Source organism: Bacillus cereus group sp. BfR-BA-01349 (assembly GCF_022663795.1).
Taxonomy (GTDB): Bacteria; Bacillota; Bacilli; order Bacillales; family Bacillaceae_G; genus Bacillus_A; species Bacillus_A cereus.
On sequence record NZ_JAKUGE010000004.1, the window covers coordinates 1 to 57,671 of the forward strand.

Here is a 57,671-nt window from a genome sequence, read left to right on the forward strand (position 1 = left end):
AGATGATCAGGTTGATAGGTTCGAGGTGGAAGCATGGTGACATGTGGAGCTGACGAATACTAATAGATCGAGGACTTAACCATATAATATGTAGCAATGTTATCTAGTTTTGAAGGAATATGCCTTCAATAGTTTGGTGATGATGGCAGAGAGGTCACACCCGTTCCCATACCGAACACGGAAGTTAAGCTCTCTAGCGCCGATGGTAGTTGGGACCTTGTCCCTGTGAGAGTAGGACGTCGCCAAGCAAGAACCTAAGTCATTTCGACTTAGGTTTTTTTGTGTTTATTTTTATTTACCGAATGCTATAATCCATAAATTTAATAAAGCTAAAGACGAAAAAGAATGAAATAGCCACTAAAGTAATACTTAAAATAGGACACATTATTTCTATCATAAGTATATATTTTAAATAATGAGATGCTATAAATAAGTATTTAATAATTACAGAAATTACTGCAATAGAGAAAAATAAATAGGATAATAGCATAGTTCTTTCTTTAACAGTTATCCTCCTTAGAAATTAAATCGTTATAATAATACAAGAGTGTATATATTTTGATTTAAAACATACTGAAGTGCCATTTAAAAGATTATACGTAAAATAGATGTCTAGAAATATATATTCTAATTCCCTTTTCTTCTTGCATATAGTTGCAATTCTTCTTTTGAATATAACTAAAACACGAACGTTATTGACTACTAATAAAAAAACATTCGATTATTTATTGACATTGTTTATGAAATATTGTTAATATAACCATAGAAACAATAATATAAGACCTCATATAATCGCGGGGATATGGCCTGCAAGTCTCTACCTAACGACCGTTATTCGTTAGACTATGAGGGAAAGTCACTCGGTATTTTTCTATTCACAAGGGATACGTATGCCTGAGTAGAGCGCTTTCTCTCATAGTAAAAGAGAAACTGTTCTATTTCAGGCTTTTTTTATTTGAATCGGGGGGATTCTAATATGAAATCACTAGTTGGAGTCATAATGGGAAGTACGTCAGACTGGGAAACAATGAAATATGCTTGTGACATTTTAGATGAATTAAATATACCGTATGAGAAAAAAGTTGTATCCGCTCATCGGACTCCGGATTATATGTTTGAATATGCAGAGACGGCTCGTGAACGTGGATTGAAAGTTATTATTGCTGGAGCTGGTGGAGCAGCACATTTACCAGGAATGGTTGCAGCGAAGACAAATCTTCCTGTAATTGGAGTTCCAGTTCAATCAAAAGCATTAAACGGCTTAGATTCATTATTATCCATCGTCCAAATGCCAGGAGGTGTTCCAGTTGCAACTGTTGCAATTGGTAAAGCCGGTTCAACGAATGCTGGATTACTTGCCGCACAAATACTTGGATCATTCCATGATGACATACATGATGCATTAGAATTGAGACGAGAAGCGATTGAAAAAGATGTGCGTGAAGGTAGTGAGCTAGTATGACGAGGATCATTTTACCTGGAAAAACAATCGGCATTATTGGAGGCGGCCAGCTAGGAAGAATGATGGCATTGGCAGCTAAGGAGATGGGATATAAAATTGCTGTTTTAGATCCTACAAAGCATTCGCCATGTGCACAAGTTGCTGATATTGAAATTGTTGCACCATATGATGATTTAAAAGCAATTCAGCATTTAGCAGAGATAAGTGATGTTGTCACATATGAATTTGAGAATATTGATTATAGATGTTTACAATGGCTTGAAAAACATGCGTACTTACCACAAGGTAGTCAGTTGTTAAATACAACGCAAAATCGTTTTACAGAAAAGAATGCGATTGAGAAGGCTGGGTTACCAGTAGCAACGTATAGACTAGTTCAAAATCAAGATCAGCTTACAGAAGCAATTGCTGAGTTATCATTCCCTTCCGTCTTAAAAACGACGACAGGTGGATATGATGGGAAAGGGCAAGTTGTTTTAAGAAGAGAAGCTGATGTTGAGGCAGCAAGAAATCTTGTGGATAAAGCAGAATGTATTTTAGAGAAATGGGTGCCTTTTGAAAAAGAAGTATCAGTTATTGTGATTCGTAGTGTAAGTGGTGAAACAAAAGTGTTTCCAGTAGCAGAAAATATTCATGTAAATAACATTTTACATGAATCTATCGTTCCAGCTCGCATTACAGAAGAGCTTTCTCAAAAAGCAATTGCTTATGCAAAGGTACTTGCGGATGAATTAGAACTTGTGGGAACACTAGCTGTAGAGATGTTTGCTACAGATAATGGTGAGATTTATATTAATGAATTAGCGCCACGACCTCACAATTCAGGACACTATACACAGGATGCATGTGAGACGAGTCAATTTGGTCAACATATTCGAGCAATCTGTAATTTACCTCTAGGAGAAACAAATTTGTTAAAACCAGTTGTCATGGTAAACATTTTAGGCGAACATATAGAAGGGGTCCTAAGACAAGTGAATAGATTAACCGGGTGCTATTTACACTTGTATGGAAAAGAAGAAGCAAAAGCACAGCGAAAAATGGGGCATGTTAATATTTTAAATGATAATATTGAAGTCGCTCTAGAAAAAGCGAAGAGTTTGCATATTTGGGACCATCAAGAACAACTGTTGGAGGGAAAAAGATGATTAGTCGTTATACACGCCCTGAAATGGGTGCGATTTGGACGGAAGAGAACAAATTTAAAGCGTGGTTAGAAGTTGAGATTTTAGCTTGTGAAGCATGGGCTGAGCTTGGCGATATTCCAAAAGAAGATGTTAAAAAAATTCGTGAACATGCATCATTTGATATTGATCGTATTTATGAAATTGAAAAAGAAACACGTCATGACGTAGTTGCATTCACTCGTGCTGTATCAGAAACGCCAGCATTAGGTGAGGAACGTAAATGGGTTCATTACGGTTTAACATCTACAGACGTAGTAGATACAGCGTTATCTTACATTTTAAAACAAGCGAATGAAATTATATTAAAAGACTTAGAAAACTTTGTAAGCATTTTAGCTAACAAAGCGAAAGAGCATAAATACACAATCATGATGGGAAGAACACATGGTGTTCATGCAGAACCAACAACATTTGGTTTAAAACTTGGTCTTTGGTATGAAGAAATGAAACGTAACGTAGAGCGTTTCAAACAAGCTGCTGATACAGTTCGTGTTGGTAAACTATCTGGTGCGGTTGGTACATATGCAAATATCGATCCATTCGTAGAAAAATATGTTTGTGAAAACTTAGGATTAGAAGCAGCACCAATTTCAACACAAACATTGCAACGTGATCGTCACGCACACTACATGTCAACACTTGCACTAATTGCAACATCTATCGAAAAGATGGCAGTTGAGATTCGTGGTTTACAAAAGAGTGAAACACGTGAAGTTGAAGAAGCTTTCGCAAAAGGTCAAAAAGGTTCTTCTGCAATGCCACATAAACGTAATCCAATTGGTTCTGAAAATATGACTGGTTTAGCTCGTGTTATCCGCGGTTATATGATGACAGCTTACGAAAATGTTCCATTATGGCATGAGCGTGACATTTCTCACTCTTCGGCAGAACGCGTAATTTTACCAGATGCTACAATCGCGTTAAATTACATGTTAAATCGCTTTGGTAATATCGTTAAAAACTTAACTGTATACCCAGAGAATATGAAACGCAATATGACAAGAACATACGGCTTAATTTATTCTCAGCGCGTAATGCTTACACTAATTGACAAAGGTATGGTACGTGAAGAAGCTTATGATATCGTACAGCCTAAAGCGATGGAAGCTTGGGAAACACAAGTACAATTTAAAGAGCTTGTAGAAGCTGATGAGCGTATTACAAGCAAGTTAACACAAGAAGAAATTAATGAATGCTTCAACTATGAGCATCATATGCAACACGTTGATACAATCTTTGAACGCCTTGGATTAAACGAAGCGTAAAATTTCATATGGCACAGAATAGAGTCATTCTGTGCCATTCTTTATAAAAACATTATTCACATTTTTCAAACTACAGGGGGCTTGCGAAATGCAAAAGCTAGAATTGCTGTATGAAGGTAAGGCAAAAAGAATTTATCGTACAGAATCAGCAGATATGGTTTGGGTAGAGTACAAAGATAGTGCGACTGCTTTCAATGGGGAGAAAAAAGAGACGATTACAGGAAAAGGTCGTTTGAACAATGAAATTACAACTTTATTGTTCAGAAAGTTACAAGAAGTGGGAATTAAAACGCATTTTGTTGAGAAGTTATCTGAAACACAACAACTTGTTAAAAAAGTGAGTATTATTCCTTTAGAAGTTGTCACAAGAAATGTAATTGCAGGAAGTCTTTCAAAACGATTAGGAATGGAAGAGGGAACTGTACTTGCAGAACCAATCGTAGAATTTTACTTCAAAGATGATGATTTAGGAGATCCGCTTGTAACGGAAGATCATATTCGTGTATTAAACGTTGCATCACCAGAGCAAGTAAGTGTATTACGAGATATGGCTCTACAAATCAATCAAGTGTTGATTGATCATTTCGCAAGCTGTCGTGTAAGATTAGTAGATTTCAAATTAGAGTTTGGTGTAACGGAAGAAGGAGAAATCATTTTAGCGGATGAAATTTCACCAGATACTTGCCGTTTATGGGATGAAACGAGTAATGAAAAGTTTGATAAAGACGTATTCCGTCGTGATCTTGGAAATTTAACAGATGCTTATGAAGAGATTTTAAAACGTTTAGGGGGAATTTCACATGTATAAAGTTAAGGTATATGTAACATTAAGAGAGAGCGTATTAGATCCACAAGGAACAGCAGTAAAAGGAGCACTTCATAGTCTTTCATTCACAGAAGTACAAGATGTTCGAATCGGAAAGTACATGGAACTAACAATTGATAAATCTGTATCTGATTTAGATAGCAAGGTAAAGGAAATGTGTGAAAAACTATTAGCGAACGTTGTAATGGAAGACTTCCGTTATGAAGTTGAGGAGGTTGTCGCACAGTGAAATTTGCCGTAATAGTATTTCCGGGTTCGAACTGTGATGTCGATATGTTCCATGCAATTAAAGATGAGCTTGGCGAAGAAGTAGATTACGTTTGGCACGATACAGAGAATTTAGATGAATATGATGCAATTCTACTACCAGGTGGATTTTCTTATGGTGATTACTTACGCTGCGGTGCTATCTCTCGCTTTGCTAATGCAATGAAAGCAGTGCAAAAAGCTGCTGAGCAAGGAAAGCCGATTTTAGGTGTATGTAATGGATTCCAGATTCTTGTTGAATCAGGATTACTACCAGGAGCGTTAATGAGAAACGAAAACTTAAAATTTATGTGTCGCACTGTTCAGTTGCGAGTTGAAAATAATGAAACGATGTTTACATCACAATATGGAAAAAATGAAGTAATTAATATTCCAATTGCGCATGGTGAGGGGAATTACTATTGTGATGAAGCGACTCTTAAACAATTAGAAGAGAACAATCAAATCGCATTCCGTTACGTAGAAAACCCTAATGGTAGCGTTTCAGATATTGCTGGTATTGTAAATGAAAAAGGAAATGTACTTGGTATGATGCCACACCCAGAGCGTGCTGTAGATGAATTACTTGGCGGTGCTGAAGGGTTAAAAGTCTTTCAATCTATCTTAAAACAGTGGAGGGAAACATATGTCGTTAATGCTTGAACCAAATCCAACACAAATTAAAGAAGAGCGTATATATGCGGAAATGGGGCTAACAGACGAAGAGTTTGCCATGGTTGAAAAGATTTTAGGTCGTCTGCCAAATTATACAGAAACAGGGTTATTCTCTGTAATGTGGTCTGAACATTGTAGTTATAAAAATTCGAAACCAGTTCTTCGTAAGTTTCCAACTACAGGTGAGCGCGTTCTGCAAGGACCTGGAGAAGGTGCTGGAATTGTAGATATCGGTGATAATCAAGCAGTTGTATTTAAAATGGAAAGTCATAACCATCCTTCAGCTATTGAACCATATCAAGGAGCTGCAACAGGTGTTGGTGGTATTATTCGTGACGTATTCTCTATGGGAGCACGTCCGGTAGCGCTATTAAACTCACTTCGTTTCGGTGAATTACAGTCACCACGTGTGAAATATTTATTCGAAGAAGTAGTAGCAGGAATTGCAGGATACGGTAACTGCATCGGTATTCCGACTGTTGGCGGCGAAGTACAATTTGATCCATGTTATGAAGGAAATCCACTTGTAAATGCAATGTGCGTAGGTTTGATTAACCACGAAGACATTAAAAAAGGGCAAGCGCACGGTGCTGGTAACACAGTAATGTACGTAGGAGCGTCAACTGGTCGTGACGGTATTCACGGTGCAACATTCGCGTCGGAAGAACTATCTGAAAGCTCAGAAGCGAAACGTCCAGCGGTTCAAGTAGGGGATCCATTTATGGAAAAACTTCTTATTGAAGCGTGTTTAGAATTAATTCAATCTGATGCACTTGTTGGAATTCAAGATATGGGTGCGGCTGGTTTAACATCATCATCTGCAGAAATGGCAAGTAAAGCAGGAATGGGTATTGAAATGTACTTAGATGATGTACCACAGCGTGAAACAGGAATGACACCATATGAAATGATGCTATCTGAATCACAAGAGCGTATGTTAATTGTCGTGAAAAAAGGTAGAGAACAAGAAATAGTAGATTTATTTGAGAAGTATGGTCTTGCAGCGGTTACGATGGGGAAAGTAACAGAAGATAAAATGCTTCGTTTATTCCATAAAGGTGAAAAGGTAGCTGAAGTTCCAGCAGATGCTTTAGCAGAAGAAGCACCAATTTATCATAAGCCATCAAAAGAAGCAGCATACTTTGCTGAATTCCAAGCAATGAAAATGGAAACGCCAAAAGTAGAAAATTATAAAGACGCGTTATTTGCTTTATTACAGCAACCAACAATTGCAAGTAAAGAGTGGGTATACGATCAATACGATTACCAGGTTCGCACAAGCACAGTTGTTATGCCAGGTTCAGATGCTGCAGTTGTACGTGTACGCGGTACAGAAAAAGGATTAGCAATGACGACAGATTGTAACTCTCGCTACATTTATCTAGACCCAGAGATGGGCGGTAAAATTGCAGTAGCAGAGGCAGCGCGTAATATCGTATGTTCTGGCGGAGAGCCACTTGCAATTACAGATTGCTTAAACTTCGGTAACCCAGAAAAACCAGAAATCTTCTGGCAGATTGAGAAATCAGTAGACGGTATGAGTGAAGCTTGTCGCACATTACAAACACCAGTTATCGGCGGAAACGTATCGATGTATAACGAGCGTAGTGGTGAAGCTGTATATCCAACACCAACTGTTGGGATGGTCGGACTTGTGCATGACTTAAAACATGTAACAACACAAGAGTTTAAGCAAGCTGGTGATTTAGTGTATGTAATTGGTGAGACGAAAGCTGAGTTTGGCGGAAGTGAATTACAGAAAATGATTCACGGCAAAATTTTCGGTCAATCACCAAGTATCGATTTAGATGTAGAATTAAAACGCCAAAAACAAGTATTAGAAGCAATTCAAGCTGGTCTTGTTCAATCTGCACATGATGTTGCTGAAGGTGGTTTAGCAGTTGCGATTTCAGAAAGTGCAATTGGTGCTAAAGGCTTAGGTGCTACTGTGAAATTAGATGGAGAAGCAACAGCAGCATTATTCGCTGAATCACAGTCTCGCTTCGTGATAACTGTAAAACGTGAAAATAAAGAGGCGTTTGAGAAAGTGGTAGAAGCAATCCAAGTTGGAGAAGTAACAAGTACAAATGAAGTAACAATTCATAATGAAGAAAATGAAGTATTACTTACAGCAAATGTAGATGAAATGAGAAAGGCTTGGAAAGGGGCAATCCCATGCTTGCTGAAATAAAGGGGTTAAACGAAGAATGTGGCGTTTTCGGAATTTGGGGGCATGAAAATGCAGCACAAGTTTCATACTACGGATTGCACAGTTTACAGCACCGTGGGCAAGAAGGCGCAGGCATTGTCGTAAATAATGGGGAAAAAATCGTCGGTCACAAGGGGTTAGGTTTAATATCAGAAGTGTTTTCAAGAGGTGAGCTAGAAGGATTAAATGGAAAATCAGCAATCGGACATGTACGATATGCAACAGCTGGTGGAAGTGAAGTTGCTAACGTTCAACCATTGTTGTTCCGTTTTTCCGATCATAGTATGGCGTTAGCTCATAACGGAAATTTAATTAACGCAAAAATGCTTCGTCGTGAATTAGAAGCAGAGGGCAGTATTTTTCAAACTAGTTCAGATACAGAAGTACTTTTACATCTTATTAAACGTAGCACGAAAGATTCTTTAATTGAAAGTGTAAAAGAGGCTTTAAATAAAGTGAAAGGTGCGTTTGCGTATCTTTTACTAACTGGAAATGAAATGATCGTTGCATTAGATCCGAATGGGTTCCGTCCGCTTTCAATTGGAAAGATGGGGGATGCTTACGTTGTAGCATCTGAAACATGTGCTTTTGATGTAGTAGGTGCAACATACATTCGTGATGTAGAACCGGGTGAATTACTTATCATTAATGATGAAGGAATTCACGTAGATCGTTTCACAAACGATGTAGAACATGCAATTTGTAGTATGGAATATATTTACTTTGCACGACCAGATTCTAATATTGCAGGCGTTAATGTTCATGCAGCACGTAAGAATATGGGGAAACGTTTAGCGGCAGAAGCTCCTATTGAAGCAGATGTTGTTACTGGTGTACCAGACTCTAGTATTTCAGCTGCGATTGGCTATGCGGAGGCGACAGGTATTCCATATGAGTTAGGATTAATTAAAAATCGTTACGTTGGACGTACGTTTATTCAACCTTCTCAAGAACTGCGCGAGCAAGGGGTTAAGATGAAGCTTTCCGCAGTAAGAGGTGTAGTTGAAGGGAAACGAGTTGTTATGATTGATGACTCTATCGTAAGAGGAACGACAAGTAAACGAATTGTTCGTATGCTTCGTGAGGCTGGAGCGACAGAAGTTCACGTAAGAATTGCTTCACCACCTCTGAAATATCCATGTTTCTATGGCATTGATATTCAAACGAGAAAAGAATTAATTGCAGCAAATCATACAGTAGAAGAAATCCGTGAAATGATCGGAGCAGATTCTTTAACATTTTTAAGTGAAGATGGATTAGTAGATGCAATTGGACGTCCATATGAAGGGAAATATGGCGGCCTATGCATGGCTTACTTTAATGGGGACTATCCAACAGCTCTTTATGATTATGAGCAAGAGCTTTTAGAAAGCATGAAATAAGAAAAGTGAGAAAAGCTTCTACTTCTTTTGATGTAGAAGCTAGATCCTTTCTTAAAATAGCCCGCCCTGGATGGGGAGAAATTAAAAGACGAGGTGTAAATAACGATGGCGAATGCATATAAGCAAGCAGGAGTAGATATTGAAGCTGGATATGAAGCGGTATCTCGCATGAAAAAACACGTACAAACAACTATGAGAAAAGAAGTACTAGGCGGTTTAGGCGGTTTTGGAGGTATGTTTGATCTATCAAAATTTGCATTAGAAGAACCTGTATTAGTATCTGGAACAGATGGCGTGGGAACGAAATTGATGCTCGCTTTTATGGCAGATAAACATGACACAATTGGTATTGATGCAGTAGCAATGTGTGTAAATGATATTGTTGTCCAAGGCGCAGAGCCGCTTTTCTTCCTTGATTATATTGCTTGTGGTAAAGCTGAACCTAGTAAAATTGAAAACATCGTCAAAGGTATATCAGAGGGCTGTCGCCAAGCTGGTTGTGCATTAATCGGTGGAGAAACAGCTGAAATGCCAGGAATGTATTCTACGGAAGAATATGATTTAGCTGGTTTTACAGTTGGGATTGTTGATAAAAAGAAAATTGTAACAGGTGAAAAGATTGAAGCTGGTCACGTGCTAATTGGCTTAGCATCTAGCGGTATTCATAGCAATGGTTACTCTTTAGTACGAAAAGTGTTACTAGAAGATGGAGAACTATCTTTAGAGCGTATTTATGGCCGCTTAGAACTACCTCTTGGTGAAGAATTATTAAAACCAACGAAAATTTATGTCAAACCTATTTTAGAACTATTGAAGAAACATGAAGTATACGGTATGGCGCATATTACAGGTGGCGGATTTATTGAAAATATTCCACGCATGTTGCCAGAAGGAATCGGTGCTGAGATTGAACTAGGATCTTGGGAAATTCAGCCGATCTTTAGTTTGCTTCAAGAAGTTGGAAAACTGGAAGAGAAAGAAATGTTCAATATTTTTAACATGGGTATTGGTATGGTAGTAGCAGTGAAGGAAGAAGATGCAAAAGATGTTGTTCGTCTTCTTGAAGAGCAAGGAGAAATGGCTCGTATTATTGGACGTACTATACAAGGAGCTGGCGTTACTTTTAATGGGGGCACAGCACTATGAGTAGATTAGCAGTTTTTGCTTCTGGAAGCGGATCTAACTTTCAATCTCTCGTTAATGCGGTAGAAGAAAAAAGATTGGATGCAGAAATTAGTTTATTAGTATGTGATAAACCAGAAGCACGCGCTGTTGGACGGGCAAATTATCATCATATTCCGTGTTTTGCTTTTTCAGCGAAAGCATATGAGTCAAAAGAAGCGTTTGAAAAAGAGATATTAAAGAAGCTAGAAGAATATGAAATTGATTATGTTATTTTAGCTGGATATATGCGTTTAATCGGGCCGACGTTATTAGAAGCATACGGCGGGAAGATTATTAATATTCATCCATCATTACTACCGAGCTTTCCGGGTAAAGATGCTGTCGGTCAAGCGTTAGAAGCAGGTGTGAAAGTAACTGGAGTAACAATTCATTATGTAGATGCAGGTATGGATACAGGGCCAATTATTGCACAAGAAGCAGTGGCTGTTTCTGAAGGGGATACGAGAGAAAGCTTACAAAAGAAAATTCAACAAGTTGAACATAAATTATACGTAAATACAGTGAATCAAATTGTTCAGTCTGTGAAAGAATCAACTGTTAACTAACATACAACCAGGGGTGAAGGATAAATGAAAAAGCGTGCATTAGTAAGTGTTTCAGATAAAACAGGAGTAGTAGAATTTGTTAAAGGATTACTAGAACAAGGGATTGAAGTTATTTCAACAGGTGGTACGAAAAAGTTACTAGAAGAAAACGGCTTACAAGTAATCGGCATTTCTGAAGTAACTGGTTTCCCTGAAATTATGGATGGCCGTGTGAAAACATTACATCCAAATATTCATGGTGGTCTATTAGCAGTTCGTGATAATGAAACACATGTAACACAAATGAATGAGTTAGGTATAGAGCCAATTGACTTTGTTGTTGTTAACTTATACCCATTTAAAGAAACAATCGCTAAGCCTGATGTAACATTTGCTGATGCAATTGAAAATATTGATATCGGTGGCCCAACAATGATTCGCTCTGCTGCGAAAAATCATAAATTCGTATCGGTAATTGTAGATCCAGTAGATTATGATATTGTGTTAGCAGAACTGAAAGAGAACGGTGAAGTAGCAGAGGAAACAAAACGTAAACTAGCAGCGAAAGTATTCCGTCATACAGCAGCGTATGATGCGCTAATTTCTAACTACTTAACAGAGCAAATGGGTGAAGAAAGTCCAGAAACATTAACCGTGACATTTGAGAAAAAGCAAGACTTACGTTATGGCGAGAACCCACATCAAAAAGCAACTTTCTATAAAGCGCCATTCGCAGCAACTTCTTCTGTTGCATACGCAGAACAATTACACGGTAAGGAATTATCGTATAACAATATTAATGATGCAGACGCAGCGCTTAGCATCGTAAAAGAATTTACAGAACCAGCAGTAGTAGCAGTAAAACATATGAATCCATGTGGTGTTGGAGTAGGAACTAATATTCACGAAGCATATACTCGTGCTTATGAAGCAGATCCAGTATCAATCTTCGGCGGTATTATCGCAGCAAATCGTGAAATTGATAAAGCTACAGCAGAAAAGTTACATGAAATTTTCTTAGAAATTGTTATCGCACCTTCGTTCTCACAAGAAGCTTTAGAAGTGTTGCAAAGTAAGAAGAACTTACGTTTATTAACTATAAATATTGAAAAAGCGACAAGTGCAAGCAAAAAGCTAACTTCTATACAAGGTGGACTTCTCGTTCAAGAGGAAGATACGTTATCATTAGATGAAAGTACAATTTCAATTCCAACGAAACGTGAACCTTCAGAGCAAGAATGGAAAGATTTAAAACTCGCTTGGAAAGTTGTAAAACATGTGAAATCAAACGCAATTGTTTTAGCGAAAGATGATATGACAATTGGTGTCGGTGCGGGACAGATGAACCGTGTAGGTTCTGCAAAAATCGCAATTACACAAGCTGGTGAAAAAGCACAAGGTAGCGCACTTGCATCTGATGCTTTCTTCCCAATGCCAGATACATTAGAAGAAGCAGCAAAAGCAGGAATTACAGCAATCATTCAACCGGGCGGATCAATCCGTGATGAAGATTCTATTAAAGTGGCAGATACTTATGGGATTGCTATGGTGTTCACTGGCGTACGTCATTTCAAACACTAATAGAGGATGTTTAAAAAGTCCGGTTAAGATAACCTTCGCATGTCGTCGTTGCATCGCCAGTGCGGTACTCATGTAGGAAAGCTACACTCCGTGTCCTCCTGGCAAATGCGCCTAGACCTGATCGGTTCTCTTAATCCTCCTTTTTAAACCTTTATTGATATGGATGTTTAAAAAGTCCGGTCGAGATAACCTTTTATTGATATGAAAAAGCAAACTAGGAGCATAGCTTCTAGTTTGTACTTATTTAATTATTGGGGGATGAAATATGAATGTTTTAGTAATTGGCCGCGGTGGGCGTGAGCATGCTTTAGCTTGGAAGTTTGCACAATCTGAAAAAGTAGAAAAGGTATATGTAGCACCAGGTAATGAAGGTATGAGAGATGTTGCAACACCAGTTGATATTGATGAAAATGATTTTGATGCATTAGTTTTATTTGCAAAAGAGAATAATGTTGAGTTAACTTTCGTTGGACCAGAAATTCCGCTTATGAATGGAATTGTTGATCGTTTTAAAGAAGAGGGACTTCGCGTATTTGGTCCGAATAAAGCGGCTGCTGTTATTGAAGGTAGTAAAGCTTTTACAAAAGAGCTTATGAAAAAGTATGATATTCCAACTGCGGCGTACGAAACTTTTACAGATTATGAAGAAGCAGTACAGTACATTCAAAAAATTGGTGCACCAATCGTTATTAAAGCTGACGGCTTAGCTGCGGGTAAAGGTGTAACGGTAGCGATGACGCTTGAAGAGGCATTACAAGCTGTGAAAGAAATGCTGCAAGATGTGAAATTCGGCGCGGCAAGTAAGAAGGTTGTTATTGAAGAGTTTTTAGATGGACAAGAATTTTCATTAATGGCATTCGTGAATGGAACAACTGTACATCCAATGATAATCGCCCAAGATCATAAAAGAGCTTTTGATGGTGATAAAGGTCCAAATACGGGCGGAATGGGTGCATATTCTCCAGTACCACAAATTCCAGAATCAGCAGTTCAAGAAGCGATTCAAACCGTATTGCATCCAACTGCTAAGGCGATGATTGAAGAAAACCGTTCGTTTACAGGTATTTTATACGCAGGTCTTATTTTAACAAATGATGGTCCGAAGGTAATTGAATTTAATGCACGCTTCGGTGATCCTGAAACAGAAGTTGTATTACCTCGATTAGAAAACGATTTAGTTGATGTATGTAACGCTGTATTAGATGAAAGTGAACTAATGTTACAATGGTCAGAAGAAGCGGTAATCGGTGTTGTACTTGCTTCTAAAGGATATCCAGAAGCATATAAAAAAGGTGATATTATTAGCGGACTAGATGCACTGCAAAATGTGATTGTTTTCCATGCAGGTACAGCAATGAAACATGGGGACTTTGTAACGAACGGTGGCCGTGTATTATTTGTTGCTTGTAAGGCAAATAGTTTACAAGAAGCAAAAGATAAAGTATATAAAGAAATCGGTAAAATTGAGAGTGATGGTCTATTTTATCGAAGTGACATAGGATATCGTGCAATTGGGCATGAGATGACGAAAAGTTAATATGTAAAAATCCCGCTGAGGAATCAGCGGGATTTTTTATGCATCTTTATCTTTTTTTAATTTCCCTTTTTGCTTTGCCATTTCTCGAAGTAAATACTCGATGTGTGCATTGACGCTACGAAATTCATCATTTGCCCATTTTTCGATGACTGCGTGTAATTCAGGATCAATACGTAATGGAAAGCTTTTCTTTTTAGCCATAATTACTTATAGCCCTTAGTATAGGCTTCCTGTATTAATAACTGGCTGCGCACCTTTATCTGAAACGATGGCAACTAATAAGTTGTTTACCATATTTGCTTTACGCTCGTCATCGAGTTCTAGTACGCCTTCTTCATCTAACATATGGATGGAATCTTTCGCCATCTTCACAGCACCTTCAACAATTTCTTTTCTAGCAGCTAATACTGCTTTTGCTTGCTGGCGTTGTAGCATTGCATGGGCAATTTCTGTTGCGTAAGCTAAGTGCGTTAAACGAGTTTCTAATACTTCTACACCAGCAATTTCAAGACGCGCCTCTAACTCACGTTTTAATTCCTCAGAGATTTCTTCAGTATTTCCGCGTAACGTAACGCAGGTTTCATCTTGGAAATTGTCATAAGGATATTTTGTTGCAACATGGCGGATTGCCGTTTCGCTTTGAATTTCTACAAATCGATCATAATGTTCAACACCAAACATTGCTTTTGCAGAATCAACAACTTTATATACGATAACAGCTGCAATTTCAATTGGATTTCCATCAACGTCATTTACTTTTAATTTTTTACTGTTAAAGTTTTCAACACGTAAAGATACAGTTTGACGGAATGCGAACGGAATCGTTAAAAATAAACCGTTTTGACGAATTGTTCCTAAATAATTACCGAAGAACGTAATAACCTTCGCTTGATTCGGTTGAACAATACCGATACCTGTAGCGAGAACTGCGGCTAATATAATAGTTAGTGCCGCTCCTATGAAAATTTCTTGTGCAAGGAAAAATACACCGATAGCAGCTAAAATCAAAATTCCAATAATACCGAGAAAACCATTTACATAAAATACTTGTTTTTCTTTCATATGATCGCCTCCTGATATAAAAATGATATCACTTTTATATCATTTTAAGCAAGAGGTATGCATCTAATTTTCTGAATTTTATTGGTTGATATCTTTTATATACATTTTAAGGTTCAAAAAGAGAATATACGTTCTGCTTTATGGTAAAATAAAGAAGACTTAACCGCCCACTGCAGCAGCTAAGTCCCTTTGAGAGCATCTTGCATCGTGACAAATGATTCAAAGCGGTTTTGCCAGGATTATATCTTCAATCGCTGACTCAATCTCTTTGTCAGAAGCGTCATAACTTCCTTTTGACTCTGGCTTGTCATGAGTGGAAGTTTGATTCACTTCTTCTTTAGCATGTCCTTTTTCAGCAAAATTCATGCTAGGCATTTTAAATGCCCCCATATTCATGTATTTTCCGAATTTCCACATTTCAACAACAGGGCAGAAACGAACAATTCCTTCTGCAACTTTCATTGCACCAATCCATAGAAAAATGTTAGACCAAGTGCACCACGGCTTGCGTACAAGTTTAGTTGCACTACATCCGAAGAGGACGAGCCCAAGTGTAATTCGAATTAGAGCGTTTATTGTCCCGATATTTTGCTTCATTAGAAAAACACTCCTTTTTATGAAAGTTGAAATAGATAATACTATTTCTTTTATTAGTATCCCGTTTGATTTTTGGGATATGTAATCCAACATTTGACGTGGAAAAAGATGTTGGAATGTGCGTGTGTGTAAGTAACTTTTTTTGTTATAATGAAAGAATGCATAAAAGGAACTTCAAAATTAAATCCTCTAGTTTAAAAAATATGGAAGAGGTAATTCCAAACTTAATTCTCCGTTTTAAACAAATATTTAAGATGAAGTTAAAACAATAATGATGAAAATAAACTGTTATTTTGAACAGGAATATATATAACTAGAGAAAAGGAAGGGTGTTTTCATGTACGATATTTCCGGATGGAAACATGTATTTAAGCTTGATCCAAATAAGGAGTTAAGCGATGAACATTTAGAAATGATTTGTGAGTCTGGAACTGATGCGGTTATTGTAGGCGGAAGTGATGGAGTTACAATTGATAACGTATTACACATGCTAGTTAGCATTCGTAGATATGCAGTTCCTTGTGTATTAGAGGTTTCTGATGTAGAAGCAATTACACCAGGATTTGATTTTTATTACATCCCAAGTGTTTTAAATAGCCGAAAAGTAGAATGGGTAACAGGTGTTCATCATGAGGCATTGAAAGAATTTGGGGATATTATGGACTGGGACGAAATTTTTATGGAAGGGTATTGTGTTTTAAATCCAGAAGCGAAAGTAGCCCAGCTTACAGAAGCGAAATGTGATATAACAGAAGATGACGTTATTGCATATGCTCGTTTAGCAGACAAGCTATTACGTTTACCGATATTTTATTTAGAATATAGCGGTACGTATGGAGATGTTGAACTTGTTAAAAATGTAAAAGCAGAATTGAAACAAGCTAAGTTATATTATGGCGGTGGTATTTCTAATGCAGAACAGGCGAAAGAAATGGCACAATATGCTGATACAGTAGTTGTTGGAAATATTATTTATGATGATATAAAATCGGCGTTAAAAACAGTTAAAGCAGTAAAAGGAGAGTAGGTGCAGGCGTATATGAGTATGACAGATAAGTTATTAAACGGTTTAAATCCACAGCAACAAAAAGCAGTACAAACAACGAATGGACCACTTCTATTAATGGCAGGTGCAGGTAGTGGTAAGACACGTGTGTTAACACATCGTATTGCGTATTTACTTGGTGAAAAAGGTGTAGCACCATGGAATGTACTAGCTATTACCTTCACCAATAAAGCAGCTCGTGAAATGCGTGAGCGTATTGATACACTTGTGGGACCAGAAGCAGAAGATATTTGGATTTCGACGTTTCACTCTATGTGTGTACGTATTTTACGACGCGATATCGATCGTATTGGTATTAATCGTAACTTTACAATCTTAGATTCAGGTGATCAGCTAACTGTAGTCAAAAAAATTATGAAAGAGCGCAATGTTGATCCGAAGAAATTTGAGCCGCGCTCTATTTTAGCGGGCATTAGTAATGCGAAAAATGAACTGTTATCTGCGGATAAATATGCAAAAAAAATTACAATGGCTGATCCATATGAAAAATTAACGAGCGATGTATACACAGAGTATCAAAAACGTCTTTTGAAAAATAATTCATTAGACTTTGATGATTTAATTATGACGACGATTCAGCTATTTGAACGTGTTCCAGAAGTATTAGAGTTTTATCAGCGTAAGTTCCAATATATTCATGTTGATGAGTATCAAGATACAAATAAAGCGCAATATCTTCTTGTTAAACATTTGGCAGCGCGTTTTAAAAATCTTTGCGTTGTGGGTGACTCTGACCAGTCTATTTATCGCTGGCGTGGTGCAGATATTTCTAACATTTTGTCATTCGAAAAAGACTATGAGAATGCACAAGTAATTCTGTTAGAACAAAACTATCGTTCGTCACAAAATATTTTAAATGCAGCGAATGCTGTTATTGAAAAAAATACGAATCGTAAGCCGAAGAAATTATGGACAGACAATCAAGTTGGAAGTAACATCTCGTATTATCGTGCTGCAACTGAAAAGGACGAAGCGTATTTTGTTGCAAAAAAAATTCGTGACGATATTCAAATGGGGAAACGAAAATATACTGATTTTGCAGTGCTATATCGTACGAATGCTCAGTCTCGTATGGTCGAGGAGATTTTCCTTAAATCTAACATTCCGTATAAAATTGTCGGGGGTACGAAGTTCTACGATCGTAAAGAGATTAAAGATATTTTGGCGTACTTACGTTTAATCGGTAATCCAGATGATGAAATTAGTTTTGCACGTATTATAAATGTGCCAAAGCGTGGCATTGGTGCGACTTCTATCGATAAAATTATTAATTACGGTGTGCAAAATGGAATTTCATTAACTGCTGTATTTGATAAGATTGAGCATGTTGGAGTAAGTGCAAAAATTACAAAGGCAGTAAAAGAATTCGCGAATTTATTAAATAACTGGGTAAATATGCAAGAGTATTTATCTGTTACAGAATTAGTAGAAGAAGTTATTGAAAAAACAGGCTATCGCGATATGTTGAAAAATGAACGTTCTTTAGAAGCGGAAGGTCGTTTAGAAAACTTAGACGAGTTCTTATCTGTTACGCAAACATTTGAATCTCAAAGCGAAGATAAGAGCCTTGTTGCATTCTTAACAGATTTAGCACTTGTTGCTGATATTGATCGTGTAGATGAAGACCCAACTGCTGGTGAAGAAGTTATTTTAATGACGATGCACTCGGCGAAAGGATTAGAGTTCCCGGTTGTCTTTATTGTTGGCTTAGAGGAAGGGATATTCCCTCATACTCGTTCTCTTATGGAAGAGGATGAAATGCAAGAAGAACGTCGTCTTGCTTATGTAGGTATTACTCGTGCAGAAGAAGAGCTATATTTATCTAACGCGCAAATGCGTACATTATTTGGTAGAACAAGTATGAACGCTGCGTCTCGATTTATTACAGAAATACCGACAGAACTAGTGGAATCATTAAATGAAACAGCGCCGAAGCGTGAAACATCGTTTGGTACAAAAGGCAGAACGGCAAGTAGCGGCAAAACGACAATCACAACAGCAACACGCTCTCGTTCAGCTTTCGCGCGCCCTGCAGCTAAGACGACAGGTGGCGAACAAATTGGCTGGGCTGTAGGAGATAAAGCTTCCCACCAAAAATGGGGAGTCGGTACAGTTGTAAGTGTAAAAGGTGAAGGTGATGCAAAAGAATTAGATATTGCGTTCCCAAGCCCAATTGGTGTTAAACGTTTGTTAGCAAAATTTGCACCTGTGACGAAACAATAGGAAAGGAATGAGGATATGTCAAAAGAGATAGTAAAAAAACGTATAGAAGAATTACGTGACTTGTTAAATACATTTAACTATCAATATCACGTATTAGACAATCCTTCTGTTTCTGACGCGGAATATGACCGTAATATGCAGGAGCTTATAAAATTAGAAGCAGAGAACCCAGAGTTTATGAGTGAAGATTCTCCCTCCGTTCGCGTTGGGGGGACTGTTCTTGATATATTTGAAAAAGTAACACATAAGTCACCAATGTTAAGTTTAGGAAATGCATTTAACGAAGGAGATTTACGTGATTTCGACAGAAGAGTACGTCAAGGAATTGATGGTGCGAATGTAAGATATATATGTGAATTAAAAATTGACGGGCTTGCCGTTTCGCTTCATTATGAAAAAGGACGCTTCATTCAAGGGGCGACACGTGGTGATGGTGTAACGGGTGAAGATATTACTCAAAATTTAAAAACGATTAAAGCTATCCCACTGCGTTTAAATGAAGAAGTAACGTTAGAAGCACGAGGCGAAGCATATATGCCGAAGCGTTCATTCGTTAAACTAAATGAAGAAAAAGAGCAAAATGGAGAAGATGTATTTGCGAATCCGCGTAATGCAGCAGCAGGTTCAATACGTCAACTTGATCCGAAAATTGCAGCGAAGCGTAACTTATCTATGTTTGTGTATGGTCTTGCGAATGTAGAAGAAAAAACAATTTCATCACATGGTGAATCGCTGGATTTCTTAGGTGAACTTGGATTTAAGACAAATCCAAATCGCCGTACATGTGAAACAATTGAAGAAGTTATAGCTTATGTAGAAGAATGGCAAGAAAAACGTCCGCATCTTGATTATGAGATTGATGGAATCGTTATAAAAGTAGATGATGTTGCCCTTCAAGAAAGCCTAGGAACTACAGCGAAGAGTCCAAGATGGGCGATTGCTTATAAATTCCCGGCTGAAGAAGTTGTAACGAGATTAACAGGCATTGAATTAAGTGTTGGCCGAACAGGGGTTGTAACACCGACTGCAGAACTAGAGCCAGTGAGAGTTGCTGGTACGATTGTTCGTCGTGCTTCTTTACATAACGAAGATTTAATTCGTGAAAAAGACATTCGAATTGGTGACTACGTTGTTGTGAAGAAGGCTGGAGATATTATTCCTGAAGTTGTGAACGTTATTTTTGATAAGCGTACTGGTGAGGAAGAAGAATACCGCATGCCAACTCATTGTCCAGCATGTGAGAGTGAACTTGTTCGTTTAGAAGAAGAAGTAGCACTTCGTTGTATAAATCCAACTTGTCCTGCTCAAATTCGAGAAGGGTTAATCCATTTCGTTTCAAGAAATGCAATGAATATTGATGGACTTGGAGAACGTGTCATTACACAACTCTTTGATGCTGATTACATTCGTACATTTGCTGATTTATATGCATTGACGAAAGAGCAATTATTACAGTTAGAACGTTTTGGTGAAAAATCAGCAACAAACTTAATACAAGCAATTGAAAATTCTAAAGAAAACTCGTTAGAGCGATTATTATTTGGTCTTGGAATTCGCCACGTTGGAGCGAAAGCAGCACGTACATTTGCAGAGCACTTTGAAACGATGGATGAGCTTGTAAAAGCAACGGAAGAAGAACTAAAAGCAATTAATGAAATTGGCGAAAAAATGGCTCAATCTGTTGTGACATATTTTGATAATGAAGATGTATTAGAGTTATTACAGCAGTTTAAAGAGTATGGCGTGAATATGACATACAAAGGTATAAAAATTGCAGATTTACAAAATGTTGAATCTTACTTCGCAGGAAAAACGGTTGTTTTAACAGGTAAGCTAGAAGTTATGGGACGAAGTGAAGCGAAGAAGAAGATTGAGGCATTAGGTGGAAAAGTAACAGGAAGTGTTAGTAAGAGTACGGATTTAGTTGTTGCAGGTGAAGCAGCTGGTTCGAAATTAGCACAAGCGGAGAAACATAATGTTGAGGTTTGGAATGAAGAGAGGTTCTTACAAGAGCTAAATAAGTAAGAGGTGCAAACTTACCATGAAAAAAATAGCATTAGCGGTATTAAGCCTTGGCCTACTTGTAAGTGGGTGTAGTGCAGGTGCCGACAAAGATGAAAAAGTGGCTGGGAAATCGGGGAAAGCAAAAGAACAATCAGTTGTTCCAAAATACGCTATTTCGGATGAATATTATAAGACGACTATTCCATTTGATGGTGGAAAGGCACGTGGTTTAGTGGTGCAAGGGTTAAATAGTCGCCTTGATATAGATGAATTTGAAACAGGATTAATGCGAATTGCAAAAGAATCATTTAGTACGAAAGATAATTTTTTAAAAGGCGGAAAAGCTCTAGATACTCAAACTATACAGATGCTTGTTAAAAGAAAACGTACAGATGCTGAACAAAAGGAACTAGAGGAAAAATTAAAAAAAGATGCAGTTAAATTTCCTAATATAGGATTAAATCCTGCATTAGGAACAGGATCCGAATCACTAGAAGTGAAAAATAAAAAAAATCCAATATATATTTCAAATATTTTAGAGCATGATTATTACGTGAAAAAAGGCGATAACGGCGAGGAACGTGTTGGTATGGTAGTTGGATTAGCGATGAATTCTGTTCAATATTTTAACGAAGAGCATGGTTACCCACGTGAAGCTGCAATCCCAGATGAAAAGATGTTAGCTGAAGGGAAAAAAATGGCGCAAGAAATTTTGAAAGTCATACATCAAAAAGAACCTGAAACAAAAAATATTCCGATAACATTTGCGATTTATCGCCAAGCTCCAAAGTCTTCGCTCGTGCCAGGTAATTTTGTTTCTTATGCAAATGTCGAAAAAGGTAGTGAAACGGTTGAAGATTGGAAACAAATTAATGAAAAATATTATTTGTTCCCATCAGAGCAAGCGAAAACAGATAATAAACGTGAAGATCTTGCAAGAGTATCCAACTTTAAGGCAAAACTAAGCGATTATTTCCAAGGCGACTATACAGCTGTTATTGGTACTGGTATGTATAGAGATGATGAATTAAGAGAAATGAAGCTTGATATTCCTGTCCAGTTTAATGGAAAAGCTGAAATAGTTGGTTTTACACAATATGTGGCAGGGCTTGTTATGGAATACTTCCCGAATTATATGAAAGTACAAGTAACGATTAAATCTGTAGAACGCCCAGAAGCTATTATTATACGTGAAGCAAAACAAGATGAACCACTTGTGAAAATTTTAGATTAAATATGAAGGCTGTTCCTCTATGGAACAGCTTTTTTTCTTATATAATTTTGTTATAATTTAAAATGTTGTAAAAAATAGGGGTAAGGGGTAAAGCTCATGGAAGAATTAAGTTTTCAAGTCATTATTTTATTAATTGCATTCGGTTTTTTAGCAGCTTTTATTGATTCCGTTGTTGGAGGAGGAGGGTTAATTTCGCTTCCTGCACTTATGTTTGTTGGCTTATCGCCAGCTTCGGCAATTGCAACGAATAAATTAGCGGCAACAATGGGGACGTTTACGAGTGCGATGTATTTCATTCGATCAGGAAAAGTTGATTTTAAAATTGTAGGAAAGTTAATCCCGTTAACTATTGTTGGAGCTGTTGCAGGTGCTTTAGTAGTAAAATTTATTCCATCGGATATTTTACGCCCATTAGTACTTGTAATGTTAGTATTTATTGCTATTTATATTATTGCAAAAAAGAATTGGGGAAGTGTGTCTACCTATAAGAAGATGACGCAAAGAAAAACATTAATATTTTTCTTTGCTACTTTAATGATAGGATTTTATGATGGTTTTTTTGGACCAGGGACAGGGTCGTTTTTAATTTTTGCATTTTTATTAATTGGCTTGGATTTTATTCAAGCGGCAGCATCTGGAAAACTTTTGAACTTTGTTAGTAATATTGTATCTTTAATTACTTTTTTATTTTTAGACATAATTCATTTTGAATACGGTATTATCATGGGATTATCAATGATCTTAGGTGCTTATTTTGGATCGAAGTTTGCGGTTCAAAAAGGTGTTGGATATGTAAGAACTTTATTTTTATTAGTTACTATATTATTGATTGGGAAAAATGTTTTGGAATATACTCATATTTTGTAGATTCATACGCATGTATGAATCTCTTTTTTTATTATATTTTAAAAATTTATTAATTTTTAAAATATAAGTCTAGGAATATTTGAATAAATCTAAATTATCGTGTAGAATAATGTTGTAAAATGTAAACGTTTTTCTAAGGGGAGGCTAAAAAAATGGTAGTAGCATACAAACATGAGCCATTTACAGATTTTTCAGTGGAGGCTAACAAATTAGCGTTTGAAGAAGGTTTAAAGAAAGTAGAATCTTATCTTGGACAAGACTATCCATTAATTATTGGGGGAGAAAAAATCACTACAGAAGACAAAATTGTTTCTGTAAACCCTGCAAATAAAGAGGAACTTGTTGGTCGTGTTTCAAAAGCAAGCCGTGAGTTAGCTGAAAAAGCAATGCAAGTAGCGGATGAAACATTCCAAACTTGGAGAAAATCAAAGCCAGAAATGCGTGCAGACATTTTATTCCGTGCTGCAGCAATCGTTCGTCGCAGAAAACATGAATTCTCTGCTATTCTTGTAAAAGAAGCAGGTAAGCCATGGAATGAGGCAGATGCTGATACAGCAGAAGCAATCGACTTTATGGAATATTATGGTCGTCAAATGTTAAAATTAAAAGACGGTATTCCAGTAGAAAGCCGTCCAATTGAATATAATCGTTTCTCTTACATTCCATTAGGAGTAGGTGTTATCATTTCTCCTTGGAACTTCCCATTCGCAATTATGGCAGGTATGACAACAGCTGCTTTAGTTTCTGGTAACACAGTATTACTAAAACCAGCTAGTACAACTCCTGTAGTAGCAGCGAAATTTATGGAAGTATTAGAAGAAGCTGGCTTACCAGCTGGCGTAGTAAACTTCGTTCCAGGTAACGGTTCTGAAGTTGGTGACTACTTAGTAGATCATCCTCGTACACGTTTCGTAAGCTTCACGGGATCTCGTGATGTAGGTATCCGTATCTACGAGCGTGCAGCGAAAGTAAACCCAGGACAAATTTGGTTAAAACGTGTTATCGCTGAAATGGGCGGTAAAGATACAATCGTTGTTGATAAAGAAGCAGATCTTGAATTAGCAGCTAAGTCTATCGTTGCATCAGCATTCGGATTCTCAGGACAAAAATGTTCTGCATGTTCTCGTGCAGTAATCCATGAAGATGTATACGATCACGTATTAAATCGTGCTGTTGAATTAACAAAAGAATTAAAAGTTGCTAACCCAGCAGTATTAGGTACAAACATGGGTCCTGTTAATGACCAAGCTGCATTTGATAAAGTAATGAGCTATGTTGCAATTGGTAAAGAAGAAGGTAGAATCTTAGCAGGTGGCGAAGGAGACGATTCTAAAGGCTGGTTCATCCAACCAACAATCGTTGCTGACGTTGCAGAAGATGCTCGCTTAATGAAAGAAGAAATCTTCGGACCAGTAGTAGCATTCTGTAAAGCGAAAGACTTTGATCATGCACTTGCAATTGCAAACAATACGGAATACGGTTTAACAGGTGCTGTTATTACTAACAACCGTGACCATATTGAAAAAGCACGCGAAGACTTCCACGTTGGTAACTTATACTTCAACCGTGGATGTACTGGTGCAATCGTAGGTTACCAACCATTCGGTGGCTTTAACATGTCTGGTACAGACTCTAAAGCTGGTGGACCTGATTACTTAGCACTTCACATGCAAGCAAAAACTACTTCTGAAACTTTATAAGAAATAGTAGAGGAGCTCTTCACAGAATGTGAAGAGCTCCTTTTAAAATTGAACCCCCATATATTACCGTCGTTCGAAGAGAATGAGCTAAAACCTATTAATAGCGTGATAAACATGTGAACAGAAATAAAATGATGAGAAAAGTTGACTTATTAGTCATATTTTTTAGTATTCATTTTGAGAATTTCCTGTATAATACAATTTGAAAGAAAATCTATGGTTCGACAAGGAACACTCCTTTCAGTTTTGCTCACTGAAAGGAGTGTTTTTTTATGTAGCTAAAAATTCTTGCGTGCTTATTACATTTGCATATACGCCATTTAAACTAGCTAAAATTGTATTGTGAATATAAACAGCTGGTATAGTAGCGTTCTTAAAAGAAAGGTCTTTTGTAGCACAAGCGTCATGTATAACGGTACATTGAAAGCCAAAATCGAATGCAGCCCTTACTGTTGCATCGATACACATATGAGTCATCATCCCGCATACAACGACATGTTCAATATTTAAACGTTTTAATTGCTCTAGAAGATTAGTTTCTCGGAAGCTATTTGGATAATGTTTGACTATAACTGTTTCTTCTCTAAGTGGACGTACGCTTTCATGAATATGTACACCTTCTGTATTAGGTAGGAAAAAAGTAGCGTCATCTTTTATAGCTACGTGTTGGATATGAAAAATAGGTTCGCTGTTTGTTCTAAAGTGTTGTAATAACTGATTAGCATATTCGCTTGCTTCTACTGGATTACGCAATTCCATCTTTCCATTTGGAAAATAATCGTTTTGAATATCGACGAGTAAAAGAGCTGTTTTCATATATTTATCTTCCTCCGAGTTTCATATTCAAATAAATTTATTCAATTCGTAGAGAGGATTCTCCTGTTTAAAAATATGAGGAAGAAGAATTTTAAATAACCTTGAAAGTTACTATTTTTCAGATGAATATTCATCTGGAAATTTTAATAAAGGAATAATTAATATTTTTCTAAAAAATGTATTGACTCTTATTATTCTGAGTTCTATAATGAGAATTAATTAAACGACAATTAAATCGATACATTCTTATCCAGAGAGGTGGAGGGACTGGCCCTACGATACCTCAGCAACGGGTTTTTTAATACCGTGCTAACTCCAGCAAGCCATATAAAGGCTTGGAAGATGAGAAGATGTGAACGAGTACATATAAGTGCTCTCCTTCTTATCTTTATGGTTGATAAGAAGGAGGGCACTTTTTATTTTACCTCGAAAGCTCTGCTTCAAGTTTTTACAGCATATAGGAGGGAAAAAAATGATTTCTTTTAACAATGTAAGTAAAGTGTATGAATCAGCTGGCCAATCTGTTCATGCGGTGGAGGATGTAACATTATCAGTTGAGAAAGGCGAAATTTTTGGCATTATCGGTTTTAGTGGCGCTGGAAAGAGTACGTTATTACGCTTAGTAAATATGTTAGAGAGACCGACGGCAGGAACGATTTCAATAGATGATAAAGATATTACATCATTATCGACGAAAGAATTACGTAAACTGAGACAAAGAATTGGAATGATTTTTCAAAGTTTTAATTTATTTAATTCAAGAACAGTATTTGGAAATATTGCTTATCCATTAAAGTTAGCGAAAGTACCAAAGAATGAGATAAAAAAAAGAGTAAATGAACTGCTGAAGTTTGTAGGGTTAGAAGATAAAGCAAACTATTACCCAGAGCAGCTATCAGGTGGACAAAAGCAGCGTGTGGGCATTGCTAGAGCACTTGCGACATCGCCAGATATTCTTATATGTGATGAGGCAACATCAGCCTTAGATCCAGAAACAACGACAGAAATTCTAAACTTATTAAAGAAAGTAAATCGAGAATACAATTTAACAATTCTTCTTATTACACATGAAATGCATATTGTGAAAGAAATTTGTCACCGTGTAGCTGTAATGGAGAAGGGAAAAGTTATTGAAGAAGGAAAACTGTTTGATGTTTTCACACAACCAAAAACAAAGACGACTCAAAACTTTGTACGTTCTGTCATTAATGATCATTTACCGGAAAGTGTTCTAGCGAAAATTCAAAATGGTGGTCAAATTTATCGTCTAACATTTACTGGTGAGGAGACAGGACAGCCGGTACTATCATATATCGCAAAAAACTATAACGTCGATGTAAATGTACTGTACGGAAATATTATTGAACTTCAAAATGTGCTATTTGGAAATCTTCTTGTAGAGTTGCAAGGTGAGCAGAGGGAAATTCAAAAAGCATTACAACATCTAAGACTGCAAGTGCAGCTGAAGGAGGTAGAAGCTCATGCGAGTTGATTGGAGTATATTTTGGCCGCGTATACTAGATGCGACGGGGGATACCCTCTTAATGGTAATTGTAACCCTTATATTTGCTACAATTCTGGATATACCTCTAGGTTTACTTTTATATGTAACGAGAAAAGGAAACTTTTTAGAAAATAAATGGGTCTTTTCTATTCTTAACATCATAATTAATACAATTCGTCCGGTACCATTCATTATCTTTTTAGTAGCCTTAAGTCCACTAACAAGAAGTGTTATCGGAACGACGATTGGAACAGCAGCGGCAATTTTCCCGATGACGTTAGTCGCATCAATTGGTATTGCTAGAATGGTTGAAACAAACCTTGTTTCCGTTCCGAAAGGAGTAATTGAAGCAGCGCAAGCAATGGGCGCCTCGCCAATTAGAATTGTTTTTGAAATCCTTGTACCAGAAGCGTTAGCACCATTAATCTTAGGTGTCACATTTATGACAGTTGGTTTAATTGAATTCTCTGCAGTTGCTGGGCTTGTCGGTGGTGGCGGTCTTGGTGACTTGGCAATGACATATGGTTATCAACGTTTTGATACATCAGTTATGTTCGTAACGGTCGTGTTACTTATCATTCTCGTACAGATAGCTCAAAATTTAGGAAACTACTTTGCGAAAGTCTTGTTACGCAGATCATAAAAAGGAAGAGAGGAAAAGAAAATGAAGAAAATTTTAGCATTTGCATTATCAGCGATTGTAGGAGTCTCAGCATTAAGCGGCTGCTCAAGTGGAGACACGGGTGCAGGAGCGAAAGAAAAAGTAGTTCGCGTCGGTGTAACTGGAACGGATGGAGACGCTTGGGAAATTTTGAAGAAAAAAGCTGAAAAAGAAGGGATTAAGATTAAACTGGTGGAGTTCTCTGATTACACAACGCCAAATAAAGCGTTAGCTGATGGAGATATTGAATTAAACTCATTCCAGCATATTGCTTTCTTAGAGCAATTTAAAAAAGAGCATAAGTTAGATATTACAGCTGTTGGTACAACGCAAATTGCGCCAATGGGTTTATACTCTGAAAAATATAAGAAAGCAAATGAAATCCCAGATGGTTCAGAAATTGCAATTCCAAACGATCCAACGAACCAAGCACGGGCATTAAAACTTCTTGATGCAGCTGGATTATTAAAGCTTAAAAAAGACTTTGGTCTATTTGGAGATCCAAGCGGTATTGCTGAAAATCCGAAGAAATTAAAAATTACACCGGTTATCGCACAGCAAACACCTCGTGTGTTAAAAGATGTAGCGGCATCAGTTATTAATAACGGTGTTGCTGGTCAAGCTGGATTAGATCCAGCTAAGGATCCTATTTTCTTAGAAGATCCAAAGAATGCAAATGCGAAGCCATATATTAATATTTTTGCAGCTCGTACGAAAGATAAAGATGATCCAACATTGAAAAAAGTAATTGAACTATATCATTCAAAAGAAGTAACAGACGCAATTAAGAAAGAAACAAATGATGGTTCCATTTCAGTAGATCTTTCACTTGATGAGCTTGAAAAAATCGTAAAATAATCATTGGGTTTAATGGACTAACAGAAGGAACCCCCTCCGCTGTTAGTTCGTTCAACATATAAACTTAACAAACAAACCCTAATTCTGTACCTTCCAATTTTGTATAACATAGAATCCAATGTTTGTTAAGTAGAGTGATAGACCAGGAGTTTTCCTGGTCTTTTTTTATGAATGAAAGTAGCTAGCGAACAGTAAGGTAATCCAAATTATAATGGGATAAGAAAATAAGCTGAAAAGGAGTGTAATTACGAATTGCTTTGGATGAATTAAGTGTTTTTTTGATAAAAAAAAGAAAATAGAAAAGAGAGTAATGAAAAATGCTGATATTACGCCGGGGTTATAGGAGCGATAAATGAAAAACAAAATAATATGTTGAACAGAGTTGAAGAAGATGGCCCCTTGTATAAAAATAATCCAGCATATAGAAGACAAGAAGTTAAGTTGATATAGAAAGACGATAAGTAATACAAAGATTGTTAATACGGAAATGGCAATGAAAAATTGTTGGCTAGTTATAAGACGGATTGAAAATTGATTAGCAAGGTATTGTGGCATTTGGAAAGCTTCTTCAAGGTTATGAATGAAAAATAATAAGGGAATGATCCAGAATATAGTAGTGGGATGTTTTTTCATCAATTTACATCACTCCAATAAAGTATAGAAAGCCTAAAAAAGGCCCTCTATACAGAGATAGTTATTCAATTATGATATTTTTTAAATTAACTTCATGATGCTCTTGTTCTTTCGGATAAGCAGCTAGTTCCTCTTGTAAAATATTTAATATTTGCTTAGCTGAATGCTGGATGGGATTAGGTAGCTCTTCTAATATATGCATCCCGACTTTTACTTTTGTACGAATTACCCTTCGTAGTAATTCCTCATGCATGTACTACACCTCCAAACCGAATATTTAGTACATCTTCTTCAAATTTTGCTCCTTGAATAGAAAGGTGTGTTAATGTTTTTGGTAACGTGATGTTCCGTTTAACAGAACCAGCTCGAATAATAAGTTCATCACCTTTTTGATTTAAGGAAAGTTCACTTTTGTTTGAGAAGGGAATGGACAGAACGAAAATATACTCATCGCCATCCTTTTTTACATATTGAGTGCGCCCGTTAAATTTCACTTCTGTAGGGGAATGATCAGTTTTAAATAAAGAATCTCCTACACGTTCTAACATAGACAAACCAACAACTTCTTGTTCAAACATTGGAGCTTCGTAAATAGGAAGGGGTTGAAAACTATCTTTAATTAATGTTTTATATTTCTTCTGTGTATCTTTCCATGCCTGAAAATAAGGATCGGTGACAGTGTTAGGGATGACGCGGTTAATCATAATGGCATCTACGTTATAATCGTATAAATTCAAATAAGTAAAGCTGCGCTGGGCTTCTTTAATGACCATTTTTTCAGGATTTACAACGATGCGGATACTTGTTACTTCTCGATTTGATAAAATATCTCTCATTTCTCCGAGCTGTTCAAGTGTACTTGTTAATTCGTCCATAATATCGTCGGTTGGAAGAGGGACACCAAGGAGTGGTTGAGCTACAGGACGAACGACTTTTAAAACTTTTCTTTTAATAGGAAATAATTTTTCCATCCACCAGCCGAGCATGTCTGGAAAGCTTAGCATTGCTAATGTTTCTCCTGTTGGAGCACAATCAATGATAATAACATCATATGTATTTTGTTTATAATAATCGAGTACGCGAAGTAGGCTAATTAAATCTTCCATACCAGGAAACATCGTTAACTCTTCTGTTGTAATATCATCAGCTGCTTTGGAAGTGAAGAGTAGTGTAATATATTTCTGTAATTTTCCCCAGCCTTTTTCCATTTCATAAATCGTATTAATTTCTTGTGCCCACAAATTTTCACGAATTTCTAGTGGTTCAGAAGATAGCCTTATACCAAATGAATCTCCTAAACTATGAGCAGGATCTGTGCTCATTACTAATGTTTTTAATCCTTGTTTCGCACTTTGAATTGCTGTTGCTGCTGAAATGCTAGTTTTTCCTACGCCGCCTTTACCTGTATACAAGATAATTCTCATCATTCATACCCCCTTTGTTTCGAATGTCGAATATTACGAGTGTCGAAGTAAATGATTGAATAAAAACCCAGATAGGGTTTTATTCAATCGGAATGTTTTTCATTTTAGGTGTAGAAATCTTTTCTTCTGTTTTTCGCTGTGACGTAGCGATGTGATTCATGATTTTTTGGAAGATTTGTAGTAAGAATGCTTTTTCTTCTTCTGATAATGCTTCTGTTACTAAGCTAAAGTAATGGGCCGCATTTTGTTTTACTTCTTGAACGAGCATTACGCCGTTTTCTGTTAACCGAATTAATACAATACGTCGGTCATTTTCATCACGGTAGCGTTCAATATATCCCTTTTTTACAAGGCGATTTACAACGCCCGTTGTTGTACTCATCGGTATATCAAGAAGATCAGCAATTTTCGTCATTGTAATATCTGTATTTCGTTCCATCCAAAGTAAACAAAATACTTCTGTTTTAGAAAGTGTTAAATCTAGGCTTACCCATTCTTCAGGATAGAAAAGTTTCTTGGCGTTATCTAGCAGTAAGTCTAAAAAATGTTCATATTGCAACAATTAATTCCACTCCCGTATATTTCGAGGTTCGTAATATTTATTTTTATTTTATGTAGAATAGAAATAATTGTCAATGATTTTAATTGTTTTTTCAGATTAGGCAGAAAACTTTCTTTAAAATAGTATTCTTTTATGGTAGATTTATAAATATAAAACTAGAATTTACATAAAAATCCATCATGGTAAATATACTTATCTATAATGGGTATACAGCTAACGAGGGGGAGAACGATGAGAAGACGTAATACGCAAGCGTTCACGTTTTTAGCATGGACTTCATTTGTTTGTGCGCTTTCAGGTATGCTAATTGGGATTTATACGTTAGATGAAACGCTTAGTGTAAAAGGATACTATTTAATTGGAACATTATTTTTAACGATGTCTTGTTTTGTATTACAAAAAACAATTCGTGATAATGAAGAAGATAACGAGAGATTTCCGAAAAATAAAACGTTAGATAAAGAGTAAATTGTAAAGAAAGGCATTTGCCTTTCTTTTTTTATGTAAAAATGGCGTAAGTACTCTGTGTTGACTTGCTTGAAGTACTGAAAATTTGGTATCATCAATAGTATTGTAGATTGAACGATATATTATGGAGGTGGCCTAGCCGTGTCAAGAATTTCCGTTGAGAATGTAAAGCACGTAGCACATTTAGCACGTCTTGCAATTACTGATCAAGAAGCAGAAAAATTTCAAAAACAACTAGATGCAATTGTTACATTTGCAGAACAGTTAAATGAATTAGATACAACAGATGTAAAACCAACAACTCATGTATTAACTATGAAAAATGTTATGCGTGAAGATGTACCAGAAAAAGGTTTACCAGTTGAAGAAGTATTAAAAAATGCACCGGATCACAAAGATAATCAAATCCGTGTTCCAGCAGTATTAGAATAGAGGAGGGGAATTTCGATGTCATTATTTGATCATTCAGTATCAGAGTTACATAAGAAGTTAAACAACAAAGAAATTTCCGTTACGGATTTAGTAGAAGAATCTTACAAACGTATTGCGGATGTTGAAGATAACGTAAAAGCTTTTCTTACATTAGATGAAGAAAATGCACGCGCAAAAGCGAAAGAATTAGATGCAAAAATCGGCGCTGAAGATAATGGTTTATTATTCGGTATGCCAATTGGTGTAAAAGATAACATTGTAACTAACGGCCTTCGTACAACTTGTGCGAGCAAAATGCTAGCAAACTTCGATCCAATTTATGATGCGACAGTTGTGCAAAAGCTAAAAGCTGCTGACACGATTACAATCGGTAAATTAAACATGGACGAGTTTGCAATGGGTTCTTCAAATGAAAACTCAGGATTCTACGCTACGAAAAACCCATGGAACTTAGATTACGTTCCGGGCGGATCTAGTGGTGGTTCTGCAGCAGCTGTAGCAGCAGGAGAAGTACTATTCTCTCTAGGTTCTGATACGGGTGGTTCTATCCGTCAGCCAGCTGCATATTGCGGTGTTGTAGGTTTAAAACCAACTTACGGACGCGTATCTCGTTACGGATTAGTAGCATTCGCATCTTCACTTGACCAAATCGGACCGATTACACGTACAGTCGAAGACAATGCATACTTATTACAAGCTATTTCAGGTATTGACCGCATGGATGCAACTTCTGCAAACGTTGAAGTTGGAAACTATTTAGCTGGTTTAACAGGCGATGTTAAAGGTTTACGCATTGCTGTACCGAAAGAATACTTAGGCGAAGGTGTTGGCGAAGAAGCTCGTGAGTCAGTACTAGCTGCTTTAAAAGTATTAGAAGGTATGGGCGCAACTTGGGAGGAAGTATCTCTTCCACACTCTAAATACGCTCTAGCAACGTATTACTTACTATCTTCTTCTGAAGCATCTGCGAACCTTTCACGCTTTGATGGCGTGCGTTACGGTGTTCGTTCTGATAATGTAAATAACTTATTAGATCTTTACAAAAACACACGTAGTGAAGGTTTCGGTGATGAAGTTAAACGTCGTATTATGCTTGGTACTTTTGCACTTAGCTCTGGTTACTATGATGCATATTACAAGAAAGCACAACAAGTACGTACATTAATTAAAAACGACTTTGAAAATGTATTTGCTAACTATTATGATATTATTATTGGACCAACAACGCCAACTCCGGCATTTAAAGTGGGCGAAAAAGTTGATGATCCAATGACAATGTATGCAAATGACATTTTAACAATCCCAGTAAACTTAGCGGGTGTTCCAGCGATTTCTGTTCCATGTGGATTCGGTGCTAACAACATGCCACTTGGTCTACAAATCATTGGTAAACACTTCGATGAAGCGACAATTTACCGCGTTGCACATGCGTTTGAGCAAGCAACAGACTATCATACAAAAAAAGCAAGTCTGTAAGGAGGCGAGCATAGATGAATTTAGAAACAATTATTGGTTTAGAGGTTCACGTTGAGTTAAAAACAAATTCGAAAATTTTCTCTGCGAGTCCAACAGAATTCGGAGCGGAGCCAAATACACAAACAAGTGTAATTGACTTAGGATACCCAGGGGTACTTCCTACTTTAAATAAAGAAGCAGTTAACTTTGCAATGAAAGCTGCAATGGCATTAAACTGTGAAATCGCAACGGAAACGAAGTTTGACCGTAAAAACTATTTCTATCCAGATAACCCGAAAGCTTACCAAATCTCTCAATTTGATAAGCCAATTGGTGAAAATGGTTGGATTGAAATCGAAGTAGACGGTAAAAAGAAACGTATCGGTATTACACGTCTTCATTTAGAAGAAGATGCTGGTAAATCAACGCATACAGCTGATGGTTCATTAGTAGACTACAACCGTCAAGGTATGCCTTTAATCGAGATCGTATCTGAGCCAGATATGCGTACGCCAGAAGAAGCATATGCATACTTAGAGAAGTTAAAATCAATCATTCAATACACTGGTGTATCTGATTGTAAGATGGAAGAAGGTTCCTTACGTTGTGATGCGAACATTTCTCTTCGTCCAGTTGGACAAGAGAAGTTCGGTACAAAAGCGGAACTGAAAAACTTAAACTCATTCACTTACGTACAAAAAGGTCTTGAGCATGAGCAAGTGCGCCAAGAAAAAGAACTGTTATCTGGTGGCATCATCCAACAAGAAACACGTCGTTATGATGAAGCAACGAAGAAAACAATCTTAATGCGTGTGAAAGAAGGATCTGACGATTACCGTTACTTCCCGGAGCCAGACTTAGTTGAACTTTACATCGATGATGAGTGGAAAGAAGCAGTTCGAGCTTCTATTCCAGAACTTCCAGATGCACGTAAAGCTCGCTACGTTGCAGAACTAGGCTTACCAGCTTATGATGCACACGTGTTAACATTAACGAAAGAAATGTCTGATTTCTTTGAAGCAACTGTTGCAGACGGTGCTGATGCGAAATTAACATCGAACTGGTTAATGGGTGAAGTACTTGCATACTTAAACAAACAACAAAAAGAATTAAAAGACGTTGCATTAACGCCTGCTGGTTTATCTAAAATGGTTCAATTAATTGAAAAAGGTACAATTTCTTCTAAAATCGCGAAGAAAGTATTTAATGAATTAATTGAAAAAGGTGGAGACCCAGAAGAAATCGTTAAAGCGAAAGGTCTTGTTCAAATTTCTGACGAGGGTACACTTCGTAAAGTTGTAACAGAAATTCTTGATAATAATGAGCAATCTATCGAAGACTTTAAAAACGGTAAAGACCGTGCAATTGGCTTCTTAGTTGGTCAAATTATGAAAGCTACAAAAGGACAAGCAAATCCACCGCTTGTTAACAAAATCTTACTTGAAGAGATTAATAAGCGATAATAGTAGTGACTTTTAAAGATTAAGCAGAAAAACACCCGTACATGGGTGTTTTTCTAGGTTAATCAAACGTTTGTTTAAATGAGACAAAATCGTTTAAACAAACGTTTGATTAACTGTCAAAAGTGGAAAAATGTTTGTATAGCAACTATGGTATGATAGTTGCAAAAAGGTGGGAATAATGATAAATCTAAACATAGAGGTTTTTTTCATCTCATGAAATAATAGATAGTTATTATTCGTTATATGTAAATTTTTATGGAAGAATGGATAGAAATAAAGTGAAACTTTAATCAGTAGGAGGTTCATCCACCATTGATTATTAGCCCTCACCAATCGGGCATTTACTGCCCGCAAATAGCGGGATAAATTTTGGAGTCAAATAAAAAACCATTGAAATGAATATTTACTTTTGATGGACTACACGAATCGGGTTCTTACTGCCTGTTTGAGCGGGATAAAAGAAGGATAGCAAGATGAGAGGAGGTAGGCATGGGAATACTGAATAGAAGTTCAGTATGTTCTTTTTCGATATATAAAGAAATTTCCTGTGCTAATAAATGATGAAGCGAGCAAGAATTATTTATAATCCTACTTCTGGGCGTGAGCTATTTAAGAAGAGCTTACCAGAAGTATTACAAAAATTAGAACAATCTGGCTATGAGACATCTTGTCATGCGACAACGGGTCCTGGAGACGCTACTGTGGCGGCGAGACAAGCTGCGGATCGTAAGTTTGATGTTGTTATTGCGGCTGGTGGCGACGGTACATTAAATGAAGTAGTAAACGGTTTAGTTGGGCATGAATTCCGTCCGAAATTTGGAATTATTCCAGTTGGAACGACAAATGACTTTGCACGTGCAATTGGTGTACCTCGTTCTATTGAAGAGGCAGCAGATATTATTTGCGAAGGAAAAACAGTGCCATTAGACCTTGGTAGAGCGAACGATACATATTTTATTAACATCGCTGGTGGCGGTCGTATTACAGAATTAACATACGAAGTACCGAGTAAGTTAAAGACAGTATTAGGACAACTTGCTTATTACCTAAAAGGTATCGAGATGTTACCATCATTGCATCCGACATATGTTGAAATTGAGTATGATGGAAAGTTACTACAAGAAGAAATTACGATGTTTTTAATTACGAATACTCGTTCAGTAGGTGGATTTGAAAAGGTAGCACCGTATGCATCTATTAACGATGGGTTATTTGACCTATTAGTACTGAAAAAAGGTTCTATCGCTGATTTAATTAAAGCAGCAACACAAGCACAACGTGGTGAACATATTAATAATCCAAAAGTGTTATATACACAAGCGAACCGAATTAAAGTACATTCACCAGATAAACTAATGATTAATTTAGATGGTGAGTATGGTGGAGATGCACCGATGGAATTCGAAAATATATATCATTGTTTAGAACTATTTGTTCCTGAACATCAAGAGGATGCCCTGTAAAGGCATCCTTTTTACTTTGTTAAAATGAATTGTAAATTGGGAGTTAGTTTGATTTTTATGGTATTTTTACAATTCTTTTATTTTACATCCATACTTTATTGATACACTGGAAGAGATAAGAAATGAGAGGTAGGGTGCTATGGAGAAGGTAAAGGCGATATTATTTGATAAAGATGGGACATTAATGGATTTTCATTCAATATGGATAAAAGTAGCTGAAGAACTTGTAGCTGAACGTATAAGTTTATATCATTTACCAAGTACAATAGGGCAGACCTTATTAGAAGAGATCGGTGTAGAGGGAGCATTTGTTAATCCGAGGAGTGCAATAGCTGCTGGAACAAGCCTTGATGTAGCGAAGGGGCTTTGTAATTATATTGAGTCTGCTAGAGAAGAAGAGATGCATCATTGGGTAAGTGAGAAGTTATTTTCCCTTATGTATGAGCATCGTTCGCATATGAAAATGACAGCAGATTTACCGAAAGTGTTACAGGCATTAAAAGATAAAGGATTTATATTAGGGGTTGTCACGGCGGATGATTTTGCACCAACAGAATTATTTTTAAAACAATATAAGTTGGAGAACTTTTTTGATTATATTATAGCCTCGGATACATTCCCTGCGCAAAAACCAGATAAAAAGATTATAGAAGTGTTTTGTGAGAAATTTAATTTAGCATCATGTGAGGTTGCGGTTGTTGGAGATACGCCAACTGATTTACATTTAGCCAAAAATGGCGATTGCTATGCAATTGGGGTGCTATCTGGTACGGGAGACCGTCCAACATTAGAACCACTTGCAGATTTAGTGTTAGATTCTGTTGAAGAGTTTATTTCTCAATCGGGTGAGTTTTTCTGGGAGAAAGAAAAGTCTAATGTGTAAGGAAAATAAGTCTATAAAGACTCTTAATGAGTCTTTATAGACTTATTTTTTATGCCTGGATACAAAGAATATAGGATAAATGCTAGAAAAGAAAGTTGGCATACATTTTGCAATAAAAAGAGAAAACAATGTAAAGAAAAGGATGGGGTACGCAATGAACACAAAAAAATTTGCTAAAGTAAATGAACAAATTCCAGGACCGAAAGCGGCATCTTTATTAGAACGCCGTCAAAATATAGTACCAAAAGGAGTAAGTAACGGCATCCCAACGTTTGTACAATCTGCAAATGGTGCTCTTGTAACAGATGTTGATGGTAATCAGTACATTGATTTTGCAGGAGCAATTGGGACAATTAACGTAGGGCATTGTCATCCAACGGTTAAAGAAGCGCTCCATAAACAAGTCGATCAATACATTCATACTGGATTTAATGTCATGATGTATGAGCCATATATTGAATTAGCGGAAAAGCTTGCGGCATTGGCACCGGGAAGTTTCGATAAGCAAGTCCTCTTTTTAAATAGTGGTGCAGAAGCAGTTGAGAACGCGGTGAAGATCGCTCGTAAATATACGAAGAGACCTGGTATTATCGCATTTTCTAAAGGTTTCCACGGGCGTACATTAATGACAATGACGATGACAAGTAAAGTGAAGCCATATAAATTTGGGTTTGGTCCATTTGCTCCAGAAGTATATAAAGCGCCATTTCCATACGAATACCGTCGCCCAGAGGGATTAACGGAAGAGCAGTATGATGATTTTATTATTGAAGAGTTTAAGAACTTCTTCATATCGGAAGTAGCACCAGAAACAATCGCAGCTGTTGTAATGGAACCTGTTCAAGGGGAAGGTGGGTTTATCGTCCCAAGTAAGAAATTTGTTCAAGAAGTACGCCGCATTTGTTCAGAGAACGGCATCTTATTTGTAGCGGATGAAATACAAACAGGCTTTAGTCGTACAGGAAAATATTTTGCAATTGATCACTATGATGTCGTTCCAGATTTAATTACAGTGTCTAAATCATTAGGTGCTGGTGTACCGATAAGTGGTGTCATTGGACGTAAAGAAATTATGAATGAGTCTGCACCAGGTGAACTTGGTGGAACGTATGCAGGAAGTCCATTAGGATGTGCGGCTGCATTAGCTGTTCTCGATGTAATAGAAAATGAGAAATTAAATGATAGAGCGATAGAATTAGGAAAAGTCGTAATGAACCGATTCAAGGAGATGAAAAATAAATATCATTGCATCGGCGATGTGCGTGGGTTAGGTGCAATGTGTGCATTTGAGGTCGTTCAAGATCGTAAGACGAAAGCACCTGACAAAACGTTAACGGCTAATCTATGTGCAGAAGCAAATAAGCGTGGGTTACTGTTATTATCAGCAGGAACATATGGAAATGTTATCCGTGTGTTAATGCCTTTAGTTATTACAGATGAGCAACTTGAAGAAGGTTTAACAATAATTGAAGAATCATTGCAAGCTTGTTATGAGCAAACAAACATCGCTCGCGTTTAAAAACTGAAGTATAAATAGCAAACATTCTAGCTGACTCTATATTAAATGCAGAAAATTCACTTTATAATAAAGGTAGTGAAGTGGATCGATGGATTTGAAGTTAGGGGTGGCTAGGATGGTTGCAGAAAAGGAACGAGTGTTAATGGATTTAAAAGATGTATTTGAATATGCGTTTGACGAAATTTTTGTTACAGATGAGCAGGGGATCGTTGTGCGTGTAAATAGTACATGTGAAAGGCACTACCAACTAGCTGCCGAAGAGTTAGTTGGTAAGCATGTAAAAGAACTACAAAAGGATGGAATCTTTTATCCATCAGCGACATTAGAAGTGATTGAAAAAAAGAGGCCAATTGAACTCGTTCAAACTACAAAATCAGGAGAGTATTTACACGTTCGTACAAGGCCTGTTTTTGATGATGAGGGAAATTTAAGAAGAGTGATTAGTTATTCTCGGGACCTTACTGAACTCTATCAATTACGTCAAAAGGTAGAGGAAATGGATAATCAGCTAAAAACATATAAAAAAGAATTAAGAGAAACATATGAGCATGAAGGACTTATTTTTAAAAGTCTAGCTATGCAAAAAATAGTCGATACAATCAAAAAAGTATCTGTAGTGGATAGTACTGTTCTCGTTTTAGGCGAGACTGGAGTTGGGAAAAGTCGATTAGTACGCCATTTACATGAAGTGAGTCACCGTAAGAATGAAAGTTTCTATGAAATTAATTGTGCGGCATTGCCAACTAATTTAATTGAATCGGAGCTTTTTGGATATTCAGGTGGATCTTTTACAGGTGCGAATCGTGAAGGGAAAAAGGGACTATTAGAATCCGCGCATAAAGGAACTCTTTTTTTAGATGAAATCGGTGAAATGCCGCTGGAAATTCAAGCGAAGCTTTTGCAAGTATTGCAAGAAAAAACATTTCGTCCTATAGGCGGAAGAGAATTAAAAAAAGTGGATGTTCGAATTGTGGCGGCAACAAATAGAGATTTAAGTATGATGGTGAAACAAGGAACATTTCGGAAAGATTTATACTATCGTCTGAATGTTATTCCAATTGCAATTCCCCCGCTTAGGGAAAGAACAGAAGATATTTTGCCGCTTATTTATCATTACTTGCAGCACTTTAATAAAAAGTACGGACGTGATGTGAAACTAGCGCCGAGTACGTTACAAATGTTTGTTGGATATCCGTGGGAAGGAAACAATAGAGAAATAGAGAATGTAATTGAGAGAATTGTTATTACTGTCGATGATGTTGTAACGGTAGAGGATTTGCCACTCTCTATGCAAGAGGCTGCAGTTGAACAATCGGGGCAAAGCCTTTATAAAATGCTGGAAGAGGTAGAGAGAAATATTATTCTTAAAGCGTATAAAACGTATGGATCAAGTTATAAAGTGGCTGAGTTTTTGCAAATTAGTCAATCTGCTGCTACTAGGAAAATTAAGAAGTTCATAGAGGAGGAAGAAAACATTGGATAAAAAGGCGACTTTCGTAAGTATAGATAAAAAGGCGATGTATATAAATGGTGAGTGGATTACACTACAAGAACAAATTGAAGTAAATAATCCTGCGACGAAGGAAATATTTGCAACTGTACCAAAAGGCGGAGTAACAGAGGCAAAGCAAGCTGTTGATGCTGCACATGAAGCTTTTAAAACGTGGTCTAAGTTAACGGCAGCAGATCGTGCAACGAAGTTAAAAAAGTGGTTCATGCTTATTGATAAAAACAAAGAAGAGATCGCAGCGATTATGACAAAGGAACAAGGAAAGCCGTTTGCAGAAGCGCTTGGTGAAGTAAATTATGCAAATAGTTTTGTTGAATGGTATGCAGAAGAAGGGAAACGTGTGTATGGTGAAATGATTCCTGCTTCTCATCCGAATAAGCGCATTTTAGTTATGAAGCAACCAGTTGGCGTTATGGCAGCTATTACACCTTGGAACTTCCCGGCAGCGATGATTACGAGAAAGGTAGCCCCAGCGCTTGCAGCAGGCTGTACAGCCGTTGTGAAACCGGCGAGTCAAACGCCATTAACTGCATTGAAATTAGCTGAATTAGCTCATGAAGCAGATATTCCAAAGGGCGTAATCAATATCGTAACAGGTAGTGCAAAAGCAATTGCTGATACATGGATGGAAGATAGTCGCGTTCGAAAAGTGTCCTTTACAGGGTCAACGGAAATTGGGAAAGAGTTAATGGCTAGTGCGGCGCAAACGATGAAAAAAGTTTCACTTGAGTTAGGTGGTCACGCTCCGTTTATCGTAATGAATGATGCAGATTTAGATAAAGCAGTAGAAGTGGTGATTGGTTCGAAATTCCGTAACGCAGGACAAACGTGTATATGTACAAACCGAGTATTCGTTCAAGAAGAAGTATACGAAGTATTTGTAGAGAAGTTCCAAAAGGCAGTAGGGCAGTTGAAAGTAGGAGACGGTTTCAGTGACGGAACGACTGTCGGACCACTTATTGATGAGAATGCAGTTTCAAAAGTACAAGAACATATTGAAGATGCTATTCAAAAAGGTGGAACAGTTTTATATGGTGGTCAAAAGGTCGCAGAGTTAGAGGGACATTTCATTCAACCGACTGTAATTGGATTGGCAAATGATACGATGCTTTGTATGAATGAAGAAACATTTGGGCCAGTGGCACCAGTTGCGAAATTTAAAACAGTTGATGAAGTAATCGAACGTGCAAATAATACACCATACGGTTTAGCTGCGTATATTTTCACGAAAGACATTAGCCAAGCATTCCAAATTAGTGAAGCGTTAGAGTACGGTATTATCGGTCTAAACGACGGTCTTCCATCAGTTGCACAAGCACCATTCGGTGGCTTTAAAGAAAGTGGTATCGGTCGTGAAGGAGGCCATTTCGGCATCGAGGAATATTTAGAAATTAAATATATTTCATTGGGACTATAAGTAGTATACTAGAATCTCTATAAGGTAACAGAGAAGGAGATTTTAGTATGGTATATTGGCTATTATTACTTGTTACAATTATTTTTGAAGTAGCTGGAACAATTGCGATGAAACTATCAAATGGTTTAACAAAGCTCGTTCCGAGTGTACTGATTTTCGTATTCTATGGTATTTGTTTTAGCGTATTTGCTATCGTCGTTAAAAAGATTCATTTAAGCATTGCTTATGCTATTTGGTCTGGCGTTGGAACATTACTTATTACAATCATTAGTGTTTACTTTTTTAAAGAGCATATTAGTTTATTCCAAGCATTTTGTATTCTTTTTATTGTTTTGGGTGTCATTGGGCTTAAGGTTTCATCGGCATCATGAAAGCTATCTTTTGTAGAAGATAGCTTTTTTCTATTTGTGCAGTTAGCAATTAATACGACAAAATATGACAAGAAAGCGTAAAGCATTTTGTTATGATACATATGAAATATTGTCTTATGTGGGGGAAAGAGTATGTTAAAAAAGGTGAGTCAAATTTTTTTGATTTTTGGCATAGCTTTTAGTTTAAGTGCTTGCACTGAGACTAAAGATAGTAATGAAAGTAAACAAGAAGATGTTCAAGATAAAGTGTATAAAATAGGGGAGACAGTAGAAGTAGATGGTTTGCAAGTAACTATCGATTCAGTTAAATTAGGATATCCGGATTATGATGAGGATAAAAAGAAAGAGGAGATTTTGGGGATTATTTTCAAAGTGGAAAATAATAGTAAAAAGGAAATACCTTTTGCATTTTATGAATTTGAGATTACCGATAAGAAAGGTACAAGATTTAAAGAATATAATAACCCTGATAGCTTTATTAGTAAAAAGTTAGCACCAGAAGAAAAAATTCAAGATATCATGCTATTTGACGTAGCGAAAGAAAATACGTATATCGCTACGTATAGACCAGAGTTTACACGTGAAAATAGAATAATAAAATTTGAATTGAAACCAAATAAATAAAGAAACACATTGGATTATCCAATGTGTTTCTTTATGGTAATAAATTTAAAACGCCCAGTTACCTTTACGGAAGATAGGCTCATGTCTGCCATCAGCAGTAATACCGTCAATATCAAGCTCAGCTGATCCAATCATGAAGTCGTTGTGTGTGATACTAGCGTTTGCGCCGTTTTCAGCAAGTTCTTCTTTAGACATTGTTTTTCCGCCAACTAAGTTAAATGCGTAAGCATTTCCAATCGCAAGGTGGCAAGATGCATTTTCGTCAAATAGTGTATTGTAGAATAAAACATTTGTGTTTGAAATTGGTGAGTCATGAGGTACTAAAGCTACTTCCCCTAAGAAGTGAGAACCTTCATCTGTTTCTACTAAATGTTTTAAAGCTTCTTCACCAGCTTCAGCTTTATAGTCTACGATACGTCCGTTTTCAAATGTTAACGTGAAATTATCGATAATATTACCTGCAAATACTAACGGTTTTGTACTAGAAACTTGGCCGTTTACACCTGTTTTAAGTGGCATTGTAAATACTTCTTCAGTTGGAATATTAGCCATAAATGGTACGTTCTTTTCATTTAAGCTACCAGCACCAGCCCATACATGTTTTTCTGGAAGTTCGATTGTTAAATCTGTTCCAGGACCTGTATAGTGAAGAGGTTTATAATGCTTTTCGTTTAAGTAATCCACTTTTGTATGTAATGTTTCATCATGTTCTTTCCATGCTTCTACAGGATTTTCTAAATCAGCACGAGTAGCTTTGAAAATAGCATCCCATAACTTTGCTTCTTGTTCTTCTGGCGCTACGTCAGGGAATACTTTCGCAGCCCATTCTTTCGTAGGAACAGAAATGACACACCAACTTACTTTATCTGCTTGTACGTAATCACGGTATACTTTCATTGCTTCTCCAGCTACTTTATGAGCTGTTGCGATACGCGATGGTTCTACACCTTTTAATAAATCAGGGTTTTCTGCATAGATAGACATAAATGCAGCGCCTTCTTTTGCTAATTCTTCACGAGCATGTGCTTTCCAAGATGGAAATTCAGCGAAAGCTTCTTCAGGAGCTAGATCGAATTTTAAGCGTGTTAACGTCTCATCATTCCAATCTACATATACGTGTTTTGCACCAGAATTATATGCTTTTTCTGTAACGAGGCGTACAAATTGTACAGCTTCAAGAGGTGCACTAATTGATAAAGTTTGTCCAGGTTGAATATTAACACCAACATTAACTGCAAGAGCAGCATATTTCTCTAACGTTTGTTCAAATGACATATGTATAATCTCCTTTAATTTGAAAGATTTCTTACTATATATAATACAAGAAAATTCTAAAAATATATATAAATATAAAGTAAAAAGAGAGCTCAAAATGTATTGAGCCCTTATATTTACTTAATTGAAGAAGCAAACTGCTCTACAGTCGTTGTATGGTGTATACGAACGCGCTTCATCTTTAACAATTCATCAGGTTCACCCTTCGTAATGAATTGCCCAGGCTTTGTCGTCGTCGCAAATTGATAATACTTCTTCGTTTCTGCAACAACCTTATCATCTACATGACCGAATGGATAAGCAATCGCGATAACAGGCTTACCTGTTATTTTTTCTAGCTTTTCTTTTGAACCTTTTAACTCTTCCTCATAGTTTGTAATTTTCGGTAAATCTGCATGTGTTGCAGTATGAGATTGCACCGAGAAAATGCCGGAATCAACCATTTCTTTTATTTCAGAAGTAGACAATGCTCCTTCTACATCAACGTTATCAACAATCATATATTCTGTTGCTGCCGGTTTAAAAGTATCATCTTTTAGCTTTTGTAAAATGCGAAATGCATTCATATTATTTTTCATACCGTCATCAAATGTAACAAAAATCGGCTTATTTACTTTATTTATATCGCCCCAGCGTTCAAACGTTAAAAGCGTATAACCATTATCCTTTAAATATTTTATTTGTGCTTCAAAGTTAGCTGGTGATACGAATAAGTCTTTAATACCTTGACCATGATAATCATCGATTGCGTGATACATAAGAACAGGAACCTTTTGTTCGAAAGTAATAGTAGATTTCGTAAGCGGGATTGTTTTCCCATCTTCTTTCATTCCTGTTGCTTCAATTTGAAACTCACCGCGTTTTCCTTCAAATTCTTTTATATCAAAAGAAATTGCAAATTGTTTCTCCTTTTCTTTAGAAGAAAAAGATTTAGCACGTTCCTTTCCATCAGCTGTGCGCCAAATTTTATATTGTACTTCATTTAAAGAATCTTTTATGTCTGTAATATGAATACTTGTGTTTGTAGATTCATGTGTAATTGCATTATATGAGATTTTACCTTGTTCTTGCACAGTCTCTGCTTGTTTCTTAATCCCTTGAGCCGTTTTCTCTTTTTTAGGTTCTGGACTTACATTGTTAGTATTACAGCCTGCTAGAATGGCAGACGTACATAAAGCAATTGCTGCGTATTTTCTCATAAAAATCACCTTCTATTGTGTAGTATGTTGCATATTTACATTAAAATCCCCACCGCTATAAGAGTGGTGGGGATATACCCTTGTTCATCATATCATTTGAAGAAAATGAGGGGAATATGATTTTTAGGAGGTTATTAATGTAATAGATTAGTGACTTTGAATAGATGTGTTTTTTTGTTTCTTATTAGAATTAATAATAATATAACCGACTACAAAGATAAGAGGAATAATGAAGACATAGATAGGCATTCCCCATACATAATAGCTTTTCAGGGTTAAGACTAGTAAATGTAAGAAATCGAAAAGGGCGTGAATTTTCATAAGGTCCTCCAATGTTTTTTACAAATTATAACATTTAATACTTGTTATTTGTATAATTTGGAAAGTAATTTAAGCTAATTTTAAAGTAAGAAGAAGACTTATTAATATGCAATTTTGCATAAGGATATGTATTTTATTAAAATATAAAGATTTTATACTATAATAAAAACCGCTATAAAACTAAGTAAGAATAATGTATGGAGTGGAGAATAGAAATGAAATATAAAAAAATAATATATATCTTTTTCATATCGCTATTTATAGTTGGTTGTCAAAGTGAAGTGAGTAAAGCAAATAGTGTGGAAGAGTATATTCCATCGCATTTTATGAATGCGGAAGTGACGGCGGATATTATGACACTTGAGATGGAACCAGATACTCTTAAAAAGGTAGGGAGTATTGGTCAAAGAATGAGAGAACATCTAGCAAGTAATATGGAATGGTATTTAAAATATGTAGAAGAACATGCAGAGAAAAAAAGTTTTCCATATCACCCTAATTTCGGTGTTACAAAAGAAGAGTATGAGTTTGTACTAAATGCAATTGATCAAAGTAAATTGGTTAATACAAAAGATGGAAAGCTGAAATTTAAGAAAAAAAATGATCATGAAGTAGAGATTTTTTCAAGTGAAAGCATAAAGCTCCTTAAATATGTAGTTATTGATACGAAGAAGAATATAGTAAAAACATCTCTAGGCGAATATGAATATTTTGGAGAAATACTGGCGTCACCAGAACAGAAGTTAACTGGACCTTGGCACGGAAAACAATGGATGTTAAAAAAAGATGATTTAATATATATATTTTCTTTAGGGAAAATGGAAGCAGAAAATAAATCAATTATTGATATTTCGGTGAAAGGTAAATATAAGGGGGAAATTATTAATAAGGAAGAGGCATTAGAGTTTTCTTCAGTTTCTTAAATGATGACAATAAAAAAATCACCTTGCTGTCTAAGCAAAGGTGATTTTTTATTAAATAAACAATCCAGCGATTGTCGCAGATAAAATAGAAGCAAGTGTTGATGCAAATAGCATTTTCCAACCAAATTTAGAAACAACGCTTCCTTGTTTTTCAGAAAGGGCACGGATTGTACCAACGATTGCACCAATTTGGCTAATACTTGCGAAGCTAATTAAGAATACTGTAACGATTCCAACTGTACGTGGAGCTAATGTTGTAGCTGTGTCTTTTAAATCAAGGATTGCTACAAACTCATTTAAAACAATCTTCGTACCCATAATACCACCAGCTGGGATAATATCTTGAGTTGGAATACCCATTAAGAATGCGAATGGAGAAAGTACGTAACCGAAGATTTGTTGTAAAGTAATGGCATGTCCCATTGCGCCTGAAGCTGCACTAATTACGTAGTTTACAACTTCCATCACACCGATAAAGGCGATCATTAATGCGGCAACGATACCAGCTACTTTTAAACCATCAAGCGCACCGTTAATCATTGCACCGATAAAGCTGTCCCCGAATAGCGTTCTATCAAATTTTTGAATCACTTCATCTTCTTTCTTCGTATCAACTGGTGTTAATAACGAACAAACGATTAAGCTTGAGAATAAATTTAGCGGAAGAGCTGCTAGTACGTATTTTGCATCTAACATCATTACGTATGATGCTGTAACAGAAGCAGAAACGGAGCTCATCGCAGAACAACAAATGATAAACATACGGTTTTTATTGAAATGCTGTAAATCGTTTTTAATAACGATTAACGCTTCACTTGAACCGAAGAATACAGAGTTTACTGCGTGGAATGACTCAACGCGTGGTAAACCAGTGATTTTTGAAATTGCACCGCCGACAACGCGAACGATGAATGGTAAAACACCTAAATAACTAAAGATTGAAAGTAGTGCTGAGAAAAATACGATAATTAATAATACGTTTAAGAAAAAGACAAAATCTCTTTGAATTCCATTAAAGAGAAAATCGACACCTGTCGTACCAAGTTTAATTAGTTTGTTGAAAACTTTACTAATGAAAATAATGATTTGTTGACCAATCTTTGTAGCAAACATAAACCAACCGATTAAAATTTGGAAACCAATCATAATTGCAATTGCACGGAAGTTGATTTTACTTTTGTTGTTTGACAAAGCAAAACATAAACCTAACACGGCAATAATACCGATAATGCTCATTACATATTGCATGTAGTTGCCCCTTTCAGAAGTTCGTATAAAGTTTGTACATAAAACGCTCGTTATATTACTAAAAATAAAGGAATGAGGGTTTATGTCATACGTAAGATGTCTGACCTTTTAGAAAAATAAAAATAAAAAAAGACCCATATGGATTCACTTTCATCTATGAGAGAAAGCTAATCAATATGAGTCCTTTTTTGCGCATAGGCTAATATTCATTAGTTTTCCCCATAGTCCAGCAATTTAAGGTTGCCGGGTAGAAACTCTCGATCCATATTATCAAGTATATATGAGGTAACATCGTCCGTATTAAATTAGTAGTAGCGTAACATTAACAGAGAAGTATCGTCAATAGCTTTTTTTCTTCCAATAGAAAAAGACCATATAAGTATGATAAAATGTAACGCAGTGTTATGAAAAAGAGAGGTCGGAAAATGAGTATTAAAATGACGCCACCAGTTGAGAAAAACGAGTTTATAGATGTAGTATTTGAAGATTTAACACATGATGGTGCCGGTGTTGCGAAAGTAAAGGGCTATCCTATTTTCGTTAAAAACGGATTACCAGGTGAAGAAGCGCAAATTAAAATTATTAAAGTGAAGAAAAACTTCGCATTTGGTCGTTTAATGAAGCTTCATACAGAAAGTCCATATCGTAAAGATGCTGAATGCCCAGTATATAATCAGTGCGGCGGTTGTCAGCTTCAGCACTTAACTTATGAAGGACAATTACAAGCGAAAGAAAAACAAGTACGTGACGTTATGCAACGTATCGGAGGACTAGGTGATGTTCCTGTTCATCCTGTACTTGGCATGAAAAATCCGTGGGTATATCGCAATAAAGCACAAGTACCCATCGGAGAACGTGAAGGCGGACTTGTAGCGGGTTTCTATCGCCAAGGAACGCATGACATCATTAATATGGAATCATGCTTAATTCAGGCAGAAGAAAACGATACATTAATTCAAGAAGTAAAACGTATTTGTGAAAAGCACGGTATCACTGCGTACAACGAAGAGCGTAACAAAGGAACACTTCGTCACGTAATGGCTCGTTATGGACAAGTAACAGGGGAAATTATGCTTGTCTTCATTACACGTACAGCAGAATTGCCGAACAAAAACGCAATCATTGAAGAAATTGCAGCGAAATTCCCAGAAGTAAAATCCATTGTTCAAAACGTAAATACGAAGCGTACGAATGTAATCTTCGGAGATAAAACGACAGTACTGTACGGATCAGAATATATTTATGACTTTATCGGTGACATTAAATTTGCGATTTCAGCACGTTCATTCTATCAAGTAAACCCAGAACAAACGAAAGTGCTATACGATAAAACGTTAGAATACGCAAAATTAAACGGTAACGAAACAGTAATTGATGCCTATTGCGGAATCGGATCAATCTCGTTATTCCTAGCGCAAAAAGCGAAAAAAGTATACGGCGTTGAAATCGTCCCAGAAGCAATTGAAGACGCAAACCGAAATGCAGCACTAAACAACATGACAAACGCTGAATTTGGCGTAGGAGAAGCAGAAGTAGTCATTCCAAAATGGTACAAAGAAGGCGTAATTGCTGACACAATGGTCGTAGACCCACCGCGTAAAGGCTGTGACGAAGCATTACTAAACACAATCATCGACATGAAGCCAAACCGCGTCGTATACGTATCATGTAACCCAGCAACATTAGCACGTGATTTAAAAGTACTAGAAGAAGGCGGATATAAAACACAGGAAGTACAACCTGTTGATATGTTCCCGCATACGACTCATGTGGAGTGTGTGGCTTGGCTTAAGTTAGTATAATAGGAAAGCAGTTGATATAGAAAAAATCTATACCACCTGCTTTTTGGTTTACAAAAATACCATTCATAAGCGATTTTAGTTAAAATAAATATTGCTGATTTTCACAAATTATAAATTTAGATTTTGAAATTGTATTCATAGTGAGAGGATTTGAATTTGAAATGATAGATAATTTTTGGCGTGAATTACCACGACCATTTTTCGTACTTGCACCAATGGAAGATGTGACAGACGTTGTTTTCCGTCACGTAGTAAGTGAAGCTGGTCGTCCGGATGTATTCTTCACAGAGTTTACAAACTCGGATAGCTATTGCCATCCAGAAGGTATGAAAAGTGTACGTGGCCGTTTAATTTTTACAGAAGACGAACAACCGATGGTAGCACATATTTGGGGAGACAATCTCGAATACTTCCGTCAAATGAGTATCGGTATGGCAGAACTAGGATTTAAAGGCATCGATATTAATATGGGTTGCCCAGTACCGAATGTAGCATCAAGAGGGAAAGGTAGTGGCCTTATTCTACGTCCAGACGTTGCAGCAGAACTTATTCAAGCAGCAAAAGCGGGCGGACTACCTGTCAGCGTAAAAACAAGACTTGGCTTTAAAGAGTTAAGCGAGTGGGAAGATTGGTTAACGCACATTTTCAAACAAGATATTGCAAACCTTTCTATTCACTTACGTACAAGAGAAGAAATGAGCCAAGTAGATGCGCATTGGGAACTAATTCCGGAAATTAAAAAATTACGTGACCGTATCGCACCCAATACGTTAATAACAATCAATGGAGACATCCTTGATCGTAAAATGGGGCTGGAACTTGCTGAAAAATACGGCATTGATGGCGTAATGATCGGACGAGGCATCTTCAAAAATCCATTTGCTTTTGAAAAAGAGCCAAGAGAGCATAGCAGCAAAGAACATCTAGATCTTTTAAGACTACAACTTGATCTTCAAGATCAATATGCAGAAGTATTACCACGATCCATAACAGGATTACATCGCTTCTTCAAAATTTATGTGAAGGGCTTCCCAGGAGCTGCTGAATTAAGAAATCAATTGATGAGCACGAAGTCGACGGATGAAGTGCGTGCTTTGTTGGATAAGTTTGAGGATAGTGTTGGTGTGGCTCAGGATAGTGAGACGGTTTAACTTTTAAGCAGTTAAATCATTTCATATGTAGTGCATGACATGAGTGAGTTGAAAATAAGTGCAGAGCTGGAAAAGAACAGTGTATTTGAGAAATCAAAGCACTGTTTTTTTCTTTTAGTTAATGTTAAGAGAGAAATCTTTTTATAGGCATATAAAAAACATGTAAGAGCTCTGTAGATACAATGATAGAGAAAAGTTCGGGTAAGACTATAAAACATATCTTTAAAATGTTAAAGTATTAATTTAGCGGACAATAACTAAAAGGTTAGATTAAACATGATAATTTAAAGCAGGTTATAGCATAAACTTTAACCGCTGAATAAATAATCAACATTTCAGGAGGGAAACCCAATGGCAATGAGCAACAACGATATATTAAAAAGAGTAAGATACGCTTTAGATATAAAAGATATAGATATGGTAGAAATCTTTAAACTAGGTGGCGTAGAAGTAACGAAAGAAGACGTAGTTGATATGCTTACAAAAATAAAGAGAGCGCCTCAGCATGAAGCTGAAAATGATGAGGTAGCTGAAGATGAGTACGTAAAAACATGCGATATGATGATGTTAGAGGCGTTTTTAAATGGATTTATTACCTTAAAAAGAGGGAAGCAAGATCCGAAACCAGGGCAGCCTGCACCTGTACAGAGCAAGGAGAGTGCCAATAACCTTCTTCTAAAGAAAATGAAAATCGCACTATCTTTAACGAGTGAGGATGTACTTGATATATTAGATAGCGTGGGCGTTACGGTAACAAAAGGAGAGTTAGGCGCTCTATTAAGAAAAAAAGGCCATAAAAATTACAAAGAGTGCGGCGATAAATACGCAAGGAATTTCATTAAAGGATTAGCTGTAAAGTATAGAGGATAATGAGTTCGTTAAAGCAGTAAATGATATAATAGGTAGAGTAGGACGTTCGTATCCTACTCTTTTTTATTTGTAAAATAATACGCTAGGTGATGAAATGGTACATACATATTTAGGTGAGACAATTAATTTTCATATAACTTATAAGAAGAAAAAGTCCGTGCGTCTTTTTGTGGATTCGTATGGAAATGTGGAAGTGCAAGCTCCGAAAGGGACACCTGTTGAATACTTAGTCCAGTTGCTAGAGGAGAAGTGGGATTGGATTAAGACAACACGTAAGGAAATGCAGGAGCGAGCGCATGGACCACAGGAAAAGGATTACGATCAAGGAGAAGGCTTTTTGTATTTAGGGAATACGTATCCGATACAGATTTCCCAAGATGTAAGCATTGAGCAAGACAATGCGATTTTTGAAGGGGATAAGTTACATATTTATGTGAAAGAGCTTAAGGATGAGAAAATACAGCAAGCTTTAAAACGATTTTATTATAAGCAGTGTAAAACTTTAGTAGAGAAGAGTATTAAATCGCATCAAAGTAATTTCAAAACAAAACCACGTTCTATTCGTATTACAGATAGTAGTCGTACTTGGGGTACTTGCGATTCGAATTTACAGCTGACATTCAATTGGAAGTTAGCAATGGCACCACAGCGAGTAATTGATTATGTAGTTGTTCATGAAATGTGTCATATGGTTCATTTAAATCATGATCGATCTTTTTGGCGTCTTGTCGGGAAGATAATGCCTGACTATAAGGAAATGGAGAACTGGTTAGCTTTATCTAGTTGGAAGATGACGGTTTAATGTTGCGCTTTGTATAGGTTGCGATTATTGTCAATCTTTGTCGGTAAGTCGATATATTTCGAAAATCGCTGATATATTTGAAGTTGCGCCGATATATTTCGAAAATCGCTGATATATTTGGAGTTGCGCCGATATATTTCGAAAACCGCCGATATATTTGGAGTTGCAATCGATATGTTCAATGAAGAGAAAGTAAAAGGAGATGTCACAGCAGACATCTCCTCTTTTCGAGTATATAGATTATCGTCCAAACTTCACAACAAAATCTTCATCAACTTTCTCCATCTCATACCCACGATATCCATCCGAAAGCAACGCCTGCTGTCCAACAGCATCATTCATTAGAATACTTTGAACATCTGTCCAATCGTTTTCCTTATCTCCGCGCAATTCCTTCACAAAAACATACCGCAGACTACCACCATACTTCTCTTTCAGTGCAGCAATCTCCATCCCTTGCGCAAACTTATCCTTCAAACTCGGAATGTTAAAAGGAGCAACGGTGCAGCATACATAATCATATTTGCTGTCTTCTTTTTGCAATTCGGCCATGATGACCTTTGCTAATATTTTTTGCATACCATTTCCTCGGCAGTTCGGATGAACGTTTGAGATTTCTTGATAGATGACGCGGTGTAGTTCACTTTCTGGCAAACCAATATCAAACCCTAAATGTTCATCGTCGATAGGAGGGACGAGTAGAGCGCGAAATGCGATGAGTTCGTTTTCGATAAAAGCACCGATCATCATGCCGTTTCCTTCTAGAATGTATTGAAATTCTTCTTGTGAGAGTGGTTGTAAACGACTTTTATCTTCTAGTGCTTCAACTACAATGTTTTGTAGTGATAAAATTTGTTCGATGTGCTCTAGTGATAGTAATGTAACGTGAAATGATTCGTTATTTTGTTTTAATGTTCCTTCGTATAGAACCGTCATATGATAGTCCTCCTTTAGCGTACAACATCTTGAAAGACGGTTAGTTCTTGTAGTGTATCTTCATTTATTTCAATGCCGAGTCCGGGCTTTTCGTTTAAGCGAATGAATGGTACATCGTAATGTAAGTTTCCGATGTCTTTCGTGAATTTTAATGGTCCCGTTAGCTCTACGCTCGTAATGATTTTCTTTGAGAAAGCGACATGGAATCCTGCGGAAGAGGCAACAGATGATTCGACCATTGATCCCACTTGGCATTCAATGCCGGCCATTTCAGCTTGATGAGCGAGCTTTACAGCTGGATATATGCCACCGCATTTCATTAGTTTTATATTCACTTTATCAGCAGCTTCTAATTTAATAATTTGGCGCATTTCACGAGAACTTTTTAGTCCTTCATCAATCATAAGCGGGAGGTCTGTCTTAGAACGGATATGAGCCATGGCATCAATATCGTCCGCGATAACAGGTTGTTCAATCCAGTCAATGTTTAAATGTCCTAATGAACGCAGTGCTGTTAATGTGTTTGCGCTATTTTTCCAGCCTTGGTTTACATCAACGCGAATCGCAATGTCATTTCCTACACGTTCTCGTACAGCTTCAATACGTTTCACATCTTCTTTTACATTCGTACCAACTTTCATTTTGAAAGATTGGTAACCTTTTTGAATCATAGAAGCAGCTTCTTCAGCCATATCTTCAGGATCGGCAATACTTAAAACGTGAGTGACAGGGAATTCTTCATGATAGCGCCCGCCAATTAATTGATATACAGGTTGATTTAGTTTTTTGCCCATTATATCAAAACAAGCAATATCAATTGCGGCTTTCGCTGTTGGAACACCGTAAATTGTATTGTCCATCATGTCGTGTATTTTTTCGATATTCATTGGATTTTGTCCGATTAGGGCCGGGGTTAGCGTATGTTTTAAAGTATGGAAAGTACTTTCCCATGATTCACCTGTGACGTGATCATCAGCAACGCCTTCACCGTAACCGATAATACCTTCATCTGTTTCCATTTTGACGATAATAGAGGGCATATCAGAATAAGATCCATAACTAATAACAAACGGATTGCGAAGCGGTAAACGAATTGCGTAAAGATGAATAGCTGTAATTTTCATTGAATAGAAACCCCTTCCTGTTTACAATAGTTTTGTACATTTGATATAGTTGACGTTAAATGGTCGTTAATTAATGATAAGGAGTTAGAGAAAATGATGATAAAAATTGCAGTTGTCGGTTCAAAGGAGTTTATGGAGAACCTTTTTCCTATTGCTCAAAAATTAGAAGGAATAGAAATTGATCCATATATTTACCTTTACCCGACGGAATCTTCTGAACTATTAAAGTGTCTAAAGCCTTGTGATGTCATCTTTTTCTCAGGTGCTTTACCTTATTATATGGCAAAAGAAATAAGAGAACAATTACGAATTCCAAGTACATACTTACAGCAAAACGAGACAATTGTCGCATCTTCAATTCTTTCTATCATGTATCATCAAAGTATTCAACCACATAACATTTCCATCGATTTAGTAGACCGCTCGTTTATTACAAATGTGTTCCATGATATTGGTATAAAAGAAAGCCCGCAAGTGTTGGATTATGAAAATATGCTGTGGAGTAAAGATGAGATAAATAGAGTTATCGATTTTCATGTAGCTAAATATCAATCTGGAGAAGCTCATTTAGCTTTAACTAGTATTCACGCTGTTTACGACGAGCTTCAAAAAATAGGTGTTCCTTCAGAGCGCATGATTGATCCAACACAATCCATTATACATGGGCTAAAAGATGCAAAATAAAAGCTGAGTTAGCAAAAAGCTATTCAGCTACTGTTGGTGCTTGTATTATTTCTTCCTTAGAATTACGAGCGAGTTTGCTTGAAAAACTAGATGTCATTTCAAAAGAACTACGTGGTTCATTTAAACAAGTGGATGAAATGACATGCATTTTGTATACAACTCGTGGTGATATCGAATCAATTATTAAAACAAATGCGATAAATAACTTGTTTGCGAACGTAGAAGGAACGATAGCTATTGGATTTGGTTATGGGAAAACCGTGAAAGAAGCGGAGCAAAATGCAAAAATTGCTCAAAGTTTTGCAAAGAATAATCCAATAGATCGTTGTTTTTATATACTAACAAGTGATAAAGATTTGTTTGGTCCGTTCCCGAAAGAGCAGAGAGTACAAAGTTTGAAAAATGATAATCCGGAACTAATGAAAATAGCGAAGGAAACGAAGCTTAGTCCGGCCAACTTGTCAAAAATCATTCAATTTAGTCAATCGCATCCGTCATTGAAGTTTACAGCAGCTGACCTTTCTGAGTACTTACAAGTGACTCGAAGATCGACAGAAAGGTTGTTAAAGAAATTAGTTGATTACGGGTATGCTCATATTTGTGGCGAGGAAATGCCCTATCAACAAGGGCGACCTCGCGCACTATATGAACTGAATTTACCGCTATTTTTAAGCTTCTAGTTGAGCTTTTTGTTTCTTTAGTAGTTCTGCTTTTTCAATGTCTGATAGTTTTACAATTGTGAAGCCTGTTATGCCATAAATGATTGAGATAATAGGTACGATGAAATTCAAAATAGCATAAGGAGCATATTCAAATGCACCTACGCCAAGTGTTGCGAGAATAAATACACCGCACGTATTCCAAGGAACGAAGACAGAAGTTAATGTTCCACCATCTTCTAATGCTCTGGATAAGTTTTTTGAATGTAGTCCTTTTTCCGTGTATGCATTTGCGTACATTCTTGAAGGGACAACAATTGAAATATATTGTTCAGAGCAAGTAAGGTTTGTTGCAAAACAAGATGCGATAGTAGAAGCGATAAGCCCTTTTGCTGATTTCGCTAACTTTAAAATTTGATTTACAATTGAGCGAAGAATACCTGTATGTTCTAATACTCCTCCGAAAGTCATAGCGACAATTGTCATAGAGACTGTATTCATCATCGAATCTAAGCCACCGCGGTTAAATAGTTCGTCTACTAGCTTGTTTCCAGTGTCTATAACAAATCCAGCTTGGAGTGCACCGACAGATGCTGAGACAGAACCACCTTGAATAAAGACTTGTGATAAAAATCCTAAAATAATACCGACGAGAATCGCTGGTATAGCAGGGACCTTTTTAGCGACCAATACCATAACGACTACGGGTATAATGAGTAGGAAAGGTGAGATAACAAAGTTTTGTTGCAATACTTGTAACGTTTGATCGATGCTCTTCGCATCAATATTGTTAGCGCCGAAGCTTCTTCCTAAGACCGCGTAAACGATAAGAGTAATAATTAAACCTGGAACTGTAGTAAATAACATATGACGAATGTGTGCGAATAAATCTGTATTTGTTAATCCTGCGGCTAAGTTAGTTGTATCTGAAAGCGGTGACATTTTATCGCCAAAATAAGAGCCTGAAATAATGGCACCAGCAACCATTGGAGCTGGGATTCCCATACTTAGGCCAATTCCCATTCCAGCAACACCAATTGTTCCCATTGTAGACCAAGAGCTACCAATTGCTAATGCAACGATAGAACAAATGACGGTAATGGAAACTAAAAATAGTGATGGAGTTAAAAGTTTTAAACCGTAATAAATCATCGTTGCGACGATTCCACCGCCAATCCAAGCACCAATTGTTAAGCCGACAAGAATAATAATGACGATAGCAGGTAATGCAAGACGAATCCCTTTATACATTGCTTCTTCAAGATCATTCCATTTGTAACCGTAACGCCAAGCGACAATAGAAGCAACGGTTGTACCGATAATAAGTGGAACGTGAGGGGTTTGTTTTAATACAACAATTGTAACCATCATAACTGCAACGGTAATGATAATAGGGATAATCGCTATTCCAAAAGGTATTTCTTTTTTCATAAAGTTCCTCCTTGTTACGTATGTTTGTTTGTATTTTTAGAATTGTCGTAAAATAGACGTTTATTAGGTTATGATAACTAAAAGTTTATGTAAGCGTCAACATAAAAAACAGAAAATAAAGAATGTTCTAGTTGTTTGTTTAGTTTGTAATATAAGTGCAGAGTAAGGTTTTTAAGTATTTAAAAATAAACAATTGACTTTTTTCTTAAAATTCAATATGTTCATAAAAACATCTGTTTTTCATAAGTATAATTAACCCGAATCGTTTGTAATGTGGGAAGGAGACTGGAACGTTGAAAACATTAGAACTACAAGAGCGCTTAACGGAGATTTTTCAGCATTTACACGAAA

Annotated in this window: 51 protein-coding genes, 2 rRNA genes, 3 pseudogenes and 3 riboswitches (1 of these 59 running past the window's edge); of the genes and pseudogenes, 41 read left to right on the plus strand and 15 right to left on the minus strand. The window is 36.7% G+C overall.

All coding sequences use genetic code 11. The features are described from left to right. Together MR169_RS03720 and rrf are read left to right on the plus strand one after the other, a co-directional pair. Positions 1-83 (plus strand): 23S ribosomal RNA (locus MR169_RS03720); the annotation flags it as partial. Positions 84-132: 49 nt separating this feature from the next. After that, a 5S ribosomal RNA gene (gene rrf, locus MR169_RS03725) occupies positions 133-248 on the plus strand. 43 nt (positions 249-291) lie between these two features. Here rrf and MR169_RS03730 read toward each other — a convergent pair. Then, positions 292-490, minus strand: a pseudogene (locus MR169_RS03730) (hypothetical protein). Between the two features lie 274 nt (positions 491-764). Further along, positions 765-866, plus strand: a riboswitch (purine riboswitch). A 110-nt stretch (positions 867-976) separates the two neighbouring features. Between MR169_RS03730 and purE the strand changes: the two are divergent. From purE to purD, 12 genes are all read left to right on the plus strand, one after another. Continuing rightward, positions 977-1,462 carry a 5-(carboxyamino)imidazole ribonucleotide mutase gene (gene purE / locus MR169_RS03735; protein ID WP_000839367.1) on the plus strand — a complete coding sequence of 162 codons (486 nt, stop codon included), beginning with the start codon at positions 977-979 and terminating at the stop codon, positions 1,460-1,462. Further along, on the plus strand, positions 1,459-2,610 hold the full coding sequence (gene purK / locus MR169_RS03740) for a 5-(carboxyamino)imidazole ribonucleotide synthase (RefSeq protein ID WP_000196769.1): 1,152 nt from the start codon (positions 1,459-1,461) through the stop codon (positions 2,608-2,610). The genes purE and purK overlap by 4 nt, the downstream gene beginning before the upstream one ends. Next, the gene (purB, locus tag MR169_RS03745) at positions 2,607-3,914 is read left to right on the plus strand and encodes an adenylosuccinate lyase (protein ID WP_000625682.1); all 1,308 of its coding nucleotides are present in this window, start codon (positions 2,607-2,609) and stop codon (positions 3,912-3,914) included. The genes purK and purB overlap by 4 nt, the downstream gene beginning before the upstream one ends. An 88-nt stretch (positions 3,915-4,002) precedes the next feature. Then, the gene (purC, locus tag MR169_RS03750) at positions 4,003-4,722 is read left to right on the plus strand and encodes a phosphoribosylaminoimidazolesuccinocarboxamide synthase (RefSeq protein WP_242318913.1); all 720 of its coding nucleotides are present in this window, start codon (positions 4,003-4,005) and stop codon (positions 4,720-4,722) included. Beyond that, on the plus strand, positions 4,715-4,969 hold the full coding sequence (gene purS / locus MR169_RS03755; RefSeq protein ID WP_000278823.1) for a phosphoribosylformylglycinamidine synthase subunit PurS: 255 nt from the start codon (positions 4,715-4,717) through the stop codon (positions 4,967-4,969). The genes purC and purS overlap by 8 nt, the downstream gene beginning before the upstream one ends. Next, positions 4,966-5,649, plus strand: a complete 684-nt coding sequence (purQ, locus tag MR169_RS03760; protein ID WP_000666790.1) for a phosphoribosylformylglycinamidine synthase subunit PurQ — start codon at positions 4,966-4,968, stop codon at positions 5,647-5,649. The genes purS and purQ overlap by 4 nt, the downstream gene beginning before the upstream one ends. Continuing rightward, positions 5,633-7,852 (plus strand): phosphoribosylformylglycinamidine synthase II, encoded by a 2,220-nt coding sequence (purL, locus tag MR169_RS03765; RefSeq protein WP_242318914.1) that lies wholly within the window; start codon positions 5,633-5,635, stop codon positions 7,850-7,852. The genes purQ and purL overlap by 17 nt, the downstream gene beginning before the upstream one ends. Continuing rightward, positions 7,837-9,252 carry an amidophosphoribosyltransferase gene (purF, locus tag MR169_RS03770; protein ID WP_000879025.1) on the plus strand — a complete coding sequence of 472 codons (1,416 nt, stop codon included), beginning with the start codon at positions 7,837-7,839 and terminating at the stop codon, positions 9,250-9,252. Before purL ends, purF begins: the two co-directional genes overlap by 16 nt. Positions 9,253-9,357: 105 nt before the next feature. After that, entirely contained in the window at positions 9,358-10,398 is a 1,041-nt protein-coding gene (purM, locus tag MR169_RS03775; protein ID WP_001262439.1) for a phosphoribosylformylglycinamidine cyclo-ligase, read from the plus strand. Continuing rightward, positions 10,395-10,982 (plus strand): phosphoribosylglycinamide formyltransferase, encoded by a 588-nt coding sequence (gene purN, locus MR169_RS03780; protein ID WP_044795604.1) that lies wholly within the window; start codon positions 10,395-10,397, stop codon positions 10,980-10,982. The genes purM and purN overlap by 4 nt, the downstream gene beginning before the upstream one ends. A gap of 24 nt (positions 10,983-11,006) precedes the next feature. Further along, positions 11,007-12,542, plus strand: coding sequence for a bifunctional phosphoribosylaminoimidazolecarboxamide formyltransferase/IMP cyclohydrolase (gene purH / locus MR169_RS03785; RefSeq protein WP_078385236.1), 1,536 nt, complete (start codon positions 11,007-11,009; stop codon positions 12,540-12,542). Between the two features lie 265 nt (positions 12,543-12,807). Next, positions 12,808-14,079, plus strand: a complete 1,272-nt coding sequence (gene purD / locus MR169_RS03790) for a phosphoribosylamine--glycine ligase (protein ID WP_044795605.1) — start codon at positions 12,808-12,810, stop codon at positions 14,077-14,079. Between the two features lie 36 nt (positions 14,080-14,115). On the opposite strand, the gene MR169_RS03795 is transcribed toward purD, so the two are convergent. The 3 genes from MR169_RS03795 to MR169_RS03805 form a co-directional block, all read right to left on the minus strand. Continuing rightward, the gene (locus MR169_RS03795; protein WP_001085171.1) at positions 14,116-14,280 is read right to left on the minus strand and encodes a type II toxin-antitoxin system antitoxin; all 165 of its coding nucleotides are present in this window, start codon (positions 14,278-14,280) and stop codon (positions 14,116-14,118) included. Positions 14,281-14,295: 15 nt separating this feature from the next. Then, positions 14,296-15,141 carry an SPFH domain-containing protein gene (locus MR169_RS03800; protein ID WP_000660669.1) on the minus strand — a complete coding sequence of 282 codons (846 nt, stop codon included), beginning with the start codon at positions 15,139-15,141 and terminating at the stop codon, positions 14,296-14,298. Positions 15,142-15,360: 219 nt separating this feature from the next. Then, positions 15,361-15,738 (minus strand): YgaP family membrane protein, encoded by a 378-nt coding sequence (locus MR169_RS03805; protein WP_000812345.1) that lies wholly within the window; start codon positions 15,736-15,738, stop codon positions 15,361-15,363. A gap of 337 nt (positions 15,739-16,075) precedes the next feature. Between MR169_RS03805 and pcrB the strand changes: the two genes are divergently transcribed. From pcrB to pruA, 6 genes are all read left to right on the plus strand, one after another. Continuing rightward, positions 16,076-16,765 carry a heptaprenylglyceryl phosphate synthase gene (pcrB, locus tag MR169_RS03810; protein WP_242318915.1) on the plus strand — a complete coding sequence of 230 codons (690 nt, stop codon included), beginning with the start codon at positions 16,076-16,078 and terminating at the stop codon, positions 16,763-16,765. A gap of 12 nt (positions 16,766-16,777) precedes the next feature. Beyond that, positions 16,778-19,027, plus strand: a complete 2,250-nt coding sequence (pcrA, locus tag MR169_RS03815; protein ID WP_242318916.1) for a DNA helicase PcrA — start codon at positions 16,778-16,780, stop codon at positions 19,025-19,027. A gap of 15 nt (positions 19,028-19,042) precedes the next feature. Further along, positions 19,043-21,052, plus strand: coding sequence for an NAD-dependent DNA ligase LigA (ligA, locus tag MR169_RS03820; RefSeq protein WP_000031612.1), 2,010 nt, complete (start codon positions 19,043-19,045; stop codon positions 21,050-21,052). Between the two features lie 16 nt (positions 21,053-21,068). Further along, entirely contained in the window at positions 21,069-22,265 is a 1,197-nt protein-coding gene (locus tag MR169_RS03825) for a CamS family sex pheromone protein (RefSeq protein ID WP_000717034.1), read from the plus strand. A gap of 96 nt (positions 22,266-22,361) precedes the next feature. Beyond that, entirely contained in the window at positions 22,362-23,132 is a 771-nt protein-coding gene (locus MR169_RS03830) for a TSUP family transporter (RefSeq protein ID WP_242318917.1), read from the plus strand. Positions 23,133-23,284: 152 nt separating this feature from the next. Beyond that, complete coding sequence (gene pruA, locus MR169_RS03835; protein WP_000259552.1) at positions 23,285-24,832, plus strand: L-glutamate gamma-semialdehyde dehydrogenase; 1,548 nt, start codon at positions 23,285-23,287, stop codon at positions 24,830-24,832. Positions 24,833-25,082: 250 nt separating this feature from the next. Here the strand turns inward: pruA and MR169_RS03840 are convergent. Further along, positions 25,083-25,648 (minus strand): annotated as a pseudogene (locus MR169_RS03840) (cysteine hydrolase family protein). Positions 25,649-25,891: 243 nt separating this feature from the next. Beyond that, positions 25,892-25,997, plus strand: a riboswitch (SAM riboswitch). A gap of 123 nt (positions 25,998-26,120) precedes the next feature. On the opposite strand from MR169_RS03840, the gene MR169_RS03845 reads away from it, so the two are divergent. From MR169_RS03845 to MR169_RS03855, 3 genes are read left to right on the plus strand one after another with little or no spacing between them, the layout of a single operon-like run. Then, the gene (locus MR169_RS03845) at positions 26,121-27,140 is read left to right on the plus strand and encodes a methionine ABC transporter ATP-binding protein (protein ID WP_242318918.1); all 1,020 of its coding nucleotides are present in this window, start codon (positions 26,121-26,123) and stop codon (positions 27,138-27,140) included. Then, positions 27,130-27,795 (plus strand): methionine ABC transporter permease, encoded by a 666-nt coding sequence (locus MR169_RS03850; protein ID WP_242318920.1) that lies wholly within the window; start codon positions 27,130-27,132, stop codon positions 27,793-27,795. Before MR169_RS03845 ends, MR169_RS03850 begins: the two co-directional genes overlap by 11 nt. Positions 27,796-27,816: 21 nt before the next feature. Then, the gene (locus MR169_RS03855) at positions 27,817-28,671 is read left to right on the plus strand and encodes a MetQ/NlpA family ABC transporter substrate-binding protein (RefSeq protein WP_000721593.1); all 855 of its coding nucleotides are present in this window, start codon (positions 27,817-27,819) and stop codon (positions 28,669-28,671) included. A 165-nt stretch (positions 28,672-28,836) separates the two neighbouring features. On the opposite strand, the gene MR169_RS03860 is transcribed toward MR169_RS03855, so the two are convergent. The 4 genes from MR169_RS03860 to MR169_RS03875 form a co-directional block, all read right to left on the minus strand. After that, on the minus strand, positions 28,837-29,304 hold the full coding sequence (locus MR169_RS03860; RefSeq protein ID WP_016117075.1) for an HXXEE domain-containing protein: 468 nt from the start codon (positions 29,302-29,304) through the stop codon (positions 28,837-28,839). Positions 29,305-29,365: 61 nt separating this feature from the next. Next, on the minus strand, positions 29,366-29,557 hold the full coding sequence (locus tag MR169_RS03865) for a DUF3926 domain-containing protein (RefSeq protein WP_000544104.1): 192 nt from the start codon (positions 29,555-29,557) through the stop codon (positions 29,366-29,368). After that, positions 29,550-30,731 (minus strand): ArsA family ATPase, encoded by a 1,182-nt coding sequence (locus MR169_RS03870; protein ID WP_016117076.1) that lies wholly within the window; start codon positions 30,729-30,731, stop codon positions 29,550-29,552. Before MR169_RS03870 ends, MR169_RS03865 begins: the two co-directional genes overlap by 8 nt. 76 nt (positions 30,732-30,807) lie before the next feature. Further along, entirely contained in the window at positions 30,808-31,290 is a 483-nt protein-coding gene (locus MR169_RS03875; protein WP_000942484.1) for a MarR family winged helix-turn-helix transcriptional regulator, read from the minus strand. 231 nt (positions 31,291-31,521) lie between these two features. On the opposite strand from MR169_RS03875, the gene MR169_RS03880 reads away from it, so the two are divergent. The 11 genes from MR169_RS03880 to MR169_RS03930 all read left to right on the plus strand — a co-directional run bounded on the left by MR169_RS03880 (position 31,522) and on the right by MR169_RS03930 (position 42,895). Further along, a complete protein-coding gene (locus MR169_RS03880; protein ID WP_001254395.1) occupies positions 31,522-31,758 on the plus strand; it encodes a YiaA/YiaB family inner membrane protein in 237 nt (78 codons plus the stop codon). 141 nt (positions 31,759-31,899) lie between these two features. After that, positions 31,900-32,190 (plus strand): Asp-tRNA(Asn)/Glu-tRNA(Gln) amidotransferase subunit GatC, encoded by a 291-nt coding sequence (gene gatC / locus MR169_RS03885; protein WP_000086999.1) that lies wholly within the window; start codon positions 31,900-31,902, stop codon positions 32,188-32,190. Between the two features lie 15 nt (positions 32,191-32,205). Beyond that, positions 32,206-33,666, plus strand: a complete 1,461-nt coding sequence (gene gatA / locus MR169_RS03890; RefSeq protein WP_242318921.1) for an Asp-tRNA(Asn)/Glu-tRNA(Gln) amidotransferase subunit GatA — start codon at positions 32,206-32,208, stop codon at positions 33,664-33,666. Between the two features lie 14 nt (positions 33,667-33,680). Then, the gene (gene gatB / locus MR169_RS03895) at positions 33,681-35,108 is read left to right on the plus strand and encodes an Asp-tRNA(Asn)/Glu-tRNA(Gln) amidotransferase subunit GatB (protein ID WP_001047685.1); all 1,428 of its coding nucleotides are present in this window, start codon (positions 33,681-33,683) and stop codon (positions 35,106-35,108) included. A gap of 557 nt (positions 35,109-35,665) precedes the next feature. Then, positions 35,666-36,571 carry a diacylglycerol kinase gene (locus tag MR169_RS03900; RefSeq protein WP_242318923.1) on the plus strand — a complete coding sequence of 302 codons (906 nt, stop codon included), beginning with the start codon at positions 35,666-35,668 and terminating at the stop codon, positions 36,569-36,571. A gap of 139 nt (positions 36,572-36,710) precedes the next feature. Continuing rightward, entirely contained in the window at positions 36,711-37,454 is a 744-nt protein-coding gene (locus tag MR169_RS03905) for an HAD family hydrolase (protein WP_242318924.1), read from the plus strand. A 154-nt stretch (positions 37,455-37,608) separates the two neighbouring features. After that, entirely contained in the window at positions 37,609-38,973 is a 1,365-nt protein-coding gene (gene gabT / locus MR169_RS03910; protein WP_016117078.1) for a 4-aminobutyrate--2-oxoglutarate transaminase, read from the plus strand. Positions 38,974-39,088: 115 nt separating this feature from the next. Further along, positions 39,089-40,456 carry a sigma-54 interaction domain-containing protein gene (locus tag MR169_RS03915; protein ID WP_044795613.1) on the plus strand — a complete coding sequence of 456 codons (1,368 nt, stop codon included), beginning with the start codon at positions 39,089-39,091 and terminating at the stop codon, positions 40,454-40,456. Next, on the plus strand, positions 40,449-41,900 hold the full coding sequence (gabD, locus tag MR169_RS03920) for an NADP-dependent succinate-semialdehyde dehydrogenase (protein WP_242318925.1): 1,452 nt from the start codon (positions 40,449-40,451) through the stop codon (positions 41,898-41,900). Before MR169_RS03915 ends, gabD begins: the two co-directional genes overlap by 8 nt. A 47-nt stretch (positions 41,901-41,947) precedes the next feature. Further along, the gene (locus MR169_RS03925; RefSeq protein WP_000263262.1) at positions 41,948-42,271 is read left to right on the plus strand and encodes a DMT family transporter; all 324 of its coding nucleotides are present in this window, start codon (positions 41,948-41,950) and stop codon (positions 42,269-42,271) included. Positions 42,272-42,403: 132 nt separating this feature from the next. Continuing rightward, positions 42,404-42,895: a DUF4352 domain-containing protein gene (locus MR169_RS03930; RefSeq protein WP_000915099.1), complete on the plus strand. Its 492-nt coding sequence runs from the start codon at positions 42,404-42,406 to the stop codon at positions 42,893-42,895. A 45-nt stretch (positions 42,896-42,940) separates the two neighbouring features. Here MR169_RS03930 and MR169_RS03935 read toward each other — a convergent pair whose 3' ends face one another. Together MR169_RS03935 and MR169_RS03940 are read right to left on the minus strand one after the other, a co-directional pair. Continuing rightward, positions 42,941-44,170 carry an aminopeptidase gene (locus MR169_RS03935; RefSeq protein WP_242318926.1) on the minus strand — a complete coding sequence of 410 codons (1,230 nt, stop codon included), beginning with the start codon at positions 44,168-44,170 and terminating at the stop codon, positions 42,941-42,943. 116 nt (positions 44,171-44,286) lie between these two features. Continuing rightward, a complete protein-coding gene (locus tag MR169_RS03940) occupies positions 44,287-45,369 on the minus strand; it encodes a polysaccharide deacetylase family protein (protein WP_016117080.1) in 1,083 nt (360 codons plus the stop codon). A 536-nt stretch (positions 45,370-45,905) separates the two neighbouring features. On the opposite strand from MR169_RS03940, the gene MR169_RS03945 reads away from it, so the two are divergent. Next, the gene (locus MR169_RS03945) at positions 45,906-46,613 is read left to right on the plus strand and encodes a hypothetical protein (protein WP_242318927.1); all 708 of its coding nucleotides are present in this window, start codon (positions 45,906-45,908) and stop codon (positions 46,611-46,613) included. A 51-nt stretch (positions 46,614-46,664) separates the two neighbouring features. Here MR169_RS03945 and MR169_RS03950 read toward each other — a convergent pair whose 3' ends face one another. Continuing rightward, positions 46,665-47,861, minus strand: coding sequence for a NupC/NupG family nucleoside CNT transporter (locus MR169_RS03950; RefSeq protein WP_044795616.1), 1,197 nt, complete (start codon positions 47,859-47,861; stop codon positions 46,665-46,667). Positions 47,862-48,063: 202 nt separating this feature from the next. Then, positions 48,064-48,165: riboswitch (purine riboswitch) on the minus strand. A 121-nt stretch (positions 48,166-48,286) separates the two neighbouring features. Here MR169_RS03950 and rlmD point away from each other — a divergent pair. The 4 genes from rlmD (at position 48,287) to MR169_RS03970 (ending at position 52,486) form a co-directional block, all read left to right on the plus strand. Beyond that, positions 48,287-49,663: a 23S rRNA (uracil(1939)-C(5))-methyltransferase RlmD gene (gene rlmD, locus MR169_RS03955; protein ID WP_044795617.1), complete on the plus strand. Its 1,377-nt coding sequence runs from the start codon at positions 48,287-48,289 to the stop codon at positions 49,661-49,663. A 161-nt stretch (positions 49,664-49,824) separates the two neighbouring features. Further along, positions 49,825-50,814, plus strand: a complete 990-nt coding sequence (locus tag MR169_RS03960; protein ID WP_242318928.1) for a tRNA dihydrouridine synthase — start codon at positions 49,825-49,827, stop codon at positions 50,812-50,814. A 351-nt stretch (positions 50,815-51,165) separates the two neighbouring features. After that, positions 51,166-51,684, plus strand: a complete 519-nt coding sequence (locus tag MR169_RS03965) for a YehS family protein (RefSeq protein ID WP_001251717.1) — start codon at positions 51,166-51,168, stop codon at positions 51,682-51,684. 94 nt (positions 51,685-51,778) lie between these two features. Next, complete coding sequence (locus tag MR169_RS03970; RefSeq protein WP_144575837.1) at positions 51,779-52,486, plus strand: M48 family metallopeptidase; 708 nt, start codon at positions 51,779-51,781, stop codon at positions 52,484-52,486. A 240-nt stretch (positions 52,487-52,726) separates the two neighbouring features. On the opposite strand, the gene MR169_RS03975 is transcribed toward MR169_RS03970, so the two are convergent. Both MR169_RS03975 and MR169_RS03980 read right to left on the minus strand, forming a co-directional pair. After that, positions 52,727-53,422, minus strand: coding sequence for a GNAT family N-acetyltransferase (locus tag MR169_RS03975; protein WP_242318930.1), 696 nt, complete (start codon positions 53,420-53,422; stop codon positions 52,727-52,729). Between the two features lie 14 nt (positions 53,423-53,436). Further along, positions 53,437-54,546, minus strand: coding sequence for a mandelate racemase/muconate lactonizing enzyme family protein (locus MR169_RS03980; RefSeq protein ID WP_016117088.1), 1,110 nt, complete (start codon positions 54,544-54,546; stop codon positions 53,437-53,439). Positions 54,547-54,639: 93 nt separating this feature from the next. On the opposite strand from MR169_RS03980, the pseudogene MR169_RS03985 reads away from it, so the two are divergent. Next, positions 54,640-55,910 (plus strand): annotated as a pseudogene (locus tag MR169_RS03985) (transcriptional regulator). Here the strand turns inward: MR169_RS03985 and nhaC are convergent. Beyond that, on the minus strand, positions 55,899-57,320 hold the full coding sequence (gene nhaC, locus MR169_RS03990; RefSeq protein ID WP_000711525.1) for a Na+/H+ antiporter NhaC: 1,422 nt from the start codon (positions 57,318-57,320) through the stop codon (positions 55,899-55,901). The pseudogene MR169_RS03985 and the gene nhaC sit on opposite strands and share 12 nt — an antisense overlap. A gap of 293 nt (positions 57,321-57,613) precedes the next feature. On the opposite strand from nhaC, the gene MR169_RS03995 reads away from it, so the two are divergent. Continuing rightward, positions 57,614-57,671, plus strand: partial view of a M20 peptidase aminoacylase family protein gene (locus MR169_RS03995; protein WP_000853516.1) — the start only. It continues 1,058 nt past the right edge of the window; only the first 58 of its 1,116 coding nucleotides appear in the window; it begins with the start codon at positions 57,614-57,616; its stop codon lies off the right edge, out of view.

Excerpts from the sequence above, each read along its gene's own strand:
- MR169_RS03935 (WP_242318926.1), bottom strand. The coding sequence starts at position 44,170 with ATGTCATTTGAACAAACGTTAGAGAAATATGCTGCTCTTGCAGTTAAT.
- MR169_RS03960 (WP_242318928.1), top strand. The coding sequence starts at position 49,825 with ATGATAGATAATTTTTGGCGTGAATTACCACGACCATTTTTCGTACTT.
- purK (WP_000196769.1), top strand. The coding sequence starts at position 1,459 with ATGACGAGGATCATTTTACCTGGAAAAACAATCGGCATTATTGGAGGC.
- MR169_RS03825 (WP_000717034.1), top strand. The coding sequence starts at position 21,069 with ATGAAAAAAATAGCATTAGCGGTATTAAGCCTTGGCCTACTTGTAAGT.
- purM (WP_001262439.1), top strand. The coding sequence starts at position 9,358 with ATGGCGAATGCATATAAGCAAGCAGGAGTAGATATTGAAGCTGGATAT.
- MR169_RS03915 (WP_044795613.1), top strand. The coding sequence starts at position 39,089 with ATGGTTGCAGAAAAGGAACGAGTGTTAATGGATTTAAAAGATGTATTT.
- MR169_RS03800 (WP_000660669.1), bottom strand. The coding sequence starts at position 15,141 with ATGAAAGAAAAACAAGTATTTTATGTAAATGGTTTTCTCGGTATTATT.
- purB (WP_000625682.1), top strand. The coding sequence starts at position 2,607 with ATGATTAGTCGTTATACACGCCCTGAAATGGGTGCGATTTGGACGGAA.
- MR169_RS03900 (WP_242318923.1), top strand. The coding sequence starts at position 35,666 with ATGATGAAGCGAGCAAGAATTATTTATAATCCTACTTCTGGGCGTGAG.
- MR169_RS03850 (WP_242318920.1), top strand. The coding sequence starts at position 27,130 with ATGCGAGTTGATTGGAGTATATTTTGGCCGCGTATACTAGATGCGACG.
- MR169_RS03870 (WP_016117076.1), bottom strand. The coding sequence starts at position 30,731 with ATGATGAGAATTATCTTGTATACAGGTAAAGGCGGCGTAGGAAAAACT.
- gabT (WP_016117078.1), top strand. The coding sequence starts at position 37,609 with ATGAACACAAAAAAATTTGCTAAAGTAAATGAACAAATTCCAGGACCG.
- MR169_RS03940 (WP_016117080.1), bottom strand. The coding sequence starts at position 45,369 with ATGAGAAAATACGCAGCAATTGCTTTATGTACGTCTGCCATTCTAGCA.
- purH (WP_078385236.1), top strand. The coding sequence starts at position 11,007 with ATGAAAAAGCGTGCATTAGTAAGTGTTTCAGATAAAACAGGAGTAGTA.
- purC (WP_242318913.1), top strand. The coding sequence starts at position 4,003 with ATGCAAAAGCTAGAATTGCTGTATGAAGGTAAGGCAAAAAGAATTTAT.
- gatA (WP_242318921.1), top strand. The coding sequence starts at position 32,206 with ATGTCATTATTTGATCATTCAGTATCAGAGTTACATAAGAAGTTAAAC.
- MR169_RS03925 (WP_000263262.1), top strand. The coding sequence starts at position 41,948 with ATGGTATATTGGCTATTATTACTTGTTACAATTATTTTTGAAGTAGCT.
- pcrA (WP_242318916.1), top strand. The coding sequence starts at position 16,778 with ATGAGTATGACAGATAAGTTATTAAACGGTTTAAATCCACAGCAACAA.
- MR169_RS03865 (WP_000544104.1), bottom strand. The coding sequence starts at position 29,557 with ATGCATGAGGAATTACTACGAAGGGTAATTCGTACAAAAGTAAAAGTC.
- gatB (WP_001047685.1), top strand. The coding sequence starts at position 33,681 with ATGAATTTAGAAACAATTATTGGTTTAGAGGTTCACGTTGAGTTAAAA.
- MR169_RS03855 (WP_000721593.1), top strand. The coding sequence starts at position 27,817 with ATGAAGAAAATTTTAGCATTTGCATTATCAGCGATTGTAGGAGTCTCA.
- MR169_RS03805 (WP_000812345.1), bottom strand. The coding sequence starts at position 15,738 with ATGAAGCAAAATATCGGGACAATAAACGCTCTAATTCGAATTACACTT.
- purF (WP_000879025.1), top strand. The coding sequence starts at position 7,837 with ATGCTTGCTGAAATAAAGGGGTTAAACGAAGAATGTGGCGTTTTCGGA.
- purD (WP_044795605.1), top strand. The coding sequence starts at position 12,808 with ATGAATGTTTTAGTAATTGGCCGCGGTGGGCGTGAGCATGCTTTAGCT.
- nhaC (WP_000711525.1), bottom strand. The coding sequence starts at position 57,320 with ATGAAAAAAGAAATACCTTTTGGAATAGCGATTATCCCTATTATCATT.
- MR169_RS03970 (WP_144575837.1), top strand. The coding sequence starts at position 51,779 with ATGGTACATACATATTTAGGTGAGACAATTAATTTTCATATAACTTAT.
- purS (WP_000278823.1), top strand. The coding sequence starts at position 4,715 with ATGTATAAAGTTAAGGTATATGTAACATTAAGAGAGAGCGTATTAGAT.
- purN (WP_044795604.1), top strand. The coding sequence starts at position 10,395 with ATGAGTAGATTAGCAGTTTTTGCTTCTGGAAGCGGATCTAACTTTCAA.
- MR169_RS03945 (WP_242318927.1), top strand. The coding sequence starts at position 45,906 with ATGAAATATAAAAAAATAATATATATCTTTTTCATATCGCTATTTATA.
- MR169_RS03975 (WP_242318930.1), bottom strand. The coding sequence starts at position 53,422 with ATGACGGTTCTATACGAAGGAACATTAAAACAAAATAACGAATCATTT.
- MR169_RS03795 (WP_001085171.1), bottom strand. The coding sequence starts at position 14,280 with ATGGCTAAAAAGAAAAGCTTTCCATTACGTATTGATCCTGAATTACAC.
- pruA (WP_000259552.1), top strand. The coding sequence starts at position 23,285 with ATGGTAGTAGCATACAAACATGAGCCATTTACAGATTTTTCAGTGGAG.
- MR169_RS03905 (WP_242318924.1), top strand. The coding sequence starts at position 36,711 with ATGGAGAAGGTAAAGGCGATATTATTTGATAAAGATGGGACATTAATG.
- MR169_RS03965 (WP_001251717.1), top strand. The coding sequence starts at position 51,166 with ATGGCAATGAGCAACAACGATATATTAAAAAGAGTAAGATACGCTTTA.
- ligA (WP_000031612.1), top strand. The coding sequence starts at position 19,043 with ATGTCAAAAGAGATAGTAAAAAAACGTATAGAAGAATTACGTGACTTG.
- MR169_RS03830 (WP_242318917.1), top strand. The coding sequence starts at position 22,362 with ATGGAAGAATTAAGTTTTCAAGTCATTATTTTATTAATTGCATTCGGT.
- MR169_RS03845 (WP_242318918.1), top strand. The coding sequence starts at position 26,121 with ATGATTTCTTTTAACAATGTAAGTAAAGTGTATGAATCAGCTGGCCAA.
- purE (WP_000839367.1), top strand. The coding sequence starts at position 977 with ATGAAATCACTAGTTGGAGTCATAATGGGAAGTACGTCAGACTGGGAA.
- MR169_RS03860 (WP_016117075.1), bottom strand. The coding sequence starts at position 29,304 with ATGAAAAAACATCCCACTACTATATTCTGGATCATTCCCTTATTATTT.
- MR169_RS03930 (WP_000915099.1), top strand. The coding sequence starts at position 42,404 with ATGTTAAAAAAGGTGAGTCAAATTTTTTTGATTTTTGGCATAGCTTTT.
- pcrB (WP_242318915.1), top strand. The coding sequence starts at position 16,076 with ATGTACGATATTTCCGGATGGAAACATGTATTTAAGCTTGATCCAAAT.
- MR169_RS03880 (WP_001254395.1), top strand. The coding sequence starts at position 31,522 with ATGAGAAGACGTAATACGCAAGCGTTCACGTTTTTAGCATGGACTTCA.
- rlmD (WP_044795617.1), top strand. The coding sequence starts at position 48,287 with ATGAGTATTAAAATGACGCCACCAGTTGAGAAAAACGAGTTTATAGAT.
- MR169_RS03980 (WP_016117088.1), bottom strand. The coding sequence starts at position 54,546 with ATGAAAATTACAGCTATTCATCTTTACGCAATTCGTTTACCGCTTCGC.
- purL (WP_242318914.1), top strand. The coding sequence starts at position 5,633 with ATGTCGTTAATGCTTGAACCAAATCCAACACAAATTAAAGAAGAGCGT.
- MR169_RS03950 (WP_044795616.1), bottom strand. The coding sequence starts at position 47,861 with ATGCAATATGTAATGAGCATTATCGGTATTATTGCCGTGTTAGGTTTA.